The 55,965-nt window shown below is 74.7% G+C and carries 53 protein-coding genes (1 of these 53 only partly in view); 26 read left to right on the top strand and 27 right to left on the bottom strand.

What is annotated here, in order from left to right; genetic code table 11:
* From OTB16_RS33095 to OTB16_RS33060, 8 genes are all read right to left on the bottom strand, one after another.
* Positions 1–3: the beginning of a DUF7873 family protein gene (locus tag OTB16_RS33095; RefSeq protein WP_267725677.1), read on the bottom strand. Its footprint begins 729 nt before the window's first position; 3 of the gene's 732 nt are visible here — the first part of the coding sequence; it begins with the start codon at positions 1–3; the stop codon falls past the left edge of the window.
* A 9-nt stretch (positions 4–12) separates the two neighbouring features.
* Positions 13–207, bottom strand: coding sequence for a hypothetical protein (locus tag OTB16_RS33090; protein ID WP_267725675.1), 195 nt, complete (start codon positions 205–207; stop codon positions 13–15).
* A gap of 65 nt (positions 208–272) precedes the next feature.
* Entirely contained in the window at positions 273–1,520 is a 1,248-nt protein-coding gene (locus tag OTB16_RS33085) for a cytochrome P450 family protein (RefSeq protein ID WP_267725672.1), read from the bottom strand.
* Positions 1,517–2,755, bottom strand: a complete 1,239-nt coding sequence (locus tag OTB16_RS33080) for a cytochrome P450 (RefSeq protein ID WP_267725669.1) — start codon at positions 2,753–2,755, stop codon at positions 1,517–1,519. The genes OTB16_RS33085 and OTB16_RS33080 overlap by 4 nt, the downstream gene beginning before the upstream one ends.
* Positions 2,752–3,378, bottom strand: coding sequence for a GTP-binding protein (locus OTB16_RS33075; RefSeq protein WP_267725667.1), 627 nt, complete (start codon positions 3,376–3,378; stop codon positions 2,752–2,754). Before OTB16_RS33075 ends, OTB16_RS33080 begins: the two co-directional genes overlap by 4 nt.
* Positions 3,359–3,718 carry a DUF742 domain-containing protein gene (locus OTB16_RS33070; RefSeq protein WP_267725664.1) on the bottom strand — a complete coding sequence of 120 codons (360 nt, stop codon included), beginning with the start codon at positions 3,716–3,718 and terminating at the stop codon, positions 3,359–3,361. The genes OTB16_RS33075 and OTB16_RS33070 overlap by 20 nt, the downstream gene beginning before the upstream one ends.
* Complete coding sequence (locus tag OTB16_RS33065; RefSeq protein ID WP_267725660.1) at positions 3,715–4,116, bottom strand: roadblock/LC7 domain-containing protein; 402 nt, start codon at positions 4,114–4,116, stop codon at positions 3,715–3,717. Before OTB16_RS33065 ends, OTB16_RS33070 begins: the two co-directional genes overlap by 4 nt.
* Positions 4,113–5,852 carry a sensor histidine kinase gene (locus tag OTB16_RS33060; RefSeq protein WP_267725657.1) on the bottom strand — a complete coding sequence of 580 codons (1,740 nt, stop codon included), beginning with the start codon at positions 5,850–5,852 and terminating at the stop codon, positions 4,113–4,115. Before OTB16_RS33060 ends, OTB16_RS33065 begins: the two co-directional genes overlap by 4 nt.
* 348 nt (positions 5,853–6,200) lie before the next feature.
* On the opposite strand from OTB16_RS33060, the gene OTB16_RS33055 reads away from it, so the two are divergent.
* From OTB16_RS33055 to OTB16_RS33045, 3 genes are all read left to right on the top strand, one after another.
* Positions 6,201–7,109, top strand: a complete 909-nt coding sequence (locus tag OTB16_RS33055; RefSeq protein ID WP_267725655.1) for an ATP-grasp domain-containing protein — start codon at positions 6,201–6,203, stop codon at positions 7,107–7,109.
* A complete protein-coding gene (locus OTB16_RS33050) occupies positions 7,106–7,921 on the top strand; it encodes an ATP-grasp domain-containing protein (RefSeq protein WP_267725652.1) in 816 nt (271 codons plus the stop codon). Before OTB16_RS33055 ends, OTB16_RS33050 begins: the two co-directional genes overlap by 4 nt.
* A gap of 239 nt (positions 7,922–8,160) precedes the next feature.
* Positions 8,161–9,015 carry a DMT family transporter gene (locus OTB16_RS33045; protein WP_267725649.1) on the top strand — a complete coding sequence of 285 codons (855 nt, stop codon included), beginning with the start codon at positions 8,161–8,163 and terminating at the stop codon, positions 9,013–9,015.
* 72 nt (positions 9,016–9,087) lie between these two features.
* Here OTB16_RS33045 and OTB16_RS33040 read toward each other — a convergent pair whose 3' ends face one another.
* Positions 9,088–9,225, bottom strand: a complete 138-nt coding sequence (locus tag OTB16_RS33040) for a hypothetical protein (protein ID WP_267725646.1) — start codon at positions 9,223–9,225, stop codon at positions 9,088–9,090.
* Between the two features lie 158 nt (positions 9,226–9,383).
* Here OTB16_RS33040 and OTB16_RS33035 point away from each other — a divergent pair, with 158 nt between their 5' ends.
* The 3 genes from OTB16_RS33035 to OTB16_RS33025 all read left to right on the top strand — a co-directional run bounded on the left by OTB16_RS33035 (position 9,384) and on the right by OTB16_RS33025 (position 12,866).
* The gene (locus OTB16_RS33035; protein ID WP_267725645.1) at positions 9,384–10,424 is read left to right on the top strand and encodes a zinc-dependent alcohol dehydrogenase family protein; all 1,041 of its coding nucleotides are present in this window, start codon (positions 9,384–9,386) and stop codon (positions 10,422–10,424) included.
* A gap of 452 nt (positions 10,425–10,876) precedes the next feature.
* Entirely contained in the window at positions 10,877–11,845 is a 969-nt protein-coding gene (locus OTB16_RS33030; RefSeq protein WP_267725642.1) for an alpha/beta hydrolase, read from the top strand.
* 199 nt (positions 11,846–12,044) lie between these two features.
* Positions 12,045–12,866, top strand: a complete 822-nt coding sequence (locus OTB16_RS33025) for a phosphatase PAP2 family protein (protein WP_267725639.1) — start codon at positions 12,045–12,047, stop codon at positions 12,864–12,866.
* 12 nt (positions 12,867–12,878) lie between these two features.
* On the opposite strand, the gene OTB16_RS33020 is transcribed toward OTB16_RS33025, so the two are convergent.
* Together OTB16_RS33020 and OTB16_RS33015 are read right to left on the bottom strand one after the other, a co-directional pair.
* Entirely contained in the window at positions 12,879–13,502 is a 624-nt protein-coding gene (locus OTB16_RS33020) for a substrate-binding domain-containing protein (protein ID WP_267725636.1), read from the bottom strand.
* Positions 13,503–13,764: 262 nt separating this feature from the next.
* Positions 13,765–14,268 (bottom strand): hypothetical protein, encoded by a 504-nt coding sequence (locus tag OTB16_RS33015; protein WP_420717846.1) that lies wholly within the window; start codon positions 14,266–14,268, stop codon positions 13,765–13,767.
* 1,286 nt (positions 14,269–15,554) lie between these two features.
* Between OTB16_RS33015 and OTB16_RS33010 the strand changes: the two genes are divergently transcribed.
* The 3 genes from OTB16_RS33010 to OTB16_RS33000 all read left to right on the top strand — a co-directional run bounded on the left by OTB16_RS33010 (position 15,555) and on the right by OTB16_RS33000 (position 18,364).
* Positions 15,555–16,832 carry an MFS transporter gene (locus OTB16_RS33010; protein ID WP_267725631.1) on the top strand — a complete coding sequence of 426 codons (1,278 nt, stop codon included), beginning with the start codon at positions 15,555–15,557 and terminating at the stop codon, positions 16,830–16,832.
* Positions 16,833–16,916: 84 nt separating this feature from the next.
* The gene (gene surE, locus OTB16_RS33005; protein WP_267725628.1) at positions 16,917–17,822 is read left to right on the top strand and encodes a 5'/3'-nucleotidase SurE; all 906 of its coding nucleotides are present in this window, start codon (positions 16,917–16,919) and stop codon (positions 17,820–17,822) included.
* Between the two features lie 161 nt (positions 17,823–17,983).
* Positions 17,984–18,364, top strand: a complete 381-nt coding sequence (locus tag OTB16_RS33000; protein ID WP_267725625.1) for a hypothetical protein — start codon at positions 17,984–17,986, stop codon at positions 18,362–18,364.
* Positions 18,365–18,498: 134 nt separating this feature from the next.
* Here OTB16_RS33000 and OTB16_RS32995 read toward each other — a convergent pair whose 3' ends face one another.
* The 5 genes from OTB16_RS32995 to OTB16_RS32975 form a co-directional block, all read right to left on the bottom strand.
* Positions 18,499–18,633: a hypothetical protein gene (locus OTB16_RS32995; protein WP_267725622.1), complete on the bottom strand. Its 135-nt coding sequence runs from the start codon at positions 18,631–18,633 to the stop codon at positions 18,499–18,501.
* Positions 18,634–18,837: 204 nt separating this feature from the next.
* Positions 18,838–19,953 carry a sensor histidine kinase gene (locus OTB16_RS32990; protein ID WP_267725620.1) on the bottom strand — a complete coding sequence of 372 codons (1,116 nt, stop codon included), beginning with the start codon at positions 19,951–19,953 and terminating at the stop codon, positions 18,838–18,840.
* Entirely contained in the window at positions 19,950–20,678 is a 729-nt protein-coding gene (locus OTB16_RS32985; RefSeq protein WP_267725618.1) for a response regulator transcription factor, read from the bottom strand. Before OTB16_RS32985 ends, OTB16_RS32990 begins: the two co-directional genes overlap by 4 nt.
* 105 nt (positions 20,679–20,783) lie before the next feature.
* A complete protein-coding gene (locus OTB16_RS32980; RefSeq protein WP_267725616.1) occupies positions 20,784–20,927 on the bottom strand; it encodes a hypothetical protein in 144 nt (47 codons plus the stop codon).
* Positions 20,928–21,145: 218 nt separating this feature from the next.
* Positions 21,146–21,385 (bottom strand): chaplin, encoded by a 240-nt coding sequence (locus tag OTB16_RS32975; RefSeq protein WP_267725614.1) that lies wholly within the window; start codon positions 21,383–21,385, stop codon positions 21,146–21,148.
* 387 nt (positions 21,386–21,772) lie between these two features.
* Between OTB16_RS32975 and OTB16_RS32970 the strand changes: the two genes are divergently transcribed.
* The 5 genes from OTB16_RS32970 to OTB16_RS32950 all read left to right on the top strand — a co-directional run bounded on the left by OTB16_RS32970 (position 21,773) and on the right by OTB16_RS32950 (position 29,166).
* Positions 21,773–22,258, top strand: coding sequence for a peroxiredoxin (locus tag OTB16_RS32970; protein ID WP_267725612.1), 486 nt, complete (start codon positions 21,773–21,775; stop codon positions 22,256–22,258).
* Between the two features lie 123 nt (positions 22,259–22,381).
* Positions 22,382–25,276: an AfsR/SARP family transcriptional regulator gene (locus tag OTB16_RS32965; protein WP_267725610.1), complete on the top strand. Its 2,895-nt coding sequence runs from the start codon at positions 22,382–22,384 to the stop codon at positions 25,274–25,276.
* Between the two features lie 165 nt (positions 25,277–25,441).
* Complete coding sequence (locus OTB16_RS32960; protein ID WP_267725608.1) at positions 25,442–26,113, top strand: helix-turn-helix transcriptional regulator; 672 nt, start codon at positions 25,442–25,444, stop codon at positions 26,111–26,113.
* Positions 26,114–26,324: 211 nt separating this feature from the next.
* Positions 26,325–26,966, top strand: a complete 642-nt coding sequence (locus OTB16_RS32955; protein WP_267725606.1) for a Pvc16 family protein — start codon at positions 26,325–26,327, stop codon at positions 26,964–26,966.
* Positions 26,959–29,166 carry an ATP-binding protein gene (locus tag OTB16_RS32950; RefSeq protein ID WP_267725604.1) on the top strand — a complete coding sequence of 736 codons (2,208 nt, stop codon included), beginning with the start codon at positions 26,959–26,961 and terminating at the stop codon, positions 29,164–29,166. Before OTB16_RS32955 ends, OTB16_RS32950 begins: the two co-directional genes overlap by 8 nt.
* Positions 29,167–29,297: 131 nt before the next feature.
* Here OTB16_RS32950 and OTB16_RS32945 read toward each other — a convergent pair whose 3' ends face one another.
* Complete coding sequence (locus tag OTB16_RS32945) at positions 29,298–30,671, bottom strand: FAD-dependent oxidoreductase (RefSeq protein WP_267725602.1); 1,374 nt, start codon at positions 30,669–30,671, stop codon at positions 29,298–29,300.
* A 317-nt stretch (positions 30,672–30,988) separates the two neighbouring features.
* Between OTB16_RS32945 and OTB16_RS32940 the strand changes: the two genes are divergently transcribed.
* From OTB16_RS32940 to OTB16_RS32915, 6 genes are all read left to right on the top strand, one after another.
* Positions 30,989–31,873: a CAP domain-containing protein gene (locus OTB16_RS32940; protein WP_267725599.1), complete on the top strand. Its 885-nt coding sequence runs from the start codon at positions 30,989–30,991 to the stop codon at positions 31,871–31,873.
* Between the two features lie 206 nt (positions 31,874–32,079).
* Positions 32,080–32,649, top strand: coding sequence for a hypothetical protein (locus OTB16_RS32935; protein ID WP_267725597.1), 570 nt, complete (start codon positions 32,080–32,082; stop codon positions 32,647–32,649).
* Between the two features lie 419 nt (positions 32,650–33,068).
* The gene (locus OTB16_RS32930) at positions 33,069–33,878 is read left to right on the top strand and encodes a thioredoxin family protein (protein ID WP_267725594.1); all 810 of its coding nucleotides are present in this window, start codon (positions 33,069–33,071) and stop codon (positions 33,876–33,878) included.
* Positions 33,879–33,942: 64 nt separating this feature from the next.
* Positions 33,943–34,509, top strand: a complete 567-nt coding sequence (locus OTB16_RS32925; protein WP_267725592.1) for a hypothetical protein — start codon at positions 33,943–33,945, stop codon at positions 34,507–34,509.
* 38 nt (positions 34,510–34,547) lie between these two features.
* The gene (locus tag OTB16_RS32920) at positions 34,548–35,270 is read left to right on the top strand and encodes a response regulator transcription factor (RefSeq protein WP_267725590.1); all 723 of its coding nucleotides are present in this window, start codon (positions 34,548–34,550) and stop codon (positions 35,268–35,270) included.
* Positions 35,267–36,655 (top strand): HAMP domain-containing sensor histidine kinase, encoded by a 1,389-nt coding sequence (locus tag OTB16_RS32915; RefSeq protein ID WP_267725588.1) that lies wholly within the window; start codon positions 35,267–35,269, stop codon positions 36,653–36,655. Before OTB16_RS32920 ends, OTB16_RS32915 begins: the two co-directional genes overlap by 4 nt.
* 51 nt (positions 36,656–36,706) lie before the next feature.
* On the opposite strand, the gene OTB16_RS32910 is transcribed toward OTB16_RS32915, so the two are convergent.
* From OTB16_RS32910 to OTB16_RS32880, 7 genes are all read right to left on the bottom strand, one after another.
* A complete protein-coding gene (locus OTB16_RS32910) occupies positions 36,707–36,838 on the bottom strand; it encodes a hypothetical protein (RefSeq protein ID WP_267725587.1) in 132 nt (43 codons plus the stop codon).
* The gene (locus OTB16_RS32905) at positions 36,835–37,863 is read right to left on the bottom strand and encodes an FAD-dependent monooxygenase (RefSeq protein ID WP_267725585.1); all 1,029 of its coding nucleotides are present in this window, start codon (positions 37,861–37,863) and stop codon (positions 36,835–36,837) included. Before OTB16_RS32905 ends, OTB16_RS32910 begins: the two co-directional genes overlap by 4 nt.
* Before the next feature lie 209 nt (positions 37,864–38,072).
* On the bottom strand, positions 38,073–38,255 hold the full coding sequence (locus tag OTB16_RS32900; protein ID WP_267725584.1) for a hypothetical protein: 183 nt from the start codon (positions 38,253–38,255) through the stop codon (positions 38,073–38,075).
* A gap of 179 nt (positions 38,256–38,434) precedes the next feature.
* Positions 38,435–40,135 carry a sigma-70 family RNA polymerase sigma factor gene (locus OTB16_RS32895; protein WP_267725582.1) on the bottom strand — a complete coding sequence of 567 codons (1,701 nt, stop codon included), beginning with the start codon at positions 40,133–40,135 and terminating at the stop codon, positions 38,435–38,437.
* Between the two features lie 501 nt (positions 40,136–40,636).
* Positions 40,637–41,659, bottom strand: coding sequence for a hypothetical protein (locus OTB16_RS32890; protein WP_267725581.1), 1,023 nt, complete (start codon positions 41,657–41,659; stop codon positions 40,637–40,639).
* 63 nt (positions 41,660–41,722) lie between these two features.
* Positions 41,723–42,148, bottom strand: a complete 426-nt coding sequence (locus tag OTB16_RS32885; RefSeq protein WP_267725579.1) for a hypothetical protein — start codon at positions 42,146–42,148, stop codon at positions 41,723–41,725.
* Positions 42,149–42,416: 268 nt separating this feature from the next.
* Entirely contained in the window at positions 42,417–43,025 is a 609-nt protein-coding gene (locus tag OTB16_RS32880; protein WP_267725577.1) for a hypothetical protein, read from the bottom strand.
* 333 nt (positions 43,026–43,358) lie between these two features.
* On the opposite strand from OTB16_RS32880, the gene OTB16_RS32875 reads away from it, so the two are divergent.
* Both OTB16_RS32875 and OTB16_RS32870 read left to right on the top strand, forming a co-directional pair.
* Complete coding sequence (locus OTB16_RS32875; RefSeq protein WP_420717843.1) at positions 43,359–44,735, top strand: M1 family metallopeptidase; 1,377 nt, start codon at positions 43,359–43,361, stop codon at positions 44,733–44,735.
* A 79-nt stretch (positions 44,736–44,814) separates the two neighbouring features.
* On the top strand, positions 44,815–45,303 hold the full coding sequence (locus OTB16_RS32870; protein ID WP_267725576.1) for an isochorismatase family protein: 489 nt from the start codon (positions 44,815–44,817) through the stop codon (positions 45,301–45,303).
* A gap of 51 nt (positions 45,304–45,354) precedes the next feature.
* Here OTB16_RS32870 and OTB16_RS32865 read toward each other — a convergent pair whose 3' ends face one another.
* From OTB16_RS32865 to OTB16_RS32855, 3 genes are all read right to left on the bottom strand, one after another.
* Positions 45,355–46,095, bottom strand: coding sequence for a class I SAM-dependent methyltransferase (locus OTB16_RS32865; protein ID WP_267725574.1), 741 nt, complete (start codon positions 46,093–46,095; stop codon positions 45,355–45,357).
* A gap of 274 nt (positions 46,096–46,369) precedes the next feature.
* Positions 46,370–47,974 carry a peptidoglycan-binding domain-containing protein gene (locus tag OTB16_RS32860; protein WP_267725573.1) on the bottom strand — a complete coding sequence of 535 codons (1,605 nt, stop codon included), beginning with the start codon at positions 47,972–47,974 and terminating at the stop codon, positions 46,370–46,372.
* A gap of 98 nt (positions 47,975–48,072) precedes the next feature.
* Positions 48,073–49,992 (bottom strand): AfsR/SARP family transcriptional regulator, encoded by a 1,920-nt coding sequence (locus OTB16_RS32855; RefSeq protein WP_267725571.1) that lies wholly within the window; start codon positions 49,990–49,992, stop codon positions 48,073–48,075.
* A gap of 188 nt (positions 49,993–50,180) precedes the next feature.
* On the opposite strand from OTB16_RS32855, the gene OTB16_RS32850 reads away from it, so the two are divergent.
* The 4 genes from OTB16_RS32850 to OTB16_RS32835 all read left to right on the top strand — a co-directional run bounded on the left by OTB16_RS32850 (position 50,181) and on the right by OTB16_RS32835 (position 53,027).
* Positions 50,181–51,848: a phage tail sheath family protein gene (locus tag OTB16_RS32850; RefSeq protein WP_267725568.1), complete on the top strand. Its 1,668-nt coding sequence runs from the start codon at positions 50,181–50,183 to the stop codon at positions 51,846–51,848.
* 116 nt (positions 51,849–51,964) lie between these two features.
* Complete coding sequence (locus OTB16_RS32845; protein ID WP_267725566.1) at positions 51,965–52,408, top strand: phage tail protein; 444 nt, start codon at positions 51,965–51,967, stop codon at positions 52,406–52,408.
* Positions 52,408–52,887: a hypothetical protein gene (locus OTB16_RS32840; RefSeq protein ID WP_267725565.1), complete on the top strand. Its 480-nt coding sequence runs from the start codon at positions 52,408–52,410 to the stop codon at positions 52,885–52,887. The genes OTB16_RS32845 and OTB16_RS32840 overlap by 1 nt, the downstream gene beginning before the upstream one ends.
* Complete coding sequence (locus OTB16_RS32835) at positions 52,884–53,027, top strand: hypothetical protein (RefSeq protein WP_267725563.1); 144 nt, start codon at positions 52,884–52,886, stop codon at positions 53,025–53,027. The genes OTB16_RS32840 and OTB16_RS32835 overlap by 4 nt, the downstream gene beginning before the upstream one ends.
* Positions 53,028–55,965 lie beyond the last annotated feature (2,938 nt).

Here is a 55,965-nt window from a genome sequence, read left to right as displayed (position 1 = left end):
CACGTGATCAACCTAGCAGCCCCCTCCGGCGGCCCTCATCCGCTTTTCGCACGACGGGGCGTTCAAGACCGGCACGGCCGTGGCCCGCGCCACGCAGGACGGGACCGTGGCGGCCGGGACGGCGGCCGCCGTGCCCGCGACGGCGAGCGGGAGGGGGCGCAGGACGGCGGGTAACGCGGCCGCGACCGCGATCCGGTGTCGTGTCATGACACCGGATCGGGGCCGTCCGGGCGCGCATGCCTGACCTGTCGTCAGTTCGGGCCCATCGCCCATCAGACCGCGGGCGCGGTGAGGTGCACCGGCAGGTCGAAGAGGTCGTTCTGGGTGAGGATCGGCTTGTTGCGCAGCTCCCCAGGGGCGACCGCGAGGGTCAGGTCGGGGAAGCGTGCGTACAGGGCCGGGAGGGCGACCAAGGCCTCCAGCCGGGAGAGGGCCGCGCCGGGGCAGACGTGGGGGCCGTGGCCGAAGGAGATGTGGCGGTTGGGGGTGCGGGTGACGTCGAACTCCCCCGCGCTCTCGCCGTGCTGCTCCTCGTCGCGCCCGATGGCGCCGAAGGAGACGATGAGCCCCTCGCCCTTGGGCAGGACGCGGTCCGCGACCTCGACGTCCTCGGCAGCGAACCGGATCAGCACGTGCGAGGTCGGGGTGGACCAGCGCAGGGTCTCCTCGATCACGTTCTCCCACGGGACCTCGCCCTTGAGGACGAGCGCGCGCTGCTCGGGGTGGCTCTGGAGGGCGACGACGGCGTTGACGATCAGGCTGATCGTGGTCTCGTGGCCGGCCGCGACCATCAGCTGGAGGGTGTTGGTGATCTCCTCCGTGCTGAGGTGGTCGCCGTCCTCGGAGGCGGCGATCAGCGCGCTCGTGAGGTCGTCGCCCGGGTTCTCCCGCTTGGACTCCACGATCCGGGAGAACAGCGCGCCGAGGTCCGCCATCATCTGCGGCACCTCCTCGGGGAGGGTCTGCGTGGAGAAGAATTTCTCGAACAAGGCCTTCATCCGCGGGTGTTCGGCCGCGTCGACGCCCATGAGCGCGCTGATGACGTTCATCGGCAGCGGGTACGCGAAGTGCAGCTTGAGGTCGACCGTCTCCCCGGCCGGCAGCGCTTCGAGCCGGTCGAGCATGTCCGTCGTCAGTGCCTCGATGCCGGCCCGCAGCTTCTCCACCCGGCGGACGGTGAGCGCCTGCGCGACCAGGGTGCGCAGGCGGCGGTGCTCGTCGCCGTCCACGGTGAGCATGGAGCGGCCGGGGTTGGCGAGGCCGATCAGGGGCCAGTCGAGGGGTATCTCGCCGCGCTGCCAGGCACCCCACACGTTGATGTCCTTGACCACTCTGGGGTCGGTCAGGAGTCTCCTCGCCTCGGCGTGCCGGGTCACGGCGTACACGCCGACCCCGCCCGGCAGGACGACCGGTACGAGCGGACCGGCGGCGCGCAGCGCGGCGCTCTCCGCGTGGAGGTCGGCGACGAAGGGGTCGAGGGTGATGGCGGCGGGGCCGGAGTGGTCGATCGGGCACGTCATCGGGTGGCTCCAAGGGCGGGGGTCGGGGTGTAGGTGACGGGCAGTTCGGTCAGTCCCCGCAGCCAGGGCGAGGGGCGGCGGGCCAGCGCGGAGGCCGGCACGGCGAGGTCCACGTCGGGCAGCCGGTCGAGGAGGACCTCGATGCCGGTGCGGGCGATGACCTCGGCGACCTCCTGCGCGGGGAAGGGGCAGCGGTGTTCGCCGTGCCCGAAGGAGAAGAAGGCGTTGTTGCCGCCGGTGAGGGTGCCCGCGTCGGTGCGTACGTGGGGGTCGGCGTTGGCCGCGGCCAGTCCCAGCAGGACGAGGTCGCCGCGGGCGATGCGCCGGCCGCCGAGGTTGGTGTCGCGGGAGGTCCAGCGGCCGGCCACGTTCTGGGTGGGCGTGTCCTCCCACAGCACCTCGTTCATGGCCTCGCCGACGCTGTGCCGGCCGCCCGCGAGGGAGGCCGCGAAGCGGTTGTCGGTGAGCATCAGGCGCAGCGAGTTGCCGATCCAGTCGGCGGTGGGCTGGTGGCCCGCGGCCATCATCACCATCAGGTCCTGGGCGACCTCGTCCACGGTGAAGCCCGCCGTGTTGGCGAGCATCCGGGAGGCGACGTCGTGACCGGGCACCGCCTGCTTGGCGGCGAGCAGCGCGTACATGGATCCGCCGAGGTGGCGCTGTCCGTCCAGGGCCCCCTCCCGCCCGTTGATCATGTCGTTCATGGCGGTGACGAGGCCGGGGCCCTCCTCGTCGGAGAAGCCGTAGATCCGGGCGAGGACCCGCAGCGGCAGGAGCATCGCGTACTCGCCGACGATGTCGCAGGCGCCCTTGCCGCACAGCGTGTCGATCAGCTCGTCGGCGAACCGCTCGGCGTGGCCCTTGAGTTCGAAGGGGTCCACGGATTCGAGGGCGTCGGAGATGACGGCGGCCCGCTCGCGGTGACGTTCGCCGACGGTGTACAGGATGGAGGGCTGTTTGCGGCCGATCATCGGGAGCAGCGGCCAGTCGGCGGGGATGCGGTCCCACTGGTTCCACAGGTCGGAGTCGCGGGAGAAGAGCACCGGGTCGCTGGTGACCTGGTGCAGTTCCCGGTAGCCGAGGACGAGCCAGGCCGGTATGTCGCCGTCGAGGACGACCGGGGCGACGGCGCCGTGGTCGCGGCGCATCTCCCGGTAGAGCTCGATGGGGTCGGTCTGGAACCGGGGGCCGCCGAGGGAGACGGCCTGCGGGTCGTGAGCGGCGGGGCAGGTCACGGGGTGGGCTCCGGGGTCGTCGGCTGGTTGGTCAGAACGGCCGTCTGGAGGTGCTGGACGAGGGAGATCAGGACGTGCTTGCCGGACTCGCGGGAGCGGGCGTCGCAGAAGATCAGCGGGACCTCCTCGGGCAGGTCGAGGGCGGCCCGGATCTCGTCCCCGGTGTGGGCGGGTCCGCCGAAGTCGTTGCAGGCGACGACGAAGGGGGTGCCGTGGTGCTCGAGCCGGTCGATGGCGTACCAGGAGTCGGCGAGGCGGCGCGTGTCGACCAGGACGACGGCGCCGAGGGTGCCGGAGAAGAGCCGGTCCCACAGGAACCAGAACCGCTCCTGGCCGGGCGCGCCGAACAGGTAGAGCACATTGTGCGCGTCGAGGGTGATGCGGCCGAAGTCGAACGCCACGGTGGTGGCGGTCTTGGTGGCGATCCCGTCGGTGTCGTCGACGGCCTCTCCGGCCTTGGTCATGGTCTCTTCGGTGTTCAGCGGGCGGATCTCGCTGACCGAGCGGACCATGGTGGTCTTGCCGACGCCGAAGCCGCCGACGATGACGATCTTCAGACCGTTGTCGGCGGTGCTCTGCAGGGTCTGGCGGGTTTCGCGCTGATCAGAGATTGCGGAGTCCAACGAGCACCTGCTCCAGGATGTCGAGGTCGGGAAGGCGGTACGCCGAACGCGGGTGCCGGGCGCTGATCTTGCCGGTCCCGAGCAGGTCGGCGAGGAGGATGCGCACGATCGACACCGGCAGCCCCAGCTCGGCCGCGATCTCCACCAGGGCCGTCGGGAACTGGCTCATGCGCAGGATCGCGGCGTGCTCGGACTGCATTCCGGGGGTCGGGTCGCATTCGGCTACGACCAGGGTGACCAGGTCGAAGGCGTCGGAGCCGGCGCGGCTGCGACCGCCGGTGAGGGTGTAGAGCCGGTCCGGGGAGTCGTCCCGGCCCGGCCTGCTCGTGCTCCCGCTCATCCCCGGGGCCGGGCGATGAGATGCTCGCCGAGCTGCTCGACCAGTTCGGACATGTTGTGGCCGACGAGGCCCGCGTCGGCGTCCTCGTCGGCGACCAGTGCGAGGTGCGCGCCCTCACCGGCCTCCACGATGAAGAGGATGCCGCCGTAGAACTCGGCCATGGCGGAGCGGACTCCGCCGGTCCCGTCGCCGAACTCGATGGACGCGCCGTGCGAGAGGCTCTGGATGCCGGCGGCTATCGCCGCGAGCTGGTCGGCCTGGTCGACGGAGAGCTCCGGGGTGCGGCACAGCTTGAGGCCGTCGCGGGAGAGCACGAGGCCGTGCCGGGCGCCGGGGGTGCGCTCGAGGAGGCCTTCCAGGAGCCAGCTGAGCGTCTCGTCGGTGGTGGAGCCGGTCATTCCGTGTTGCCTTCCGGGTGCGTGGGGTTCGAGGACGGCGCGGGGGCCGTGGGCTGAGCGGGGGCCGTGGGCCGTTCGGCGGCCGTGGACGGTGCGGCGTCCGCGGGCTGCTCGGGAACCGGGGGCTGCTCGGGAGCCGCGGCCGCGTCGGGAGTCGCGGAGGTTCCGCGTACCGCCTGGCGGAAGCTGCCGAAGCGGGCGGCCGACCGGGAGGCGCCGGTGGGCGTGCCGGACGCCGTGCCGCTCGTACGGGCCGCCGCGCCGGCCGCGTCGGGGCCCTCGGGGTGGGCGGCGGCCAGGGTGCGGCCCCGCCTGCGCTGCGGCAGGCCGGTCTCGCCGGCGTGCGGGGCCTCGCCGGGGGCTCCGGCGGGTGCGCCGGCCGCCGGGAGGACCTGGGCCGCGGCCTCCGCCGCCCTGGGACGGGCTCCCCCGCGCTCCGCGGTGGCGGGCTCGGCGCGGGTCTCGTGGACGGCGTCGGGCTCCGCCGCCGGGGCCCCTGCGGGCAGGGCGGCCGGGGTCGTCCGGCCCGCGGGCAGGGCGGCGGTGCGGGCGTCGGCCTCGGGGCCGCTCTCCGCGTCGGACGGGGTACGGCTGATCAGCTCCTGAGGCAGCATCATCAGCGCGCCGGTACCGCCGCGCGCCGAGGGCCTGAAGGAGACCGTCAGCCCGTGCTTGCGGGCGAGGCGGCCGACCACGGCGAGGCCGAGGCGGGTGCCGGAGAGCCCGGCCAGGTCCAGCGACTCGGCGGTCACGGCCTGCTGGGCGCGGCGCAGCTGGACCTCGCTCATGACCAGGCCGCTGTCCTCGACGGTGATGATGATGCCGGCCGGGACCTCCTCCACGTAGACGTGGACCTCGGCGGTCGGCGGGGAGAAGTTCGCGGCGTTGTCGAGCAGTTCGGCGAGGGCGTGCATCACACCCTCGGCGGCGTGGCCGGCGACGGCGGCGTCGCTGGTGGAGTGCAGCCGGACCCGCTGGTAGCCGCCGATGCGGCCCATGGCTCCGCGCAGGATGGACTCCATGACGATCGGCTTCGCCCAGCGGCGGCCCGAACGGGCGCCGGTGAGCACGGCGATGGAGTCGGCGAGACGTCCGGCCTGTGCGGTGCGGTGGTCGAGGTGGAGCAGGTCGCCGAGGACGTCCTCGTCGGCGTGCCGGTGCTCCATGTCGCGGAGGTCGGCCAGCATGCCGGTGGCGAGCGCCTGCATGCGGCCGGCCGCGTTGGCGGTGGCGGCCATGGCGGCGGCACGGCCGGACTCGGCACGGCGCAGCTCGTTGCCGAGCCGTTCGCGGGAGGCGCTCTGGGCCGCGGTCAGCCGGTCCAGCTCGATGGCGTGAGCGGCGACGAGCCCGTCCAGCTGCGCCGCGTGGGCGCGTGTCATCCCTTCGAGTTCGGCCGCGTGGGCGCCGGCCAGCCGGCCGCGGTCGGCATGGTGGGTGGCCGCTTCGCGCGAGGTGTCGGCGGTCAGCCGGGCGATGTACGCGTCGCGCGAGGTGATCTCACCGGTGAGACCGGAGACCCTGCCGCGCAGCAGTCGGGCGGTGCGTGCCGACCAGGTCACGGCGAAGGCCGCGATGGCGAGCAGCAGAACCCCGGAGCCGGAGAACCAGGCGAGGGGGACGCGGACGGCCGACGGGGCCGCGGCCACCGCCGCCGTGGAGAGCGCGCCGCCTGCGGTTGCGGTGATCAGCAGGGCGAGCGCGGAGGGGCGAAGGGGGGAGGGCGGCGCCGTCATCAATCAAAGCCTCATACCGGGCGTAAATGGAGGAGAGGGTTCCTGTGAGTAACGAGAGCCAACTATAGGTGAGTTATTGATCGTTTTGGAAAGTTCCTGGCGGGTTTTACCTTGCGCAGCGACTCCTATAGGTCATTTTGTCCTGCTTCGATCGTAGTTGCGGAGGGGCCCGGTACTGACGCCGATGACGCCGCTTCGCGTTCTGCGCGCCGCGGTCCCGGGCGGCGCGGCCCGGCGCCGCTCCTTCGCACACGCGGACCGATCAGCACATTGCGGTTCATGACATCCTGTGACGTCACAACTCGCCGGACGGAATCGGCGGACGTCCGGGGAATACGGGGAAGGTCCATGAGGCTCTGCTTCCTGGTGGAGGAGCACTACCGCCATGACGGCATGCCGAACGAGGTGATCCGGCAACTGACCGCGTGGGGGCACCGGGTCGACGTGGTGCGGCCGGGCGGTTCACTGCTGCGGATGACCGAGGTGGTGCGGACCGGCGCGCACGACGCGTGGGTGCTCAAGACGGTGTCCGGCGGCCCGGGGCTGACCCTGCTGGAGGCCGCCGCGGCCGCGGGGATGACGACGGTCAACGACGCCCGCTCGATCCGCGGCGTACGGGACAAGGCACTGGCGGCGGCGATCGGCCGCGTCCGGGGGCTCCCACTGCCCACGACGTACGCGGTGGCCGTCCCGGAACTGCTCGGGGAGATACCGGCGGCGGAGTACCCGCTCGTCGTCAAGCCCGCGGACGGCAGCTCCGGGCGGGCCGTGCACCTGCTGTCCTCGCCGGACCGGCTGGAGGCGATGCTCCCCGTACTCGCGGGCGAGGGCATGCTCATCGCCCAGCCGTACGTGCCCAATTCGGGCATCGACATCAAGGTGTACGCGGTCGGCGGGGAACTGTTCGCGACCGAGCGCTGCTCTCCGCTGCACCCCGACCCCTCGGTGCGCGAGCGCCGCGTGCCGCTGTCGTCGGAGGTCGCGGCGATCGCCGCGCAGGTCGGAACGGTGTACGGGCTCGACCTGTACGGGGTGGACGTACTCCTGGGCCCCGACGGGCCTGTGGTCGTCGACGTGAACGACTTTCCGAGCTTCCGCCAGGTACCCGACGCGGCGGCGCGGGTGGCCCGGGCGGTGCTCGGGCTGGCACGCGCGGGCGGTACGACCGCGCCGGCCGCTCCCACGGCGGTGGTGTACCCGACGCTGCCCGTCTCGATTCCCGCACAGGTCACAGCGCGGGTGGTGGACAGCGCGTGAGGGTCGGCCTGATCACCCCGGAACCCGGACACCCGTTGCTCGCGGCGGCGAGCGCCCTGCTCACCGCGGCCGGGCACCCCGTCGAAGCGCTCGACCCGCGCACCGGGTCCGCCCCGCCGCGCTGCGTGGCCGACGTATACCTGCTGAAGTCGCGGACCCCGCAGGCGCTGGCCCTGGCACGGGAGCTGGAGGAGCGGGGCGCCGTCGTGGTCAACTCCGCTGCGGCGACCGAGCGGTGTCAGGACCGGACCGCGATGGCGGAGATCGCCCTGCGGGCCGGCCTGCCCTTCGCGGCCACCCGGACCGTCGGCGGCCTGGGGCGGTGGGCATCCGGCCATCCGCTGACCGCACCGGTGGTGGTCAAGAGCCGGCACAGTCGACGGGGCGACCTGGTCGCCCGGGTCGACGACGCGGCGCAGTTGCGCGCGTTGGCGGCGCGGTGGCCCGACGAGCCGGTGGTGGTGCAGGACTTCGCGCCCAACAGCGGCTGGGACCACAAGGTGTGGGCGGTCGGCGACCGGGTCTTCGCCGCCCTGCGCCGCTCCGAACTCTCCCCGGGCGGCCGCGGCCCGACCCGGTCGCTGGAACCGGACGAACTCCCGCCGGGCTGGGCCGCGCTCGTACGGGCGGCCGGGAAGGCGTACGGACTGGAGGTGTACGGGGTGGACCTCATCGACGCGGGGGGCTCGCCGCTGATCGTGGACGTCAACGCCTTCCCCGGCATCCGGGACCAGGCGGGCGCCCCCGAGGCCCTGGCCGGCCTCGTCCTGCGCCGGGCCCCGGGGCGGGACGCGGCACCCGCCGCGGGGTAACGGGCGGGGTCGGGACGCGGCCCGGTGACGCTCCACGTTCAGCGCCGGGGAGGAGCCGCGGGGGCGGGACGGGGGCCGGACAGGCTCGCACCGGCACGGACGGGACCGGACGGGACCGGATGGGCGCGTCCGGGCCCGGACAGACCAGGACAGGCCCGGACGGGGGAACGCCCGGCGCGAAACGTCCCCGCGGCGGTGTTGGGGCGCGGCCCTGACGGGGGCACGGTGAGGATCGGGGCATGGGCGTCGTCCTGCCGGTCCTCTTCGCGCTGTTCGCGGCGTTCAGCAACGCACTGGCCACCGTGCTCCAGCGGCGGGCCGCGCTCACCGTGCCGCAGAGCGACGGCTTCCGCTTCGGTCTGATCCTCGACCTGCTGCGCCGCCCGGTGTGGATCGGCGGCATCCTGGCCGTGATCGCCGCCGGAGCGGGCCAGGCCGTGGCACTCGCCACCGGGCCCATGGCCCTCGTACAGCCACTGTTCGTACTGGAACTGCCGCTCGCACTGCTGATCGCCTCGCTGGCCGCGCGGCGGCGGCTGCCCGGAGCCCTGTGGCTGGCGGTGGCGGGGGTGGTGGTCGGGCTCGGAGTCACGCTCGCGGCCGCCTCGCCGTCGGGGAACCGTACGGACGTACCGTTGGACCGGTGGATCCTGGCCCTGGCCGCGTGCGCGGCCGCGGTGGCCGCCCTGACCGTGGCGGGTCTGCGCCGGCCGCCCGGCCGGGCACGGGCCAGCTGCCTGGGCGCCGCCACCGCCGTCTGCTACGCGCTCACCGCCGCGCTGATGAAGTCGGCCGTGCACGTCCTCGACGAGGGCGGCCTCGAGGCGTTCCTGACGACCTGGGAGACGTACGCCTTCGGCGCGAGCGGCATCTGCGCGCTGCTGCTCCTGGAGCACGCCATACAGGGCGGACCGCTGGTCGCCTCACAGCCCGCGCTGACCCTGGGCGACGCGAGCGTCAGCGTCGCGCTCGGAGTCCTGCTGTACGAGGAACACCTGCGGGCGCATTGGTGGCTGCTCCCCCAGCTGCTGGGCATCGCCCTGATCTGTGCCGGCGTCCTCGCCCTGGCCAGGGCCGGGGACGGCGCGCCGTAGCGTCGACGCGGCGTCCGCTTGCCCTCTTCTCCCCTCCCCTCCCCTCCCCCTGGGGTCGCGCCTGGGGCACGCCTACTTGATGACTTCCGCCTTCTTGTCGTCGGCGGCCTTCGCGTAGGCCTGGGAGCCCGCGCCCAGCACGGTGACGGCGAGGACGAGGACGAGGACGAGCAGGATGGGCGCGGCCGCGGCCGCTCGCTTGCGGTTCATCGGATCCCCCTGGAGTCGCGGTCGGACGCCGCCGGTGCGGCGGCTGTCCCGCAGCCTGCCATCGGGGGCCGGACCGGACACGGCCGGGGTCCGGACACGGCCGGGGTCCGGACACGGCCGGGGGTAGCGTGCGGGCAGGCGAGCGGAAGGCGGTTGGCATGCGTGCGGTGGTGTTCGAGCGGTACGGCGAGCAGGCCGAGGTCAGGGAGGTCGCGGACCCGGCTCCGCCGACGGGCGGTGTGGTGGTGCGGGTGGAGGCCACCGGACTGTGCCGCAGCGACTGGCACGGGTGGATGGGCCACGACCCGGACATCGTGCTGCCGCACGTGCCCGGGCACGAACTCGCCGGTGTGGTGGAGGCGGTGGGGGCGGGCGTCACCGGATGGCGGGCCGGGGACCGGGTGACCGCGCCGTTCGTCTGCGCCTGCGGCAGGTGCGCCGAATGCGCGGCCGGCCAACACCAGGTGTGCGCCCGGCAGACCCAGCCCGGGTTCACGCACTGGGGGTCCTTCGCCGAGTACGTGGCCCTGGACCACGCCGACGTGAACCTGGTGGCCGTGCCCGACGGCCTCGCGTACACGACGGCAGCCGGGCTGGGCTGCCGTTTCGCGACGGCGTTCCGGGCCGTGGTCGCGCGGGGGCGGGTGGCGGCGGGCGAGTGGGTCGCGGTGCACGGCTGCGGCGGGGTCGGCCTCTCGGCGGTGATGATCGCGGCCGCGGCCGGCGCGCGGGTGGTGGCGGTCGACACGTCGCCGGAAGCGCTCGATCTGGCGCGGAAGTTCGGCGCCGCGCACGCCGTGGACGCCACCGCTGGTGACGCGGCCGCCGCGGTGCGCGAGGCGACCGGCGGGGGCGCGCACCTCTCGCTCGACGCCCTGGGCTCGCCCCTGACGGCGGCGGCCTCGGTGGCCGGGTTGCGGCGGCGGGGTCGGCACGTGCAGGTCGGACTGCTGCCGGAGGCCGCCGGTGGGGCGGTACTGCCGATGGAGCGGGTCATCGGCTGGGAGCTGGAGATCCTCGGCAGTCACGGGATGGCCGCGCACGCGTATCCGCCGATGATGGAACTGGTCCGCTCCGGGATGCTGCGCCCGGACCTGCTGGTCACCTCGGTGATCCCGCTCGACGCGGCGCCGGCCGCCCTCGCGGCGATGGGATCGGCGGCGGGCCGCGGGGTCACGGTCATCCAGCCGGGCTCGTAACCCGCGTCGACCCCGCGCACGTTCGGGCCCGGGCACGTTGGCGCCACCGAGTGGCCCGCGGCCAGCCCCCGGCATCCTCGGGACGCATCACGCACCACGCACCCCGACCCCATCCGCCCTCGGGGGCCGGGCCGTCGGAACGGCTCCGACGGGGCCCACCGCCCGGCTCTGCCCCGCGCCTCCGGCGGCAGGCCCGAGGTGCGAATCCCCCGGCGCCCGCACGCCCGCCCACACGGGCCGTCCACACGGCCGTCCCTTGGCCGTCGCCACGGTTCGGAAGTCGGGGCGTCCATGGTCTTGTCGTCGGCCGAAACACGTCGGTAAAGTCGCGCTTACACGTGTAACTGACTTGCCTTGCACATCCCACCCCTCCCGGCCCGCGCGGCCGAGCCGCCCGCGCCCGTCCCGGGATCCGCCGGCCGCACCGGCCGCCCCGCATGCGAAGGACCCCCATGACGCAATCCCCTCCGGTCGGGTTCGACCTCGCCGACATGACCTGGCCACCCCCGCCCTACCAGTCCCCCGTCCCACCCGTGACGGGTGCCGACGGCGTCCGCCGCTTCGACGGGGTCACGTACGCCACCACCCCCGGCTACCGGCCCCGGCTGCTCGACGTCCAGGTCCCGGCGGGCGAGGGGCCCTTCCCGGCCGTGGTCTGGATCCACGGCGGCGGCTGGCTGGAGGGCGACCGCCGCTACCCGCCGCCGACCGTGCCCGCCGCCCTGCTGCACGGTGCCGTACTGGCGGCCGGGCTGGCCCTCGTCTCCATCGACTACCGGCACAGCCTCGAGGCGCCCTTCCCCGCCCAGCTGCACGACGTGAAGGCCGCCATCCGCTACGTCCGCGCCTTCGCCGCAACCCTCGGCATCGACCCGGACCGGATCGGCGTGTGGGGCGAGTCGGCGGGCGGCCACCTCGCCGCACTCGCCGGAGTCACGGGCCCCGGCAGCGAGGACGCCGCACACCTGGAGGGCACGCAGGGCGTCGGCGCCGGGGACACCGGCGTGCTGGCCGTCGTCGACTGGTACGGCGTGTCCGACCTGGTCGCCCTGGCCGACCACCCCATGCCGGCGATGCCGGCCGGCGGCGAGTTCCCCGATCCGTACGAGGCCCTGCTCGGCGGTACCGAGGCGGAGCGCCCGGCGCGGGCACGAGCCGCGAGCCCGGTCACGTACGCGGTGCCGGTGAACGCCGGGGACGGGAGCCCGCCGCCGTTCCTGCTCGTCCACGGGACGCTCGACGGCCTGGTCCCGTACAGCCAGAGCGAGGTGCTCGCCGAGGCGCTGCGGGGCGCCGGGGGCGAGGTGACGCTGCGGCCGGTGGAGGGTGCCGACCACATCTTCCTCGGCGCGCCGGACGTCACTCCGATCGTCGCGGAGAGCGTCGAGTTCCTGGCCGCCCACCTCGGCGCGGGGGCCTGACCACACGCGACCGGCCGGGACCGCACCGCCCGCGGCTCCGCCCCGTTCGCGACTCCGCCCCGCCGGGGGCGCGGTCCGTGCCGCGCCTCCGTACTGCCCCCGTACCCTCACCCGCCATCCCCCGTCCGCCATCCGCCATCCGCCATCCGCCCAACTCACCCATGTCCGCGGACAAGTCCGGTGACACGAGAGGCAGTTCATGTCATGGAAGCCGGTCACTCCACCCGACGGTCCCGCCCCGCGCGGCCCCGGCCGCGGGGCGCTCCTCCTGGGTCTCGTCCTGCTGGGCCTGGCCGCGCTGGCGGCCCTCGTCGTCCGCTCGGACCTGGCGGATCCGCCGTTCCAGGCGTTCGACGACCGCTGGCTCGGCTGGATGGGCGGCCCGCACGACGGCTTGTACGCGGCCGCCGCCGCGGCGCTGAACTGGTTCGGCGGACCCCCTGGAGTCGTCGTCCCCTTCGGCCTGTTGCTGGTGCTGCTCCTGCGCAGAAGCTGGGTGTCGGCCGCCTTCATGCTCGGTGTCTACCTCGGCGGCAACTTGCTCGTCGTACAGGGCCTCAAACACCTGGTGGACCGGCCCCGCCCGGCCGACCCCATGGTCCGCGTCGACCACGGTTCCTTCCCGTCGGGTCACGCCGCCTCGGCAGCGCTGCTGGTCGTCCTCATGGGGGCGCTGCTGGTGCCTGCCGCCCGGCGGCGGGCGTGGTGGATCGGGGGCACGGTGTTCACCCTGGCCATGATGTGGAGCCGTATCTGGCTGCACGCCCACTGGCTCAGCGACACCGCGGCCGGGGCCGCCGGCGGGGCGGGGGCCGCACTGGTCGCGTGGTGGCTGTTCGGGCCCGCGCTGGCCCGGGAGTCCGTACGCCCCCTCGGCCGCCGGGGGGCGGCTGCGGGGGCCGAGGGCCCCGGGCGGGCACCAGCGCCCGTATCCGAGCCGGTGTCCGAGCCGGCAGCCGCACCGGCACCTGTGGCCACACCCGTGCTCCTCGCCGAACGGTCGGCGGCGCCGCCACCCTGACGGGGCATGCCTTCAGGAGGTCTGCCGGGGAACCAGGACGGCGTCCATCGCCGGCAACGGCGGCGCGGTACCAGTCTCGACCAGCTGGTGCAGGGAGTCCGCGATCCGGGCGGGCGACGGCAGGTCGAGGCGTACCGTGCTGAGCGCGGGCCGCTGGAGCGCGGACAGAACCAGATCGTCGCAGCCCACGAGCGCGACCTCGTCCGGCACGAGGACACCCTCGGCCTGCAACGCGTGCAGCAGCAGGGCGGCGTACTCGTCGTTGTACGCGAACACGGCGTCCAGGGCGAGGTCGCGACAGTGCCGGGCGAGTGCGGTGGCGGACTCCCGCGTGTACGCGAGCTCCACCGGCACGACGGTCGCCGGGTGCCGGACGGCGACGGACTCGGCGCCCGCGAGCCGTGGCCGGGCCAGGGCGTCCAGGCCTCGCCCCTGCGTCATGACCACGCCGATCCGGGTACGGCCGCGGGCGATGAGATGCCTGATGGCCGCGGCGCCGATGTCGGCGTGGTCGAAGCCGATGGTGTGGACGCCGTCGACGGGCCGGGCCGCGAAAGCGAGCAGGCCCCGTACTCCGGTGCGCCGCAGCAGATCGGCGGCCTGGGGCGTGAGGCGGTCTCCGTCGAGCGCGAGCACGGCGGCCGGGCGCAGTTCGGCCCAGGCCCGGGCGGCGTCGAGGGGGTCGGCGAAGCGGCCGGCGTGGAGGACGGCCGTGTAGCCGTGACGGTCGAGCTCGCTGTGCAGGTCGTCGAGCCAGTCGCTGACCTGATGCCCGCGTCGGTCTCCGCGATCGGGCGCCTTGCGCGGCCGCTCCCCTGAGCCGGCGCCGAGGCCGCCCGCCCGGCATGCACCCGGCGAACTCCTGCGGTCTGAGCACCGGGAGGGGCCGCCGGATCGCTCACTGTGCCCGGCGCCGCTTCGCGTACGACCACGTCACCGCGGTCATCAGGGCGGGGATGGCGAACAACGGGGCGAACGCGAGCCACCAGACGGTGAGTGCCGTATCGCTCGTCATGTACGTCCGGCTTTCGACGGTGAAGGCGACCACGAGTTGCCACAGCGCAAGCAGGACCAGGACGACCGAGGCGGTCCACGCGAGCGCGGAGAGGGCCCGCGGGCGCAGTGGCTGCCACCGGTCGCTCACGAGCAGCAGCGGAAACAGAGCGGCCGCCTCGGCAAGGAGGGAGAGTCCGACGACGTACGCGATGCCCCATCCCGGGATGTCGAAGACGTCGCGCAGCACCTGGTCGCTGTAGCCCACGTAGACCCCGGAGGCCATGGCGATGCGCCACAGGCCGGACGGGACCGCGCAGAGTGCCATGGCATGGGCGGCGCGGCGCGCCCAGACGGGCGCGGGTGCGACGACGGGAAGGGGAGCGGTGGCGTTCGGCATGACGTACATGCTGGCTCCGGACATGGCCGCCGCACATCCTCCGGCGCGGCGGGCTGCCTCCGCCTGACGGAGGACGGTGCGGCCGCGGAGGGTCGTCCCATAGGCGCATAGGCGCATAGGCGCATAGACCCGCAGCCCCAAAGACCCTTGAGCCCACAGACCCTCGAGCCCACAGGCCGGCAGCCGGGCCGGTGCCCCGAACCCGGAGGCGGTCCGGACGCCGTCATCACCTGCGTGGCGAAGACGGTCGGCTCGGGGCCGCCGGGCAGGGCGCGAGTACACCCGAAGTCGGGCCACGACGGCAAGCTGGTCGGCCGGTGGCTCGACCTGGGCAGTGGCCGGCCACGTCCATGAGGCGCCGTCGGCAGGGCCGCGTGAGAGGGCCGTTCGACCTGTCGCACCCGGCGACGACGTCGACCTCGTGTGTAGGCCTGTCGTCGGCATGCTCGGACCCGACGATGCCCTTGTCCCCGATTCCGGCCCCACGAGTGGACAAGGACCGCCGCCGTCGGTCGAGTTCACCCGGGCCGTGGCGCCGAGACGGTCCACGAGTACGTCGAGGTCGTAGCCGCCGCCGCGCTCCTCCGGCGGACCACGCCGACGATCCCGCCAGAGAGCTCCGTCGCCCCGGCGCGCTCCGCTGTGGCCTGACTGCCCAGGCGGGACACCCTGTTCGGTCGTCCGCGCGGCACGGCGCGGTCGGGACGTCTGGCGGCGTCCGCCGGGACAAGCGGCCCGACAAATGGCCTTCCCGGCACAACACCCCTGGCCAGCGGCCTGGAGCCACCGGCTGTGCGGAACCGCGCCGGGGATCCGGCCCCGATGACGATCCGCACACCGACCGCTCACACCCCCAAGCGGGTGTCGTCACACTCGCTCCTGCCGTGCGGCGCCCGGCACGCGCGCTCGCCGCGTTGTCGGGATCGCCCCTGTCCGTCCGGTACACGGGCGACCCTCCGCCTTGCGAGCGCACGCACCGGACACCGCACGGCCCGCCCTGCGGGCGTACGGAACGACTTTGACGACACCCCTAGCGGAGCCCCGGAACGGGGTGCTACACAGTCTCCAGCGGCTTTGGTGACACGTGTAACAACATCACGTGAACTCCCGTCGTCCACCCCCTCCGACGGATACCGCTCCCCTCGCGCCGCTCACGCGGAGCCGCCGCCCCGTCCGCGTTCGGCGCCCCGCCGCCACTCCCCCGCCCCGGCAGTTCCCCGTTGGCCCCGCACTCCCCCGCTCCGCCCCCTACACGCCCCGCTCGCCCCGCTCGCCCCGCTCCCCGAGGAGTCGCCGTGACCACGAACGACATCGCCGACCAGCCCGCCCCCGAAGTCGCGGAACCACCCCGCCAACGCGGGCTCCTGCCCCTCCTGCTCGTCGCCAATTCCGCGATGATGGCCGTCTACATGGGCGTCGGATCCGTGCTGCTGCCCACCCAGATCGCCGCGATAGCCCCGGATGACAAGGTCGCGCTCCTCGGTCTCATCGGCGGCATCAGCGCGATCTTCGCGACGGCCTTCAACCCGATCGCCGGCGCGCTGTCGGACCGGAGCGGCCGGCGCAATCCGTGGATCGCGGCCGGCGGTCTCGCCTCGCTCGCCTGCCTGGCCTTCCTCGGCAGCGTGAACACCGCGCTGCTCGTGGGAATCGGCTGGTGCCTGGTCCAGGCGACCATGAACACCTACCAGGCCGCCGTCACCGCGATCGTGCCCGACCGGATACCCACCGCCCGCCGGGGGACCGCCTCCGCGCTCGTCGGGCTGGGGCTGCCGATCGGCGGCACCGCCGGCGTGCTCATCGCCTCCCAGACCGCCGGGCAACTGCGTACCGGATACCTCGTCTTCGGGGTGGTGATCGCCGCGGCCGCGCTGCTCCTCACCACGTTCTGCCGGGACGTCCCCCGTTCCGGTACCGGCGCGGCCGCCCACACCTCAGACAGCGCCGCGACCGCGGCGGCGCCCAAGCGGGCCCGACTGGCGGCCTTCGCCTCCGCGCTGTCCCACCACGACTTCCGGTGGGCGTTCATCGGGCGGGCCCTGATGGTCCTCGGGTACTTCTCCGTCGTCGGCTACCAGCTCTACATCCTCGGCGACCACATCAGCCTGCCCGCCGGTCTGACACCGCCCGCCGCGATGGCCGTTCTCACGCCGGTCTCCATGGTCGCGATGGCCCTCTCCACCGTCGTGGGCGGCCTGCTGTCCGACCGCTGGAACCGGCGCAAGGTCTTCGTCGGCGTCTCGGCCGCCCTCGCCGGGCTGGTCATGGTGGTGCCCGTCATCAGTCCCACCTGGACGGGCATGCTCGTCTTCAGCGCGCTCAACGGCCTCGCCTTCGGCTGTTTCATGGCCGTGGACACCGCGCTCGTCACCCTGGTGCTCCCCCGGGCCGAGGACGCCGCCCGCGACATGGGCGTCCTGAACGTCGCGAACGCCGGCCCGCAGATCATCGCCCCCTTCGTCGCCTCGGCCGTCGTCACCACGCTGGGCGGCTACACCCCGCTGTTCCTCGTGGGCGGCGCCCTCTCCTTGATCGGGGCGCTCGCCATCATCCCGATACGCGGCGTGCGCTGACCCCCTGCGGCAGCCACCCCCGTACCTCCCCCTCGCCTCCCCACCCCCGTACCTCCCCTCCCCCTCCCCCGAAGGAGCATTTACGTGAGACCCCAGCGAGTCCTGCCCATGGCCGCCCTCCTGCTCTGCGCCCCCGCCCTGACCGGGACCGCCCCCGCGGCCGCCGCTCCGCAGTCCCCGCCCACCGGTCCGCTGCGCATCCTGCTCACCAACGACGACGGTTACGACGCGCCGGGCATCCGCAAGGCCTTCGCGCGCCTGACCGCCGCCGGCCACGACGTCACGATCGTCGCCCCGCTCACCAACCAGAGCGGCACCGGCACCAAGGTGACGAGCGCCGCCTCGGTCGCCGTAAGGCACCCCGAGCCCAAGGTCTGGGCCGTCGACGGCACCCCCGGCGACTCCGTCGCCTTCGGCCTGGCCGAGGTCTTCGCGGGCAAGGCCCCCGATCTGGTGGTCTCCGGTACGAACTTCGGCCCGAACGTCGCCGGGCTCGCCAACCACTCCGGAACCGTCGGTGGTGCCATCGCCGCGCTGGAGTCCGGCGTACCGGCCATCGCGCTGAGCACGGGCGGCCTCACCGCTCCCGACCCGGTCACCACCGTCAACGCCATGGGTCCGACGCTCGACTTCGCCGTGAAGCTGATCGACCGGCTGCGCTCCCGCGCCCGCACCGGCCCGCTGCTCCCCCGGGGCGTCGGCCTGAACGTGAACCACCCCGTCATCGGCGCGGACGGCAAGGGCCGCGCCGCCGGTGTGGCCACCACCCTCCAGGACCCGCAGACCCTGCTGGAGCCGGACTTCACCGACTCCGGCGACGGCACCTGGAAGGTCACCGTGAAGGTGGCCCTGCGCCCGGCCGTGAAGGGCGGCGACGTCGAGGCCGTGGCGGCGGGCCGGATCGCCGTCAGCCCGATGAACGCCGACTGGAACCCCGGCCCGGTCGACCGGGCGGTGGCCTCCGTCCTCCTCGCGGGTCTCCGCCCGTAGGGCGTCTCTCCCGGAACGTGCCGGGCCCGCGGCCGGGCGGCCGGGGTCACGCGGTGTCGCGCACGGCACCGCCACCCCCGGCCACCCCCGGCCGCCCGGGGCCGGAGGGAGGTTCCGGCGTTCGGGCCGAACCACGCGCCCATGCCCCCTACGCTGCCTCCATGCCCTGGAACTGGCTACAGATCAGGCTCCATCCGCCCGGCCCCGACGCGCCGGGCTACGGCGAATCGGCCTACGGGCCCGGTGGATTCACGTACGACGAGGCCCGCTCGGAGATCCAGGGCAGCCTGGACCGGCTGGCCGCCCGGTTCCCGGGGACCCCGGCGTACGCGGCCGCCGCCGCGGCGTGGCGCAGGGGAGGCGTGTCCGACGACACCCTGACCGCGGCGCTGATCATGTCCCGGGTGTACGCGTACGAGGAGGGGCTCGGTGCGGCGGAGGTCGCGCAGGAGTGGCTTCAGGGGTTCAGCATGCGGGTCACGGGCGAACCGCACCGCGTCATCACGTCGCCCACGGCCCCCGGTGGCACATTCGGCCGATAGACCGCCAGGCCGATAGACCGCTGGGGCGTCTCTTTCGGATCTTGCCGGGCCGGTCGGCCGGCGTCGTCCCCGTCGGCCCGGGACGCGCCCCGCGCCGGGTGTCCGGGTGTCGCGGCGGGGCCGCCTCGCGCACGTCAGCGCTGGTCGGCCGCGAGTGCCGTGCCCAGCGCCTTGCCCAGCGCCGTCTCCAGCGCCATGTCGCGCGCCTGGTCCGCCGGAACGGGCACGTCGGGGAGCACGCCGACGCCCTCCCAGTTGGTACCGGTCACGGTGTTGACGGTCCGGGCGGAGGGCACCGTCACCTGGACGCGTCCACCCGCTCGGCCTCGTCGGGGAAGACGTACCCTGCCGTGATCCGGTCCAGAGCCCGCTCGACCATCTGTTCGTTGGTGTTCACGGGCGGTCATCATGGGCGACCGGCCACCGTGCGAACAACAGCGTTTTACCCGGGCGGGATCCGCCGGGGCGGACCGTCAGGCGGAGTTCGCCGTGGGCAGGGTGACTTCGAAGCGGCAGCCGCCCGGGACGTTGCGTACGTCGGCCCGCCCCGCGTGCGCCTCGACGATTCCGCGGACGATCGCCAGGCCCAGCCCCGCCCCGGCCGGGGGCGTACGGGCCTCGCTGCCGCGCCAGCCGGTGTCGAAGACGCGCGTCAGGTCCTCCTCGGGGATGCCGCCGCAGCCGTCGGTCACCGACACCACCACCGCGTCCGTCCGGTCCTCCACGGCGACGGCGACCGTGCCGTCCGCCGGAGTGTGCCGGATGGCGTTGACGAGGAGATTGGCGAGGACTCGGGTCATCTCCTTGCCGTCGACCTCCACCGGTACGGCGGCGACCCGTTCCCCCACGAGCCGTACGCCGTGTTCCCGGGCGAGCGGGTCGGCGCCCGCGAGCGCGTCGTCCACGAGGTCGTACAGGGAGATCCGGCTGGGGTTCAGGCTCAGCGCGCCGGCGTGGATGCGGGAGAGCTCGAAGAGGTCGGTGACCATGGAGTTGAGCCGGTCGACCTCCGTGAGGATCTGCCGGTGGTAGCGGGCGGGATCGGCGGCCATGCCGTCCTCCAGGGCCTCGGCCATGGCCCGCAGTCCCGCCAGCGGGGTCCGCAGGTCGTGGGAGATCCAGGCGACCAGTTCGCGACGGGAGGCCTCGAGGGCCTGTTCCCGTTTCCGGGACGCGTCGAGCTTGGCGCTGGTGGCCGCCAGTTCCCGGGAGAGGGCGGCGAGTTCGGCGGTGGCGGCGGTCGGTGGCGCCGCGAACCGGCCGCCGTCCCCGAAGTCGCGTGCGGCGAGGGCGAGTTCGCGGCTGCGCGCGACGACCCAGCGGCCGAGCAGCAGGGCGGTGGCGAGGGCGACGACGGCGGCCATGGCCACGACGACGGTGACCACCCACAGGTCGTGCGAGGACAGGAACATCGCTTGGGCCACGGCCAGGGTTCCGGCCAGCATCGCGGTGACGGTGACCGCCGCGACCACGGTGAGGGACACCGCGACCGAACGGTGGCGCACCAGGCGCAGCGCGAGCGCCCCGGCGAGCCCCGCGCAGCCCGCTCCGCCGAGCGCGAAGAGGGCGATGAGCACGACGTCCTTCATGCGGCGGCCTCCGGCGGTTCGGGTTCGAAGCGGTATCCGACGCCCCACACGGTCCGGATCAGCCGCGGCTGGGCGGGGTCGTCCTCGATCTTGGCGCGGAGCCTGCGGACGTGGACGGTGACGGTGGACAGGTCGCCGAAGTCCCAGCCCCACACCTCGCGCATCAGTTCCTCCCGCCCGTGCACGCGGCCCGGGTGGGTCATGAAGTGGGCGAGGAGGTCGAACTCGCGCAGGGTGAGGGCCAGTTCGTGCCCCTCCTTCTCGGCGCGCCGGTTTCCGGGGTCGAGCAGTACGCCGCCCGCCCGCAGGAGCGGTCGCGTCGGGGCGGCGTCCTGTCGGCGGCCGCCGTGGCTGCGGCGCAGGACGGATTCGACCCGCAGGACCAGTTCCCTGGGGCTGAAGGGTTTGGTGACGTAGTCGTCCGCGCCGAGCTCCAGGCCCGCGATCCGGTCGTCCTCGTCGCCGCGCGCGGTCAGCATGATGACGGGGACGGCGGCGGTCGCCCGCAGCCGGCGGCACACTTCCAGGCCGTCCATGCCGGGCAGCATCAGGTCCAGGAGGACCAGGTCCGGCCACCGTCCGGCGGCGCGGCGCAGGGCGTCGGGGCCGTCGGGCGCGTGGTCGACGGCGTAGCCGGCCCGTACGAGATAGCCGGAGACGACCTCCGCGACCGTCGGGTCGTCTTCGACCACCAGGACCCGGAGCTGCGGTTCGGTGTGGCTCATGGGTACCAGGGTCGCATCAGCGCGGGACCCGGCGGCGGGGCTGGGGCCCTGCCGGGGGTGACGTCAGCGTTTCGTAAGGAGTCACCGGTCCGCGGGGGCAGCGCCTCAGTGGGCCTGCGCGCCGTATTCCGCGTGCTGGGTGTGGAATCCGTACGGTGCGTCCTCGCGCGACGCCGGGGCGGGAAAGCTGAAGCGGCGGGCTTCCGCCCGGGCCAGTTCCAGAAGCCGTTCGAACTCTTCGTCGGTCATGGTGCTCGCCTCGCAACCCTTTCCTCGCCCGTGATTCGTGGCGGGCGGGACAGAGGATTGGCCGTGCGGCACACATACGCGCAGGGCAGGGCAGGGCGGGGTAGGCCGGGGCGCGGCAGGCGGCGGCGCCTGCGGCTCGCCCAGATCCCGCCGCCGGCCGCGGCCGGGGCGTCGGGGCGGCGTGCCCCGGGGCTCCCGGCCGCGGACGGGGTAAGCCGTCAGGCGTTGACGCAGGTGTTGCCGAAGGCCGGGTTCAGCAGTCCGATGACGCTGACGGAGTTGCCACAGGCGTTGATCGGGATGTGGATCGGGATCTGGAGGAGGTTTCCGGAGCCGACGCCGGGCGAGTAGGCCGCGACACCCTGCGCGCCCGCGTCGGCCGACGCGGCCGACGCGCCGCCGACGAGTACGGCGCCGGCCGCCAGCGCGAGCCCTGCGGTCTTGAGGAAACGGGACATGAAAGCCTCCTGTGGATGGTGGTGCGCCGGCCCCGTACGAGGGGCCGGTGCGGGCCCTGGTGGTGCGTGGCCCTCGCTCGTGGCTTCGGCGCGACGGGCGGGGCGGCTGGGTGGGGCGGGCCCGCTTCCCTCGTTCGGATGACGGACAACGGTTTCGTTACGCCGGGCGGCCGATCCGCGGCCGCCTCCGCTCCGAAGGACGGGCGGGCCCTCCCACCCGGCGCGCCCGCGGACGGCCACCGGCCGACGTGCTGCGGCGGGCGGGCCCGTACCATCAGGCGCCCCGGTCCCGAGGCCGGGCGCCCGTACCGAAATCCGGCCGGTCGGCGGCCGGCTCCCCTGCCGGGGATCCGTACCGCCGCCACCCCTGCGGAAGGAACCGAGACCATGGGCCGCACACCCTCAGTGGGAGACATCGTGAGCGACTTCTCCCTGCCGGGAGGAGTCCTGCGCGAGGACCGCTTCGAACGGTCCGACTACGCGCTGGGCGAGCAGCGCGGGAACACCGTCGTCCTGGCCTTCTACCCGGGAGACAACACCCCCGTCTGCACGAAGCAGTTGTGCTCCTACTCGGATGGTCTGGAGCAGCTCCAGGCCTGCGGCGCCACCGTCTGGGGCATCAGCCCGCAGGACCTCGACAGCCACGAGCGGTTCGCCCGGGAGCGCGGGCTGCGCATCCCGCTGCTCGCGGATCCCGACCGCGCGGCCGCCCGGGCCTTCGGAATCGACGCCCCGCTCATCGGCCTGCGGCGCTCCGTCTTCATCATCGGGCCCGACGGCGGCCTCCACTGGAAGCGCGTGGGAACCCTGGGCGCGACCTTCCCCTCCGCCGACACCATCGCCGAGCAGCTGTCCGCCCTCCGCCGGACCTGAGCGCCCCGGCCCCCTCACCGTGGGCACCCGGGGCGCGGTGGCCTGAACCCGACGTACGGTTTGCGCGCGTCTGTGAAGATCATCCGCTCGGGGGTTCGTCTTCACTGGGGAAAGGGGGCCGCCTTGAGCGCTCCTGCCACACCGTACTTCTCGCTGCTGGGGCCGGTGCAGGCCTGGCACGGCGAGGAGGCGCTCGCGCTCGGGCCGCCGCAGCAGCGACTGCTGCTGGCCATGCTCCTGGTGCGGCGGCCGGCGGTCAGCGAGCTGGACGAGCTGATCGACGGGATCTGGGGCGAGGAAAGCCCCCGCACCGCGGTGGGCACGGTCCGGTCGTACGTGTACCGGCTGCGCCGGATCCTCGGGCCCGCTCTCGCCACCGAGGGGCGGGGTTACGCGCTCGGGGTGCCGGACGGCGCGGTCGACCTGAGCGTGTTCGAGGCCGAGGTGGCGCGGGCCCGCGCCCGGGTCGCGGCCGGCGACCTCGGCAGCGGGGCCGAGCTACTGGAGGGCGCCCTGCGCAGGTGGCGCGGGGTTCCGCTGGCCGGGCTGCCCGGGCCGTTCGCCCGGATCCAGCGGGAGCGGCTGGCGGAGCTGAGGCTGTCCGTACTGCTGGAGCGACTGGAGCTGGACCTCCTGCGGGGACGCCACGCGCGGCTGGTCCCGGAGCTGGCCCTGCTGTGCGCGGAACACCCGCGGAACGAGCGGCTGCGGAGCCTGCGCTCCACGGCCCTGGAGCGGGCCGGCCGCCCGGGTGAGGCCGGGGACGCGTCCGCCCCGCCGGCCGAACGGAGGCCCGCGGGACCGGGCGGCGGGCACGTGTCATCGGGAGGCGGGGTCGCGGGACCGGGCGGCGGAGCCGTGCCGCCCGCGGGGTCCGGGGCCGGAGCCGTGCCGCCTCCGGCGGGCAGCCTGCCCCCGCCCGCCCAACTGCCCTACACCACCAGCGACTTCACCGGGCGGGACCGCGACACGGCGGACCTCCTGCGCACCCTGCGCCCGGACGGCGCCGAGGCGGTGGTGATCTCCGCCGTCGGCGGGATCGGCGGCGTCGGCAAGACCGCCCTGGCCCTGCACGCCGCACACCGGCTGCGCGAGCACTTCCCGGACGGGCAGCTCTACGCCAACCTCCGGGGCGTACGGGACGATCCGGCGCAACCCGGGAGCGTGCTCGCCGCCTTCCTGCGCGCCCTCGGGGTCCTGGACTCCGCCATTCCGGAGGGCGCCGAGGAACGCGCAGCCCTGTACCGGTCCCGGCTGGCGGGCCGGCGGGTGCTGCTCGTCCTGGACGACGCCCGGGACATCGGGCAGATCGAGCCGCTGCTGCCCGGGGCTTCCTCCTGCGCCGTCCTGGTGACCAGCCGCAGCACCCTGCCCGAACTCCCGGCCGACCTGCGCATCCGGCTCGACGTGCTGTCGTCCGCCGACGCCATAACCCTGCTCGGCCGGATCCTCGGCGAGGCCCGGATCGCGGCGGAACCGGCCGAGGCCGCCGCCATGGCCGAGCTGTGCGGCGGGCTCCCGCTGGCGCTGCGGATCGCCGGCTCCCGGCTGGCGACCCGGCCGGGCTGGTCGCTCGCCGCGTTCCTCGGCCTGCTGGAGGGGCGGCGCTCCCCGTTCTCCGCGACGGCGGCCGGCGAGGACGGGGTGGAGGCCTGCTTCCGGCTGAGCTACGAACTGCTGGACGCCGACGAGGCCCGGCTGTTCCGGTTGCTGGCCCTGCCCGACCAGGAGGACGCGGAGGCCGCCGACGCGGCGGCCCTGACCGGCCTTCCGTACGAGCGTGCCGAGGAGTGCCTGGAGCGGATGACCGGCCTCGGGCTGCTGGAGTCCCCGGCTCCGGGCCGGTACCGCTTCCACGACCTGCTGCGGGCCTTCGCCCGTGCCCGGTCCGCGGAAGAGGACGGTCCCGGGGAGCAGGCGGCGGCGCTGGCCCGGCTCTGCGACCACTTCCTGGCGTCGGCCCGCAACGCGTACGCCGTCGAGCGGCCCGGTCATCCGCTGGCCGGGCTGCTCACCGCGACGCGCTCGCCCGGCACCGCGGTCTCCGTTCCCGGTCAGGGCCACCGGCTGTTCACCGCACAGCACCAGTCCGTGCTCGCGGTCGCGGTGCAGACGGTCCGGGCCGATCCGTCGTCCGTGGCGCTCGTGGCCGACCTCGTACTCGCCCTGGACCCGGTGCTCGACGGCTCCTTCCTCTGGGGTGCGCTGGTGGAGCCGGCCCGCCTGATGCTGGGGCTGGCGCGCGAGCGGGAGGAGACCCGGGCGGCGGGCCGCCTGGGCTACATGCTGGGCGGGGCGCTCTACCAGCTCGCGCAGCTGGACGCGGCCGAGGCGGTCCTTCTGGACGCCGAGGTCGACGCGCGCGACTCCGGGGACCCGGCGGTCCTGACGGAGATCCACAACTGCCAGGGGCTGGTGTGGCTCGGCCGGGGCGAGTACGACCGGGCCCTGGAGCTGTCGGGGCGGGCCATCGAAACCGGCGAGCGGTGCGGCAACACGTGGGGTGCGGGGAACGCGCGCACCTGCCACTCCGTCACCCTGGCCGCCGCCGGGAGGCTGGACGAGGCGGCGCGGACCGCCCGCCTGGGGCTCCGCTCCGCGCGGGCCGCGGGCGACCCCTTCCGGCAGATCTACGCCCTGTACGCGCTCGGCACCGTCGCCCGGCTGCGGGGGCGGCCCGACGAGGCGATCGAGGGGCTCCGCGAAGGCGCGGAACTGGCCGCGCGACACGGGTACTCCACCTTCGAGGTCTTCCACCTCGGCGAGGAAACCGCCTGCCACCTGGCGGCGGGGCGGCCCGGTGACGCGGTGACGACCGGCCAACGGGTCCTGGAACTGGCCTGTGCCAAGGGCTGGTTGTTCGCGGAGGCCCGCGCCCGGCGGCTGCTCGGTACGGCGCTCGCGGCCCTCGGCGAGACGGACCGGGCCCGGGAGTACCTGACACGGGCCGTCGAACTGCTCGAACCGATACGGCCGCCCGAGGCGGCGCAGGCGCGCGCCGTGCTGGACGCCCTGTAGGCCGGGGCCGGGGCAAGGGCCCGCCCGGCCGCTCCCCCGGGCGGCTCCTGGGCGGCTCCCGGCTCCCGTCTTCCGGCTCTCGTCCATCGATCACCCACGCGCTGTTGATCGCGCTCCGCCACCGTGTGCCGGGCAAGACCGCACGGGGGGAAAGGGAGTACACGCATGCAGGCGACGACGACGACCGACCGCATCACCGTCACGATCCACGCCACCGATCCGCTCAGCCGGGCCGGGGTCGTGAGCCACCTGAAGCACAGTCCGAGCGTGGAGGTCCAGTCGCGGTCCCGGGAGCGGGACGGTCTCGTACCCGCCGCGACGGTGGCGGTCGTGCTGGTGGACCGGATCGACGAGCAGTCGGCCGCCGAGCTGCGCCGGGTCCTGCGCGGCGGGGAGCAGCGGGTGGTGCTGATCGCCCGCGAGCTGCGCGAGCCGGATCTCCTCACCGTCGTGGAGTACGGCGTACGGGCCATCGTCTGGCGTCACCAGGCCACCGGGGACAGCCTGGTCAAGGCCGTGCTGCAGGCGGCGGACGGGGAGGGGGTGCTGCCGCCAGACCTGATCAGCCGGGTGCTGGGCCAGGTCGGCCGGCTGCGCCGGTCGGAGTCCGCGGCGGCCTGCTCCGGGGTGGGCGGCGGACCGCTGTTCGGGATGGCGCCGCGCGAGACGGACGTGCTGCGGCTGATCGCCGAGGGCCTGGACACCCGGCAGATCTCCGAGAAGCTCGCCTACTCCGAACGGACCGTCAAGAACATCCTGCACGCCCTGATGACCCGGCTGCAGCTCACCAACCGCGCCCATGCCGTGGCCTACGCGCTGCGCGAGGGCTACATCTGACCTGCCCGCGCACCCGCCCGCGCACCCGCCCGTGCACATTCACGCGCACCCGCGCTGCCGCGGTCCCGCGTGCCGCAGGACCGACACGACCATCGCACACGGCGGCGGTCGCCGGCCTTTCCCGCTGTGCTCCGCCGGCCACCCGTCGGCCCTCCACCGGCCCTCCACCGGGCCCTTGCCGGCTCCGGCCGTACCGAGGACACCACATCACATGATCCACGAGATCGACGAGGCACTCCGAAGCCTCCTGCGCCGCGGCGCCCTGCCGGAGGGGGCGGGCGAGATCGCCCTCGAAGCCCCCACCCGGGAGTGGGCGGCCCGGCGCAACACCCCCACGATCAACGCCTACTTGTACGACATCCGCGAGGACGTGGCCCGTCGCGAGCGTGGAGCCTACGCGGAGCGGGGCGAGGACGGGACCGTCCTGCGACGGCGCCAGCCGCCGCGCTGGTTCCGCCTCTCGTACCTGCTCACCGCCTGGACCGCGCGCCCCGAGGACGAGCACCGGATGCTCGCCGGGGCGCTCGCGGCGCTGCTGCCGTACGAGGCGCTGCCGGAGCAGGACGTCCCGCACTCGCTGCGGACGCACCGGGCCGCCGTCGCCCTCACGGTGGGCGTCCCGCCCGCCGGGTCGCGCTCGCTCGCCGACATCTGGTCGGCGCTGGGAGGGGAGCTCAAGCCGTCGCTCGACGTCGTGATCACCACCCCGTTCCCGGTGACGCCGGTCTACCCGGTGGGGCCCCCGGTCACCGAGGGCGCGGTGGTCACCGTCCGCGGTGCGTCCGGCGTACCGGCCGACTCACGGCCACGGATGCTCCGTACGGCGCGGCGCGGGAGGAAGACCGGTGAGTGAGTCGGCGCGGGCCCTGCTGAGGCGGTTGGCGGCGCTGCGCGCGGCGGCGGCGGAGCTGGTCGAGCGGCGCTCGGCCGACGATCCGGCGGCGCACGATCCGCTGCGCGGGCTGTACGTGTCCCGGGAGTCCGCGCTGCGCGCGGGCTCGAGCGACGGGCCGGACCCCGCGCGGGCCCCGGACGGCGAGGCCCGGGCGGAGACCGAACCGGACCCCGGAGAGGCCGGTCAGGACCTCGGAGTGGCCGGTCAGGACCGGTTGTCCGCCCTCGTCAGGGACTTCGGGCTGTCGGCGCTCGATCTGCGGATCCTGCTGGCGGCGGCGGCTCCGGACGTGGACCGCCGTTTCGAGCCGCTGTACGGCTACCTGAACGACGACGTCGGGCGCCGCCGGGCCTCGGTCGCCCTCGCCCTCGAACTGGCCGGAAGCGGCCCCCAGCTGCCGCGGGCGCGCGGGCGGTTCCACGTGGCCGCGCCCCTGATCGCGGGCGGGCTGCTCGGGCTGGAGGACGAGGACCGGCCGCTGCCGGGGCGGGCGCTGCGGGTTCCGGAGCGCGTCGTGGCCCACCTGCTCGGGGACGACAGCCTCGACGAGGCACTGTGCCGGGCGGGGGTCACCCTGCTGCCGCCCGCCCCGCGTCCGGCGTACTCGGCGGGTACGGCGGACGCGGTGGGCTCGGTGGGCTCGGTGGGCTCGGCGGACACGGCGGACGCGGCGGACACGGCGGGCTCGGCAAGTACGGCAGGCGTGACAGGTTCCGCGAGCGTGGCCTGTGGCGCGGCCACGGCGGTACTGGTCGCACGGTCGCGGCGGCCCGTGACGGTCCACCTGCGCGAGCGGCACGGCGCGGCTTCGGCGGCGTCCGTGGTGACCGCGCTGCGGGCGGCGGGCCGGCCGGTGCTGCTGTACCGGGCTGGGCCCGGCGCCCCGGAGCCCGCGATCGGCGCTCTGCTGAGGCGCGAGGCCCGGCTGCGCGGGGCCGGGACGGCGGTGGTGGTGACCGCCCTGCCGGGCGATCCCGGGGGGCTGATCTCCTCGATCGCCGCACCCGACATCACCTCGGTGTTCGCGGGCCCCGAGCCGTACGACCCGGACTGGGCGGCGGGGGCGACGGGAGTCTCGCTCCTGGCGCTGGACGCACCGGCGCCCGGGGCCGCGGCGGGCGGCGGCGGCTCCGGAGGCGGCGCGAGCGTCGACCGCTGGCGGGCCGTACTCCCCGGGTTCGACGGTGAGATGGCCAAGTCGGTGGCCTCGTACCGGCTGGACGGGGAGCAGATCGAGGCCGTGGCGCGGGCCGCGCGGGAACTCGCGGCCTTCGAGGGCGTCGCGCTCGGCGCGCACCACGTCCGGCACAGCGCGCGCAGACTGTCGGCGCCGCTGCTCGGACGGCACGCACGGCAGGTGCGGCCGGCCGTCGGGTTCGCCGACCTGGTGCTGCCGGAGCCACCGCGCTCCCGGCTCGTGGAGCTGGTGGGTCGGGCCCGCCACCGGGACGAGGTCCTCGGCGGCTGGCGGCTGCGGACCGGCGGCGGGCGCGGGCGCGGGGTCGTGGCCCTGTTCGCCGGACCGTCCGGCACCGGGAAGACTCTCGCGGCGGAGGTGGTGGCGGGGGAACTCGGCCTGGACCTGTACGTGGTCGACCTCTCCTCGGTGGTCGACAAGTACGTCGGGGAGACCGAGAAGAACCTCGAGCGGATCTTCGTGGAGGCGGACCGCACCGATGCCGTCCTGCTGTTCGACGAGGCGGACGCCGTCTTCGGCAAGCGGTCGCAGGTCCGCGGCTCGAACGACCGGTACGCGAACATGGAGAGCGCGTACTTGCTGCAGCGGCTGGAGTCCTTCGACGGCATCGCCGTCCTCACCACCAACCTGCGGTCCAACCTGGACGAGGCGTTCACCCGCCGGCTCGACCTGGTGGTGGACTTCCCCTTCCCCGACGCCGAACTGCGCGCGAGCCTGTGGCGCGGCGCACTGGCCGGGGCGCCGACCGAGCCCGGCGTCGAGGCCGAACTCAAACTCTGCGCAGCGGAGTTCGAACTCGCGGGCGGCTCGATCCGCTCGGCCGCCCTGACCGCGTGCTATGCGGCACGGGTCCGGGGTGACGGTCCGGTGACCGCCGAGGACGTACGCGACGGGGCCCGCCGGGAGTACGTCAAAGCGGGACGGCTGGTGCCGGACAGCACCGGGGCCTGGTCACCGTAGCGGCCCGGGCGGCACGCGAGGTACCGGCACCATCGGGATCCGGGCAGGGCGGGGCGGGGCAGGCCATCGGGATCCGGATGCGGCGGCGCCATCCGGATCCGGACCTGGCCGGCGGGCACCCGCGAGCGCGCTCAGGCGGGGAGGAGCGCGTCCCACTGGTCTCGGGTCGGACCGTCGTGCGCGGGCGAGAAGTCGGGGTGGGCGTCCAGCCAGGCCGTGACGTGCCGGTCCACTTCGTCGGTGCCGTAGGCCTCGTGGGCCGGGCGCACGAGATGGCGCACCTCGGCCCGGGCCCTCATCACGACCGGATCGTCGAAGGCGCAGGCGCCCAGGGCGGCGGCCCGCCGATCGGAGAGGGGTGAACTCTCGGCGAGGCGCTTCTCGTTGGAGCGGTCGGCCGTCACCTGCGCGTCGAACCACGGGCGGAGGACCTGTTCCGTCCAGGTGTGGTAGCCGCTGGGGTCTGCGGCGATCCGGTCGGCGTGCGTGGCGAGGTACTGGGCGGCGCGCAGGCCGAGGGCCGCTCCGTGGCCCAGGGTGGGGTTGGTGTGGATGAGGCTGTCCCCGGCGTTGACCAGGCCGGTGACGACGGGTCCGTCATCGTCGGCGAGGCTGGTCCAGCGGTTGTCCAGGCCGGCCATCGCCAGGACGGCGGACTGCGGTTCGGGGTCGAGGTCGAGCCAGGCGGCGGTGGCGGGGAAGCGGCGGGCGGCGGCTTCGAAAACGGCGGGGTCGGTGAGCGCTCCGCGCGTGGGATCGCCCGTGGAGAGCACCAGGTTCACCGCGAAGGTGTCGTTGTCGGAGGGGAAGACCCCGGCGATCGCGAACGGCGCCGCCGAGCCGGTCTTCACCCGTCCGGGGTCGCGCGGGCCGTCGGCGCGCAGGCGGTACCAGCGGCACAGATAGGCGATCCCGGCGCGGTGGCTGTCGACCACGGGCCGGCGGCAGCCGGCCGCGACCAGCCAGGCGGGAACCGGTGAGCGCCGGCCGGCCGCATCGACGACGAGGTCCGCCGGGTGCGTCTCCTCGCCCGCGCGCACGCCGGTGACCCGGTGGGGACGGCCCTCCCCGAAGGTGAGTGCGTGCACCCGGCGGCCTCTCAGGATCTCTACGGTGCGTTCCCGGCGCAGGGCCGCGGCCAAGGCGGCCTCCAGCACGATCCGGCGGGTGCGCAGGGTCACCAGGTCCTCGTCGCCCGCCCGGTGCGGCGGATGCTCGCCGAACCAGTCGAAGTCGTGGTACTCCCGGGCTCCGCGTGCCAGCAGGTCCGCGTAGACATCGGGGGTCTCGGTGCGCAACACGGTACGTACGGGCGCGAGGAACGAGTGGGGCTGGACAGCCTGTGGGCTCCGGGGTCTGTCCCAGTGGTAGAAGTCCCGGTCCAGGTCGTCCCCGGCCTCCCGGGCGTCCTGCTCGAACAACGTGACCGTGTGGCCCCGCCTGCCGAGCATGAGCGCCGTCCCCAGCCCACTGATGCCCCCACCGATCACCGCAACCCGCGCCACCGAGTACCCTTTCGCGTCGTGTTGCGGGCAGAGCCTACTGCTTGACGATCTTCGGTCGCGTTCCGGCCTCGCCCGTCACGGTGCAGGTCGGCGGCCGGCGGCCGGCACGACGGGGCGGCCCGATCGTCCCCGTCGTCCCCGTCGGCGCCCGGGCGGACGTACCGAGTTGGGACCAATGCCCGGATCGTCCCTGTGTCGAACCTGCGGGCTTCCTTAAGGGACCCTGAAGAACCGCTCCCTGGTGCTCCTTTGGCTGGTCACGGGCCTACGCTCGGGCCAACTCGCCTTCATTCCCTCTCCAGTGAGGTGTTACCTGCATGAGCCGCAGCCGAACTCTCGGTACCCCGTCCCGCGTCGAGGCGCGCCGGAAGAAGTCGGCGCGCACCCGCATCGTGCTGTCCGTCACCGCGGCCGCCGCGGTCGTGGCGGTCGGGGTCGCCGTGGCCGACTCCGACGGTGAGGACCGTACGGACCGGCAGGCCGGCGGCCAGGTCGGTACGGCGTCCGGCACCGCGTCGGCGACGCCGCCCGCGGCCCCCGCCGACGCGACGCCGACGGGCACCCCCGAAGCCTCGGCCTCGGGGAGCCCGAGCGCTAGCGCGAGCCCGTCCGCGACCCCCGACGCCGGCGCCTCGGAATCGGCCGCTCCCGCCGATCCCTCGATCCAGGCGAACAACGCTCCGGCCACGTCGGCGGCCGCCAAGCCAGCCAAGCCGGCGCCCAAGCCCTCCCCCACGAAGGGCAGCGGCTCGGGCGGCTCCGGCGGTACGGGCACCTCCGGCGGATCGGGCGGTTCGGGCGGTTCGGGCACCGTGAACGGTGACGCCGAGTCCGCGGTCCTCTCGCTGGTCAACAAGGAGCGGGCGACGGCCGGGTGCGGCCCCCTCGCGGCCAACGCGAAGCTGAGCGCCGCCGCGCGGGCGTACAGCGACACCATGGCCCGCAGCGGCGTCATGTCGCACACCGGTCCCGACGGGTCCACCATGACCAGCCGTGTGGAGGCCGCCGGATACAAGTGGTCCCGCCTCGGCGAGAACATCGCCCGCGGGCAGGCCGACGCCGCCTCGGTCATGAACTCCTGGATGAACAGCTCCGGACACCGGGCCAACATCCTCAACTGTGACTTCCGCGAGATCGGCATAGGCGTCCACAAGGGCGACGGCGGCCCGTGGTGGACGCAGAACTTCGGCACCGGCAAGTAGCGGAGCTCCGGCCCCCTGCCGGTGCCCTTCCCCGGGCCGGTCGGCTGACGGAAACCCCCACGCCGCCCGCCGATCGGCCCCGCCCGTCCTCCGACCCCTCCCCGGGTCCGGGGGACGTCGGCGTTCCCGGCGCGCCCCGCCCCCCGGCGCCGGCCTTCGGGGGGTGCCGGTGACGCGTCGCGCCGCGCGTCGGCCACTATGGGGCCGTGCCCCGAACTCCGCGCTACCTGCTCATCTGGCTGTCGTGTACGGCCGCCAGCGTGACCGCCGTGCTCGCGACGGTCCAGTTCGTGGTCGGGTCGACCAGGCATACGCCTCCGGTCGCGCGCTCCGCCCCGGTGGTCATCGACACGCCCCCCGCCTGGGAGGCGGGCAGTCCGTCGCCGGAGCAGCCCTCTCCGTCCCCGTCCGCGGCCGCCTCCGCGAGCCCTTCGCCCACGCTGACGCAGCGGCCGTCCGCCTCGCCCACGCCCACCCCAGCGAAGGCCTCGGCGGGCACCCCGCGGACCAGCGCGCCCAGGAGCGACGTCGACTGCGAGCAGGGCGGGGCGGGCCTGCACACCGTCCCCTCGCAGGGCGGCAAGGTCACGGTCCGGTACGGGAGCAAGGGCGTGTGCCTGATCTCGGCGATCCCCGGCCGCGGTTTCAAGACGACCACCTCGCAGAGCTCCGACGACACCCTCACGGTCACGTTCTCCAGCGGCGGCCACCGGTCGGTGATCACGGCGACGGTCGTCCCGGGGGCGAAGGCCAGCGTGCGCGAGACCTCGTTCTGAAGCCCGGCGCGCCGACCGGGGACGGATGACGGGCGACCGCGACCAGCGATCAGCCCAGCGACCAGCGACCAGCCCAGCGACCAGCCCAGCGACCAGCGACCAGCGACCAGCGACCAGCGACCGATCCGTACCGCTTGGCGACTCCCGTACCGTTTGGCGGAGTTCATGGTGCTGTGAACGCGCGTGCACCGGTTTCCGCCGAAGCGGAAGGTGAGCTGTTCCTTAGGGCAACCTCAAGATCGCGCCGACGCGGTTCCGCGGGCCGCGAGCGGTCCTATGCTCACGTCAGCCGAGCGGCCCCCGGCACCGGGACACAGAACCGGTGAACCGTCGGGCCCCGGTTGCTCCGATCCGGGGTGTGCCTCGCCCATCCCGCAGTCCGAACCTTGCCCTGGGGTGTCTCCGCCATGAGTTCTCGCATGCTCCGATCCGTCCGCGCCGAACGCCGCACGGTGTCTCCCCGCTCCGCCGCACCGCTCGGGCGGCGCCTGCCCCTGGTCGCCGCGGCCTTCGTCGCGGCCGGCCTGACCGCCGCGTGCGGGCCCTCCTCCGAGCCGGTCGGCTCCTCGGCGCCCTCCGCCCCGTCGTCCGCGGCGGTGCTTGCCACCGGCGCGGCGTCGGTGGGCGCGTCCTCCGAGGCGCCCCCGGCACCGTCGGCCTCGCCGTCCGCGCCGGTGTCCGAGTCCGCCACCGCCCCGCCGGCCGGCTCCTCGCCGAGCCCCTCCCGTACGAGTACCCGTACGGGCACCGGTGCCGGTTCCGGAACCGGCTCCGGCGGCTCCACCGGGACGCCCTCCAAGCCCCCGCGGACGTCCGCGGCGCCCGCGCCGGCCCGCGTGCCCGGCCCCGGCTACGACGCTTCGGCCGACGCGCAGAAGCAGATCGAGGCGGCCCTGCGCGCGGCGAAGGCCGACGGACGGATGGTGCTGCTCGACTTCGGCGCGAACTGGTGCGGCAACTGCAAGGCCGCCGACAAGGTGTTCGCCCAGCCGCAGACCTCGGCCCTGCTCGCGGCCTCGTACCACCTCGTCAAGGTCGACATCGGCGGCGACAGCTCCGCCAATTCCGCGCTCCTGCGCAAGTACAGCCCCTCGGGCGGGACGTACACGATGCCCGTCCTGGTGGTCGTCTCGCCGTCCGGCACTCCGCGCACCGACACGCACGTCACGGGCAACCCGCCCCTGACAGCGGAGGGCATCGGCTCCTTCCTGCGCAAGTGGGCGCTGTGAGGGCGCCGTTCACCGCGGAGCCCGCCGCCGGTCCCATACGCGACGCACGAACAGAGGTACGCCGATGAACGTTTCCATCCGGGTGAGGCGCTCCCGAAGGGCCCGCGTCGCGGCCGCCCTCGTCCCCCTGGCCGCCCTCGTGGCCTGCGGCGGGGAGCCCGCCGGAGCGTCCGGCGGCCCCGCGCCCACGACGCGCTTCTCCGAGAACGGCGTCACCGTCACGCTCTCGGTCTCCGGCTGGAAGGCCTCGAAGGGGACCCTCACCGCGGTCTTCACGCCCGAGGCCAGGGGCTTCCACCTCTACAGCACCGATCTGCCGCCCACCGGCATCGAGGGCGTGGGCCGGCCGACCACGGTGTCCGTCACCGGCGCCCTCGGGGCGGAGGGCACCCTGCGGGCCGCCGCGGAGGTGCGGTCGATCGAGGTGCCCGGGGTCGACGCCCCGGTCCCCGTCTACCCGGACGGCCCGGTCACCACGACGCTGGCCGTCCGCGCCTCGGGGAACGGCGAGGCGACGGTCCTGCTCGGCTACGCGAGCTGCAGTACGCGGGACGGCTGCACCATCCCGGTGGCCGACCGCCCCGTGCGCCTGCGCGTCACGGACGACGGCCCGACGTTCGCCGCCTCCTGAGGGGTGGCCCCTCCCGACGAGCCCCTTAAGGTGTCCGCATGCCGAGCGTCCTGGTCGTGGAAGACGACCCCAGCATCCGCCAGTCCCTGATCGAGGTCCTGACGGAGCACGGGTATGCCGTGCGGAGCGCGGGCGACGGTTTCGGTGCGTTGCGCGAGGTCACGCAGTCGTCCGTCGACGCCGTGATCCTCGACCTGGGGCTGCCCGACCTCGACGGCGGGGACGCCCTGCGCATGATCCGCGGGATCTCCTCCGTACCCGTACTGGTGGCCACCGCCCGCGACGACGAGGCGGAGATCATCGCCCTCCTGAACGCGGGCGCCGACGACTACCTGGTCAAACCCTTCTCCGGTGGCCAGCTCCTCGCCCGCCTCTCCGCCGTCCTGCGGCGCACCGGCAGCCTGCCGCCCGCCGGCGGCGGCGCGGCCGGGGCGGCGGCGCCGGCCGCCGAGCCGCCGCGCGCCACCACGGTGGGCGACCTGTCGGTGGACCCGGGCGCGCGGACCGCGCACCTGGCCGGACAGGAGCTGCGGCTCACCCGCCGGGAGTTCGACCTGCTGGCGTTCCTCGCCCGGCACACCGGCCAGGTCGTCTCCAAGAGGCGTCTGCTGACCGAGGTCTGGCGCGAGCCGTACGTGGACGACCAGACGGTCGACGTGCACCTGTCCTCCCTGCGCCGCAAGCTCGGGGAACGCGCGGCGGCCCCGAGATACCTGCTGACCGTACGAGGCGTCGGCATCAAGCTGGTGGCACCGCGGTGAGACGCTCACTGGCCGGAGTGGCCCTCGCGGTGACCTCCATGGTCGCCCTCTCCTTCCTCATACCGCTGGCCGCTCTGGTGATGTCGCTGGTCAAGGAGCAGGGCGTCACGGCAGCCGAACAGCGTGCCGCCGCCCTGGCGCCGGTGCTCACCCTGACGACGGATCCGGCCGCCCTGCGGGAGTCAGCGGCGAGCCTGGACGCGTCCGAGCACCTGGTGGTGCACCTGCCGGGATCCGGGGCCCTGGGCAGCTCCAAGGCACCGGCGGCCCTGCTCGAGCGGGCGCAGCAGGGACGCGAATCGATCTCGCAGGAGATCCCGGACGGCTGGATCTGCCTCCAGCCGGTGGTGCTGCCGGGCGACGAGGTCGCCGTCATCGAGAACTTCGTCCCCGAGGCGGAACTCACCCGCGGGGTGAAGGAGTCGTGGGCGGTGATGCTCTTCCTCGCCGTGGGGCTGATCGCCGGTTCCGTCCTGGTCGCCGACCGGCTGGGCGCGAAGGTCGTCCGCTCCTCGAAGCGGCTCGCGCAGGCGTCGCACGCGCTCGGCCAGGGCGACCTGGACACCCGCGTGGACCCCATGGGCCCCAGGGAGCTGCGGGACGCGGGCGTCGCCTTCAATGCGATGGCCCACCGGATGAACGAGCTGCTCGCCGTCGAACGCGAACTCGTCGCCGACCTCTCCCACCGGCTGCGCACCCCGCTGACCGCCCTGCACCTGGCGTCGGAGCGCATGGCCGGTACGGCGGAGTCGGCCAGGGTGGAGGCGGCGGTCGGCGAGCTGGAGGCGGAGCTGGAAGCCATCATCGCCGCGGCCCGCACCCCGCTCGCCGTGGGCCCCATGGGGCAGGGCATGCTCGGCGCGGAAGCGTCCGCGGGGCGGTCGTCGGGCGGGGCCGGGTCGTCGGGCCCGCACTGCGAGGCGGCCGAGGTCGTCCGTCGGCGGACCGCTTTCTGGACGGTCCTGGCGGAGCAGCAGAACCGATCCTGCTCGCTCGACCTCACGCAGGAGCCGACGGCCGTCGGCCTCTCCGACGACGATGTCGCCGCCGTGGTCGACGCGCTCATCGGCAACGTCTTTCGCCACACCGCCGCGGGGACCCCGTTCGGCGTCCGCGTCGTCCGCACGGCCCAGGCGGTGGAGCTGATCGTGGAGGACGGTGGACCGGGCATCCCGGAACCGGACCGGGCCCTCTCCCGCGGGAGCAGCACCGGTTCCACGGGACTGGGCCTCGACATCGCGCAACGGGCCGCGAGCGCGACGGGCGGCACGATGCGCGTCAGCCGCGGACCGCTCGGAGGCGCGCACCTCACGGTGACGTTCTCCCTGGCCCCGCCGGCCCCGTCCGGACACCGCTCCCGCATCTCCCGTCGCCGCGGACGGTAGGCCGGGCCCTCGCGGTCCGGCCCCTCCCGGTCCGAGCCTCTCTCGGTCCGGTCAGTGCGCGGTCTCCCGGAGCGGGTAGGCGGGGAGCTCGATCGCGTCGGCGGGCGGCGTGAACCACCTCGACACCAGGCCGCCCAGGCGCGCGGCGGGCGGGCTGCCGGCGACCCTCAGGACGGTGTTCATCGTGGCGAGTCCGGCGCGGCCGCGCGGGTTGGCGATGCGCGGTGTGCCGGGCGGCAGCTTCTGGGCCTGGTCCACGTACGGGCGCATGAGCGCCTCGTACCGGGCGAACGCCGTGCGGTGCGGGTGCTCATCCCGCTGATCGGGGACGAGCAGTAGGCCGCGTCCCCGAGCAGCGCCACGCGCCCGCTGGTCCAGGACGGCATGCGGGCTTGACCGACGGCGTCGAAGTAGAGCGGGGCGTCGTCGAGGGCTGCGAGCACGCGGGGCGCCGCCCAGCCGACGTCGGCGAAGGTGCGGCGCAGGATCGTGACGATGCCCTCGCGGTCGAGTTCGTCGAGGCCCTGGACGTCGGACAGGAAGGCGAGAGTGGCCCGTACGGTGCCGAGGTTGTCCGGGCGCAGGGTGACGCTGCGACCGCGGCCGGCGCTGTGCCAGCGCCACAGGTCGGTGTCGTCGTCCGTGCGGGGGATGGTCAGGTAGGCGACGTAGAAGCCGAGTTCGCGCACGGCGTCGGTGTCCAGGAAGATCATCGACCGGGTGCGGGAGCGCAGGCCCTCGGCGACGACGACCACGTCGAAGGTGCGAATCGCGCCACCGGCGAAGGTGACCGTCACCCCGTCGTCGGCGTCGTCGAGGGCAACGATCCGGTCACCGAAGACGTATTCGGTCTCGTCGTGGGTGCGGTCCACGATGATGCGGGACAGCTGGCCCCGCAGGATCTCCAGCTCGGCCGTGGCGCCGCCCGAGTCGGACGTTCCGGCCGCGAAGCGGGCGAGCGGGCGGGCGGCGGCGTCGACGAACTCGGTGCCCGTCTCACCGGTCGAGGCAGCGCGGATGGCGTCCTCGATGCCCATGCGGCGGGCGACCTCCCGGCCCGCGCCGCGGACGTCGATGTTCTGGCCGTCCTCGCGGAGCCCTTCGAAGCGTTCGACGACGGTGGTCTGCCAGCCCCGGGCGTTCAGCCAGTAGGCCAGCGCGGGTCCGGCGATGCTCGCGCCGGAGATCAGGACGGTGGGTGTCCGCATGGCGGCCCTTCGACGAAGTGGTGCGAACGGGCCGGGGCGCGTCCCCTGCCCGTCCCGCTGCAGGGAGGTTCTGGGCTCCCGGGCCCCGGGGCTCCCGGAGATCCCCAGGACCTTTTTACGGATACCCGGCCGGAGCCCGCCGACGCGCCGGTCCGTCACGCCCGTCTCCGTGTTCCGCCGGTCCTCTCGTCGGCTTCGGTGGCGCGCGGTCAGAACAGGGGTTCTTGACCCGGGATGACGTCCGGCTCGCGCTGGTGCCCACGGTCGAGCAGCGCGAGCAGCTCCGAGGCCGGGGCCCCCGGGGGCGCCCCGAGCGGGGGGCTGCTTCCCGCTCCGGCCGGACCGCTGTCGGCGGCTGTGACGTCATCGGGTGCAGGAATGGCATTCGGCATGGGTGACTCCTGCCCGCACCCGGCCCACCCGATGCGACCCACCGGCCGCCCCACTCCGTCGGCCCACTCCGTCAGCCCAGCCCGTCGCTCCACTCCGTCAGCCCAGCCCGTCGGCCCAGCCTCGGGCTCAGTCCCTCGCGCGGGAGTGAGCCCCGAGGACGCGGCCAGCTCGCGGGGGCTCACCTAAGGGCGAAGAGCAGGTTGACGGAGTGGTAGTAGTCGGGCAGGTGGACCAGATCCGATCCCGGACGCGGCGGGTCGGCCTTGGGCCAGTTCCGCGGGCCCAGCAGGTGGTGGGAGTAGTCGCTGTGCGGGACCCTCGGCACGAACCAGACGCGGTACGCGCCGGCTCGTCCCTCCGGATCGAACCGCCAGAGCTGGCTGTAGGCGTCCGCGCCGGTCCGGCAGGTGCGCAGGGTGACCGCGGCGAGGTTCCCGCCGCGGGTGCTTCCTTCGAGGCAGGTGCCGGTCTCCGCGTTGCGGAGCTGGTGGGTGTGGTGCCGGGCGGGCAGGCGCTCCCACCCCTGGGAGGGCTTGCCGGTGCACTCCTCCAGCCGCAACGGCCCTTCGGGGCCGGCGCCGAGGCCGACGCACAGCCCCGAGCCGACGTTGACCAGGGCGGCGGCGACGGGACGCGTCGAGATCGAGGGCGCCGGCGAGGTCGGCGCGGCGCTGGCCGTGGCGGATGCGGATGCGGAAGGGAGCGGTGTGGCGGTGGCGGGGGCGGTCCCCGACGCGGGCGTACCGATGACCGCGATCGGCGTGGCCACCGGGATCGGGCCGGCCGGAGCCGCGGTCGTCGTGGCGGGTGCGGCGGCCTGGTCGGACCTGCTCCCGGTGTCGGCGGGCAGCAGGGCGACCACGGTGACCGCGGTGCCCGCCACAGCGACCGCGGCGGCCCATTTCACGGCGCCCGCCCGGGCTCCGGCGAGCTGCGTGCCGCCGAGCGTGCCCGCGGTGAGATGGGCGCCCTTCCCGCCCAGGGCCGAGAGGTAGGCGGCGGGGTTCCACAGCAGGATGCCGCCCAGCAGCAACACCCCCAGGCGGCCGTTGACGTCGCGCAGGTCGCGCTCGGCCCGGGCGCAGTCGTCGCACCTCTGGAGGTGGCGGCCCAGGTCCCGGGGGAGGCGTCTGCCGGGCCGGCGCAGTGCGGCGGCGATCTGGCCCCCGTAGTGCCGGCACTCGTCGCTCGCGGTCTGGGCCAGGTGGGCGCGCAGGTACGCCTCCCGCAGGCCTTCCCGGGCCCGCGCGACCAGGGAGCCGATGCCTCCCGCCGATATTCCGAGGCGTCCAGCGGTCTCGGCCGCCGGCTCGTGCTCGACGACGGCGTGCCACAGCACGGCCTGCCAGCGTTCCGGCAGCGACCGGTAGGCACGCAGGACCAGCGACCCCTCTTCCGCCGAGAAGACGGCCTCCTCGGCGTCCTGGCCGTCCGAGAGGCGCGCGGCCCATTCCTCGAAGTCCTCGGACAGCTGCGTACGGGAGCCCTCCCGCGCCCACGCGGCCGCCAGGCGGCGCACGCAGGTCAGCAGGTACGGCCGCCAGGCGTATTCGGGTCCGGCGCCCCAGGCGACGGCCCGGTAGGTGCGGGCGAAGGCCTCGGCGGCGAGGTCCTGGGCGGTGGCCTGGTCCCGGCAGCACGTGCGGGCGTAGGCGAGCACCGAGGAATGGTGACGGGCGAACACCTCGCCCATCACGTCACCCTTGACGTCGCCCGACACGTCACCGGCGCCGGTGTCGATGTCGATGTCGATGTCGGTATGGGTGTCGGTGTCGGACTCGGCGTCTGACTCCGTGCCGTGCCCGCGCAGCAGGGCGCAGAGCTCCCCGTCGCTGAGGGTTCGGAGGTGCCGCTGACGGGCAGTGCCCGGGATACTCACCACGTGCTCCCGATTGGCTTGCTGATGACCCGCGCGCCGGATTCCGGGCGCATCCGTCGTGAGGTGCGGCGCTGCGCCCGACCGGAATTCGCGCAAGTGTGCACGCTCACAGGGCTGCAGGCAAACGGCCGGTCATCGGCATGGCCGACGGGCGCCGCCGGAGCGGACGGTCGGACCGCCGACGGGGACCGGCCGGCCGGGTCCGGCCCCGGACCGACGAAGCATACCGCTGGCCGACAACACCGGTGATCCGTGCAGTGGTTGAGGCTGCCGTCCGGTCTTCTACAGCGCGATGAGGGCGGGGCGGATCAGCGCGGCCGACCCACCGGAGGGCGGTCGGCGGGCCCGCCGGGCCGGGCTTCCGTTCCGGGGACTTCCCCGCCTCCCGCCTCCGGGTCGATCCCGAGGATGACGCGAACCGGAATGCGCGGTCGCGCGAAACGGACACAGGTGGGGGCGTACGTGTGTGGCGGCGTACGGCGGTCCGGAGGGCGGGAGTTGTCAGCGCCGCAGGGCCGTACGGAGCGTGAGTCCGTGGTAGCGGCGCAGCCGGTGCAGCTCCCAGCAGGACAGGGCCGTGACCGTCACGGGGGCACCGAGGATGAAGGCCGCCCGGGCGCCCGGGGGAACCTGGTCGTAGGACCCGATGATCAGGTCCAGGAGTGCCATCTCCCACACCAGGATGCCGGCGAGGATCGGCGGCAGCACTTCGTGGATGTCCGCGGTGCGGAAGACGTGCACGAGCGACAGTCCGATGCCGTAGAGGGCGAAGCCGACCGACCACAGGAACATGAGGACGATGACGATCTTCCCGGGCAGCCCGCCGGCGGCCCGCACACCCGCCAGTTCCGGTGCCATGGCGAGGGCGGCGGTGCCCATGGACAGCATCATGGCCAGCACCGAGCCGAGCGGCCGCAGGGACCGGCGCAGGTACACCCGGCGCAGGCCGCCCCGCGAGGCTGCCACGAAGGCGCCGACGACGACGGGGAAGGTACAGACGAGCAGCAGGACGCTGGACCAGCTCTGGTCGAGGCGTTCGGCCGCCACGCCGTGGATGCCGCCGGCGCTCGCGACGGCGTTGTAGGTGACGGTCAGGCCCACCCAGGCCACGAGTCCCAGGCCGGTCCGCCACAACTGGAGCTTGCGAACCTCCCGGTCGTCGACCATCCCGGGGCGCGCGGGCCGGAAGGTCCGCCGTGCGGCGTACAGGGGGTTGTAGAGGCCGCGAAGGATCTTCCGGGCCCGCGACGGCTCCCGCGGGGGCGGGACGGGCGGGTAGGGCGGCGCGTACGGGTATCCCGGCGGGCTGCCGGGCTGGGCGTACGGGTAACCCGGCGGCGGAGCGGGCTGGGCGTACGGGTATCCCTGCCGGGGGACCGGCGGGGCGTAGGGGTGTCCCGGCGGCGTGTTCACGGCGCCGCCGCCCGCCGCGTCACCGTACCCGCCACTGCCGTAACCACCGCTGCCGTACCCGTTATTGCCGTAACCACCGTCGCCGTAACCGCCATTGCCGTACCCGCTCATGCCACGCACCCCCGATGTCCCGCTCGGTCGAACCAAGGCATCCTAGGCGCGTCGCCCGTCGCCTCAGCCCACGGCCGGGCCGGAACCTCCTGCGTCCTGTTCGCGCGGTGCGAGCGCGGCCTCCCGCAGGGCGCCCAGCAGGAGTTGGAACTCGCTGTCGTCGACCGCGTGGACGACCTGCCGGAGGTTGACGGCGCAGTCGCCGACGAGGGAGACCGCGAACTCCAGCACGGCGATCTCGCCGGCCGAGGCCCGGCGGGACCACCCCGGGGTGCGCATCAGCCGGGTGAGCGCCTCCCAGTCGATCCCGGCGGTCTTGTCGATCAGCGGACGGTCCACGAGGTTCGTGAGTTCCCGGTCCCCGGTGAAGCGCCGCAGCCAGAAGCCGTCCTGGTGGGAGCCCAGGAGCCGGGTGGCCGCGCGCACCTGCTCGTCACTCACGTCGTGGAGCAGTTTCGCGGCGAGTTCCGCGCCCGTCGTCTCGTTCACCGACACCGGATTCTCCGATCGCTGAGGTCCGGGGCCGGAGCCGGCCCCGCCTCACTCTGTCCAGAGACGCCCGCGCCGGCGCCGTACACGCCCGGCGGGGCATCATCACCGGCCGCAGCCTCACCCGTTCGCCACGGAAGGCCGTCTGATCTGCGGCTTCACGAGAACACACACCGGAAGGCGGGGGGCGCTGCGCCGATGCCATGGCGGGGACGGCACGGCCGTGCCCCGTCCATGGCCTCGGCGGCCCGGTACGTACCCCGGTGACTCAGCCCACGCGTTCCACGCGGGCTCGGCGGATCAGGTTCTTGCCCGGCTCACGGACCGTCTCGAAAGCCGCGTCGTTCAGCAGCACGCAACTGCCCGAGGGACCGCTCACCGTCACCGTCGCCGCCCGGCCGTTGTCCAGATTCGTCACCTTCAGCTTCGTGCCCACCGGGAACGTCCCGCTGCTCGCCGCCGGCGCCCCCGCCTCACCCGACAACGTCACCGTCGACCCCTGACAGACCACCTCGCCGGTCGCCGGCGGCACCCGCACACCCGCCGTTGCTGCGGCACCCGCCGGACCGGCCGTGCCCGCCTTTCCGGAGGGTGCGCCACTGCCACCGCCCACGCGTTCCACGCGGGCTCGGCGGATCAGGTTCTTGCCCGGCTCACGGACCGTCTCGAAAGCCGCGTCGTTCAGCAGCACGCAACTGCCCGAGGGACCGCTCACCGTCACCGTCGCCGCCCGGCCGTTGTCCAGATTCGTCACCTTCAGCTTCGTGCCCACCGGGAACGTCCCGCTGCTCGCCGCCGGCGCCCCCGCCTCACCCGACAACGTCACCGTCGACCCCTGACAGACCGCCTCGGAAACGGCGGCGTTGCCGGTCGCCATCGTCGCGACGACCCCTCCTGCCGCCAGGGCTCCCGCGACACCAGAGAGCATGAGCTTCTTCGTTCGACTCATCGTCCTTTTACGGGACATGGCCACTCCTCGACTCGATGGATGCTGTCTCCCCGCTCTCCATACGGCGGCCGTCCCCGGCGAGTTCACTCTTGTCACCGGCTGACAAAGAACCGGGGCGGCCTGCCGGTCGAGGGCCTGTGGCAGGGGTACGACCGGTGCGCCCGGAACTCGCGCGTCCGGGCGCACGGGCGCTCTAGCCTGTTTGTCATGACCTCGCTCAGGTATCCCAGGTCTTCCAGGCATCCCAGGTATCGGCGTGCGTTGTGGCCCGCCCTCGTCACCGCCCTGTTGCTCGTTCCCGGAACGGCCGCGGCACAGGGCCCCGTGGACTCCGCCGCCGTGGACTCCGCGGCCGCGGGGGCGGCCACACCGGACCGCCCCTCGTACGACGTGGCCCTGCGCGGCGATGCCGACGGCTCGCACTGGTCCGGCCGCCAGACGGTGTCCTTCCGCAATGCCGCCCGGACTCCGCTGCGTTCGGTCGACGTACGTCTGTGGGGCAACGGCGCCGACGGCTGCGGGGCCCCGGGCAGCCCGTCCCCGGTCCGGGTGGGCCGGGTCGCCGGAGGCACGCCGCGACCGCTCACCGTCGGCTGCACCGCGCTGCGGATCGACCTGTCCGCGCCGCTGCGGTACGGGCAGCGTACGAGCGTCTCCTTCGACGTCGCGATCACCATCCCGGACCGCGTCCACCGCTTCGGCAGGGACGGCGCGCACCGCTACCTGGGCAACGCGCTGCCCCTGTTGTCCGTACGCGACGCGCAGGGCCGCCATCTCGACCCGGACGTCGGCTTCGGCGAGAGCTTCCACACCCTGGCCGGTGACTTCCGGGTGGTACTCGACCACCCGGACGCGCTCGTCGTCCCCGCGACGGGCACCACCACCCGGCGTGCGGGGGCACCCGGCCGCACGGTCAGCACCAGTGTCGCGCACGGGGTACGGGACTTCGCCTGGGCGGCGGGGCCCTTCCGGTCGAAGACCGTGACCACACCCGGCGGGGTGCGGCTGAACGCGTACTGGACCGCCACCACGTCCGCCGAGGGCGTCGCAGCCGACCTGCGGGACGCCGTCGGCTCGGTCGACGCGTTCGGAAAGCGGTTCGGGCACTATCCGTACGGTGAGCTGGACCTCGTCATGAGCGACACCCTCGACGCCTTCGGCAACATGGAGTTCCCTGGCCTCGTCCTGCTGTGGACCGAACCGGAGGGGTCGGCGGTCGTCCACGAGATCGCCCGCCAGTGGTTCTACGGCGTCGTCGGCAACGACCAGTTCGCGACGCCCTGGCTGGACGAGTCGTTCGCCCAGTACGCGAACCAGCTGTACTACCGGGAGGACACCGCGACCTGCTGGGACGACCAAGGCGAGTGGCCCAGCGACACGGCGGCTCTGACCCGGCCCCTGGCCTACTACGCGGACGGCCGCCGTGCGGAGTACTACCGCGTCGTCTACGGGCGCGGGGCCTGCGCCCTGCACGACCTGGAACGCGTCCTGGGCGGCCCGGCGATGGCGTCCGTGCTGCGCGGATACGTACGGGACCACTGGCTGGGCGTCGCCACCACCGCGGACTTCGCGCGCGCCGCGCAGGCGTCGACGGCGAAGGATCTCGGCCCGTTCTGGACGGAACACCGGATCCTGTGACGGCGGACCCGCGCCGGACGGGGGCGGTCCGCGGTGTCCGCGTGTCCCGCCGCACCCACGACCTGGTTACGATCCCCCGGTGACTTCCGCGCTGATCCTCATCGACCTGATGCCCCGCATCGTCGCCCTGCCCCTCGCGCCGCACTCCGGCGAGGAGGTCCTCGCCCGCTGCCGCCGACTGGCCGACGCCTTCCGGGCCGGCAACCGCCCGGTGGTGCTGGTCCGGGTGGAGCGGCCGAACGTGTCCGTACAGCCGCCCGGCAGCGGCTTCGCCGAGGACCTCGCCCGGCCGGGCGACGTGCTGGTCGTCAAACGGACCGTCGGCGCGTTCCACGGCACCGGCCTCGACGACCGGTTGCGTGCTCTCGGCGTGGACACGCTGGTGTTCGCCGGTCTGGTCACCACGATGGGCGTGGAGTCCACCGCCCGGGCGGCGAGCGATCACGGCTACGAAGTGGAGTTCGTGGCCGACGCCATGTCCGGTTTCGAGGCCGAGGAGCACGACTTCTCCGTGAAGCGGATCTTCCCCCGGTTCGGCGCGGTGCGTGACACCGGGGACTACACCTGACCGCCGGCGTCGCCCGGTGAACGGCCGGGGGACGACGACGGCCGGGGGAGGTCAGGCGCGGCAGCGCAGCATCTCCAGGGGCGGGTTGGCGCGGAAGTCCGCCCAGTGGTCCGCGCCGAACTGGCGCACGCCGGCCTCCGACACCGTCAACGGAATCCAGGTCAGCTCGCTGAACCCGGCGGCCCCCAGGCACTTCTCGTAGACCTCGCGGCGCGGGAGGTTGGCGACGAACGAGACCGGCGGGTCGAGCAGCGCCGTCGTGCGGACCTGTGGTCCGGTCTCGCCCTCCTCGCCGGTGAGTTCGGTGCGGAAGCCGTACCTGTCCGGGGGCGGCCCGTCGAAGCGGAAGTCGGGCGACTGGTTGAGCAGGAAGAACTCGGCGCCGGGCTTCAGGCTCCGGTGGACGCCGCGGCACATGCGCTCCGTGGTGGCGATGTCCTGCGCGTAGTTGAGCAGCTGCACTCCCAGGCCGATGTCGAAGGGCTCTTCGAGCGCCCGCAGTTCGGCCGCGTCACCGACCTCGTAGCGCACACCGAGCGGATCGCGTTCCTCCAACTGTTGTGCCACGGAGATCATTTCGCGGGAGATGTCGATCCCGAGCACCGCCTGGGCGCCGCGGCGCTTGAACTCCCGGCTGTAGAAGCCGGTGCCGGACGCCAGGTCGAGTACCGACGTGCCGCGCACGTCGCCGACCGCGGCCAGGAAGCTCGGCACCACCACGTACTGCTCCAGCGGCAGGGCCTTGAAGCCCTCGTACGCCTCACCTATCTCGTCGTACTGTTGTGCGCTCACCGTGCCGTCCTCCCCTGTGCCTGGACATGCCTCCGGCCCCGGCCCCCGGTCCCGGGGACCCGCCGCGGCCACTGGTGGGCAGTCTCTACGAACCCCGACGGCCCGTCGTACTGGCGGAAGCCACGAAGATCGGGCCAGCGGACCGGCTCCCGTACGGGCGGGCGTGCGGGACGGCGTACGGGCGGGCGGGCGGGTTCGCGCGGAGGGCGGACCGCTTCGGCGAGGCGTTCGCCGCCCTCCGCCGCCCTCGCCGTCCTCCGCGCGTCCGGTCCGGTCAACGCCCGGGGCGGCCGGTGCCGTTGACCGAGCCGCCCAGCAGGGCGTTGACGGTCCGGGTGTCGGCCACGCCCGTCACGGGGAGGTTGACGGACTGCTGGTACTCGCGGACCCGGTCGCGGATCTTGTTGTCGGAGGTGGTCGGGGCGCCGTTCTTCCCGCCCGCCTTGAAGTAGTCGACGCCGAGCTGCGCGAAGGCCCGGTCCGCCTGGAGGTCGTTGTCGCTGATGGTGGCCTGGGTCGCCCAGCGCAGCGCCGCGTCGAGCCGGGTGACCTCGAAGTTCTTCGATCCGCCGGTCAGCCGGTCGGCGGTGACCCCCTGCATCCACATGGAGGCGAGGGTGGCCCTGCCGAGCGTGCCCAGCTGGTCGGTGGCCGTGAGGACGCGGGTGGTCTTCTGGTCGGCCATGACGGCCTTCTGGTAGCAGATGAGCGAGGCCTCGGTCTGCGGGTCGATCACGCCCTCCTTCCACTGCCCCTTCAGGGTGCAGGCGTTGTTGCCGAGGGACGCCAGCCGCAGCTGGGCGAAGTGGACCGCGACGTCGGTCTGGTAGCCGGCCCGCCAGGGCGGCCCCTGCTTCGCGGCCTGCGGGTTCCCGGCCGGGGGCGGCGGCGCTCCCCCGCCGCCGCCCGCCGGGGTTCCGCCGCCACCCCCGCCGGCGCCTCCACCGCCCCCGGGACCGGGAGCGGGGCCTGCGCCGGTACCGCCCGCCGCACCCGTCGCCGGGTCACCGCCCGGGAGGGCTCCGCCGGGGAGCGGGTCCGGGGGCGGGGCGGGCGCGGAGGGCAGCGGGGTCTGCCCGCCGAGCGGGGCGGGCAATACAGCCCCGGCCTCCGTCTTCATCTCCCCCGCGGCCGAGTTGACCTTCGGGGAGAACCCGAACCAGAACACGGCGAAGGCGACCGCCCCGGTGGCCAGCAGCCCGGCCGCGAAGAGCAGCCGCCCCGGGAGCACCGGGCGCTGTTCGAAGTCCCCGGTCAGCTCCAGGCCGCCGGCGTCACCCGACCGGCGGACCGTCACGGTCGTGCGGTGCGTCTCGGTGCCCCCGGTCCAGCTGACCGCCTGCGGCCGGATCTCCACGTCGGCGAAGACCGCCCGGCCCGGGGCCACCCGCACCGCGTTCGGCCGGATGTCGAACGTGAGGCGGCCCGACTCGTCCCGGGCGGTCAGGGAGGCGGTGAGCGGTGTGTTGCCGAGGTTGTCGACGGCGATGGCGGCGCGTCCCCGGAACCGGCCGACGAGGCTCGGCGGGACCAGCTCAGCGCGCAGTTCGGTGAACGGGGCGACGGTGACCCGGCCTTCGACGACGTCCCGCTGCCGAGGGTGCTCGCGCGGTTCGACGAGGATCCCGAACGGGGCGGGCCCCGCCGGCGCGTCGGGTGAGCGGGGCGGCGCGAAGGAGATCTCCGCGGTGCCCTCGCTGCCCGGGTAGAGCCGCAGGGTGCCCGGCTCGATCCGGGCCCACCCGGCGGGGGCGCCCACGATCGACAGCCGGTACTCCTCCACCGTGTCCCCGGTGTTGCGCACCCGCAGGCGGGCCGCGGTCCGGCCGCCGGGGTCGACAGCCACGGCGGCCGGGTTGAGAGTGGTCCACATCGTCATGCGGGAAGGCTAGGCGGCACGGGTGAGCCGATCGGTGCCCGAAAGTACCCGGCTGGGGGCACACCTGACTGCCCGTACGTACGGACGGACGGGGCCCGTCAGTGCGCGGCGGGGGCGGGGGCCTGCCGGGCGAACTGGCGGACCAGCGGGTGGTAGCGGTAGCTGTCCGAGGTGCCGGGCTGGAGCAGGCCCGAGTCGACGAGCTCGTCGATCGCGTCCGCCGCCGCGGCCTCGGAGGCGCCGCTCACGTCGGCGGCCCATGCGTGCCCGAAGGCGCCGGGGGCGGCGGCCGTGGCCCGCAGGGCGCGGGCGGCGGCGGGCGTCAGGCGGGTGTGGCAGCGGCGGAGCCGTTCCGCGACGGCGAGCCCGTCGGCCCGCAGTTCCGCGAGCAGCCGGGGGCCGTCCGCGGTCGCGAGGGCGGCCGCCGGCAGGGCGGGGTCCAGGCTGAGCCGGCGGCCGGCCAGGTACAGGGCGAGCGGCAGTCCGGCGCACCGGCCGGCGAGGGCGCGCAGCGCCGCGGACTCCCCCGTCCGCCCCGGTCCGGCGGCAGCGGCCAGGAGCCGCAGGGCGGCCGCTTCGTCGAGTTCCGGTACGTCGACGAGCAGCGCCCCCGGTACGAGCAGACCGCGCCCGGTGCTCGTGACGAGCGCGGCGCAGCCCGGGGTGCCGGGCAGCAGCGGGAGCAGCCCCGCGGTGTCGTGCGCGTCGTCCAGGAGGGCGAGGACGCGCCGCCCGGCCAGCAGGGAGCGGTAGAGCGCCGCCCGGGCCTCGAGGCCCTCGGGCAGCTCGGGGCCCGGGACGCCGAGGGCACTCACGAGCCGGGCGAGCGCCTCGGCGGGGCCGCCGCGCAGGCAGACCCGGAGCACGCCGTCGGGGAAGGAGCCGCGGGCCTGCTCGGCGACGTGTTCGGCGAGGGCGGTCTTGCCGATGCCCGGCATGCCGGTGAGCACCGCCACGGGCACGGCGTCGTCCGCAGCGCCGGTCAGCAGCCGCGCGAGCAGGCCGGTCTCCGCCGCCCGTCCGGCGAACGGGACGGCGGGGGCGAGGGGGACCGCGGGGGCGAGGGGGGCCACCGGGGCGGAGGGTGCCGCCGGGGTGGGCGGGCCCGCCGGGGGGAAGGGGAACGCGGGCGCGGACGCCGCGCCGGGTGTCGCGCGCGCCCCTCCCGGGGCCCCGGTGGGCCGGGGATCCGTTCCCGGCGGGACCGTGCCCGGTCCACCGGTGGCGTCCTGGGAACGCAGCCTGCGGTGCAGTGCCGCCAGTTCGGGCCCGGGCGGGACCCCGAGTTCCACGTCGAGGGTGTCGCGGGTGACCTCGTACACCGCGAGGGCCTCGCCGGGGCGGCCCGCACGGTGCAGCGCGAGCATGAGCAGGGCCTGGGTCCTTTCGCGCAGCGGGTGCTCGGCGGCGAAGGCGCGCAGCGCCGCGACGGCCGCGATGTCGCGGTCGAGGCCGAGTTCCAGGGCGCTGTGGAAGTGGTCCTCGCGGGCGTTCAGCCACAGTTCGGTGAGCCGGTCCCGCTGCGCCTCGGCGTACGGGCCGGGGAGCCCGGCGAGCGGTGTGCCCGACCAGAGTCCGAGCGCGTCGCCGAGGGTGCGGTACGCCTCGCGGGTGTCACCGGCGGTGCGCAGCCGGGCGGCGTCGGCGAGGCCGCGCTCGAACTGGTCCATGTCCAGGACCGGGCCGTGCAGCCGCAGGGCGTAGCCGTCGGGGGCCGACAGCAGGAGCCTGCCCGGTGCGCGGGCGGGCCGGTCCGGCTCGAAGAGGGAACGCAGCCGTGACACGTACGTGCGCAGGGTGCCCACGGCGCGCGGCGGTACCCGCTCTCCCCAGAGGGCGTCGAGGAGTTCGGCCATGGGCGCGGTGCGCCCGCGCCGCAGGAGCAGGACGGCGAGCAGGGCCCGCTGCTGGTTGGATCCGAGCGCCAGGGGTGCCCCGCCGGCCACCCGGGCGGTCATCGGCCCGAGCATCCGGAACCGCAGGCCCGCCGCGTCTCCCCCACCCTGCTCCCGCGTCACGCGCCCCCCGGTTCCCCGCACAACGGCCGCGGGCAACGTTACGCGGGACGTGCGCGGCGGGTACGGGCGGGCAGCCCGCGCTGCCCTCGACTCCGCCCGCCCGGCCCTCCCGCGGTGGTGGGCGGATGGGCGAAGGTCGGTCTGACCAGCGGAACCGGCCCGTCCCACCACCGCAAGGAGATCACCGCGTGCCCACCTACCTGTCCCCCGGCGTCTATGTGGAAGAGGTCGCCGGCGGGTCCCGGCCCATCGAGGGAGTGGGGACGTCGGTAGCCGCCTTCGTGGGGCTGGCTCCCCACGGGCCGCTGAACGAGCCGACGCTGGTGACCAACTGGTCGCAGTACGTTGCCGAGTTCGGTGATTTCACGGCCAGCTGCTACCTGGCGCACTCCGTGTACGGGTTCTTCAACAACGGCGGCACGGCGGCGTACGTGGTCCGGGTGGGCGGCGCCCCCGCGGCCGGGCGTCCGGCATCCACGGCCGGAGGGCGCCAGGCCTCCGCGTCCACCGCGTCCACCGCCAGCGGACCGGCCGGGGCCTCCGCTCCGCGGGAGATCGCGGTCGGCGAGGCCGTCGCGCTCGGCGCGTTCAAGGTGGCGGCGCTCGCCGCAGGCCGGGGCGACGGCGGGACGCTGACCGTCGAGGTCCAGGACGTCGAGGGCGAGGGCGGAGCCGATCGCTTCAAACTGCTGGTCAAGGACGGCGACACGCTCGTCGAGGACTTCGACGTCAGTGCCCGGAAGTCGGCGCGCAACTACGTCGTCACGCAGATCCGTCAGCGGTCGAAGACCATCGTGGTCGAGGAGCCCGCTCCGGGTGTGACGCAGGCCCGGCCCGAGGTGCAGACCCTGACCCTGGCCGTGCCCGCACCCGGCGCGCTCCCCGCATCCCCCGCATCCTCCGCCGCGGCCCCGACGGGGACCGTGCAGGCCTCCGGGGAAGGCCGGCTGGACTCCGCGCGGTTCATCGGCGACTCCGCCGACCGCACCGGTTTCGGCGGCCTGGAGGCCCTGGACGAGGTCAACATGGTGGCCGCGCCCGACCTGATGGCCGCCTACCAGCATGGCCTGATCGACCTGGAGCAGGTCAAGGCCGTACAACTCGGCATGATCGCGCACTGCGAGCTGATGGGCGACCGGATGGCGGTCCTCGACCCGCCGCCCGGCCTGAACGCGCGGGACATCCGCAAGTGGCGCATGGACGTGGCCGGTTACGACTCCCGCTACGCCGCGCTCTACTACCCGTGGATCAAGGTCTTCGACCCGTCGAGCGGGCAGACGGAGATGGTCCCGCCCTCCGGCCACATGGCCGGTGTCTGGGCCCGCAACGACGCCGAGCGCGGAGTGCACAAGGCCCCGGCCAACGAGATCGTGCGGGGCGCCGTCGATCTGGAGCTCCAGATCACCCGTGGTGAGCAGGACCTGCTCAACCCCGTCGGCGTGAACTGCGTCCGCGCCTTCCCGGGCCGGGGCATCCGCGTCTGGGGTGCGCGCACGCTGGCCTCCGACCCTGCGTGGCGCTACCTGAACGTGCGCCGCTACTTCAACTACCTGGAGGAGTCGATCCTGATCGGCACCCAGTGGGTGGTGTTCGAGCCGAACGACCAGGCGCTGTGGGCGCGGATCCGGCGCAACATCTCGGCCTTCCTCGTCAACGAGTGGCGTTCGGGCGCCCTGTTCGGCCAGCGCCCCGAGGACGCGTTCTACGTGAAGTGCGACGCGGAGACGAACCCCGTCGAGTCCGTGGACCTCGGGCGGGTGGTGTGCGAGATCGGCATCGCGCCGGTCAAGCCGGCCGAGTTCGTGGTGTTCCGGCTGGCCCAGTTCTCGGGCGGCGGAGGGGAGCTGGAGGAGTAGGCCCGCTCCCGCCGGGGCCTCCGGGGCCGCCGGGGCCCGGCGCCTGACCGCCCGCACGCCACGCACATCAGGCACACCACGCACGCCACGCACGCACGTACAAGGAGAAGCCCCGCATGTCCCTTCAGCCCGGTGACGCGCTCACCTCGCACAACTTCGGCTTGCAGATCGACGGTGTCATGGTCGAGTTCCTTCAGGAAGTCAGCAGCCTGTCCATGGAGCAGGACGTCATCGAGTACCAGCAGGTCTCGGCGGACGGCAGGCCCGTCATCAAGAAGCTGCCCGGCGTGAAGAAGGCCGGGCAGTGCTCGGTGACGCGCGGGGCGACCCAGTCGACCGCCTTCACCGAGTGGATCAGCGCCTCGATCAACGGCGACATGGGCTCCGCCCGCAAGAACGCCACGATCATGATGATGGACTACCAGGACAACCCGGTACGCCGCTACAACCTGCGCAACGCCTGGTGTTCCAAGGTGGAGGTCAGCTCGGTGAAGGCGGGCGCCGCGTCGGCGCTCACCGAGCAGGTCACCATCACCTTCGAAGAGCTGGTCATCGAGTAATGCGACGCCAGGGACCCGGACAGGGGCAAGGACAGGGGCAGGGACCGGAACAAGGACCCACCCCGGGAGAGGGGCCGGCCGGCGGCCCGGGAGCGGCCGTACGGGAGCCGCTGCGCACGGAGTTCGAGTTCGAGCTGCCGCGCGGCTTCGTGGACGAGTCCGGGAGCGTGCACCGCAACGGCTCGATGCGGCTGGCCACGGCCCGGGACGAGCTGGTCCCGCTGCGGGACGTTCGGGTGCGCGAGAACCCGGCGTACCTGTCGGTGGTGCTGCTGGGCCGGGTGATCACCCGGCTCGGCACGCTGGCGATGGTGCACGACGGGACGGTGGAGAACATGTTCGCCTCCGACCTCGCCTTCCTCCAGGACTTCTACCGGCGGATCAACGCGGAGGGTCACACCCGCGCGGCCGTGTCGTGTCCGCACTGCGAGGGCGCCTTCGAAGTCGAGCTGGCCGGGAGCCGCCTGGGGGAATCGTGACGTACGCGGCCGACCTGCTCGAGGAGGAGACCGCGTACCTGGCCTACCACCTCCACTGGGACCTGGACACGATCCTCGACCTCGAACACGCGGACCGGCAGGCGTACGTACGGCGGGTGGCGCGGTTGGAAGAGGCGTAACGGGCCTCGGCCGCACGGTGAACCGGAAGGGAAGGGAAAGACGATGGGGCTGTTCGGACGACGCCGGCGGGAGCGGGCACGGGAACGCGCGGCGCAGGGTACGGGACCGGCCGGCGGGGCGACCAACGTACCGGGGCCCGCGGCGACGCCCGTTCCGGCGGACGGCGGGTGGGCGGCGGCGGCCCCGGTCCAGCGGGTGCTGGGCGTGCCGCGGCTGACGGCCGACCGGAACTTCCCCACGTCGCTGGCGACGCGGCAGAGCCTGGCCCTCAGCGGTGGGATGGGGCACGCCGTTGCCCCGTCGGCCCCGTCCGGCCTGCTCCTGGACGCCCTCGTGCCGGTCCCCCGGGGTCCGGGCCCGGCTCCGGCTCCGTCCCCCCTCTCCCCGCACTTGCAACGCCTGCCCCTGGCGGGAACGCCCCCTCACCCCCCGATGACGTCACCCGCGGCCCACACCGCCACCCCACCACCCCCGGCCCCGGCTTCCCGCCGCGCGCCGACGGCCGAAACCACCCCGACGGCATCGGCCCCGTCCCACCCGCACGCGGCCGCAACCCCGTCGCAGCCCGCCCCCGCGACCTCCCCCGCCCCTACGACATCAGCCCCGGCTACGTCCACGGCCCCGGACCGCCCGGCGGCGGCCGAAGCCACCCCGGCGGTATCGGCCGCGTTCCCGGACACCGCCCCGGCAGCGGCCGGGTCTCCGGTGCCCCGTGCGGGGCGCAACCCCGCCGACCGCGATCCGGGCGGCACGCCCGCCGTGTCCGCCACACCGCCGCCGCCGAGCGGCCCCGCGCCGAGGGCTACAACCGCCGCTCCCCCGGCCCCCGTACAGCGGCGGCGCTCCGCCGCGCCCCGTTCCGGAGCCGTGCCGCCGCCCGCCCCGGCCCCGCAGCGCCCGTGGTCCCCGGCCGTCGACCACGGGCCGGCGTCCGGCGCCGCGGCGTCCCCCCGGGAGCCGTCTCCCGGTCCAGCGGCGGCCGCGCCCGCCGCTCCCCGGCCGGTGTACCACCCCGGCGAGCGTGACGCGGGCAGTACCTCCGCCGGGCCGGAGTCGCCGCAGGGCCGGCCCGCCCCGGGTGCTGCGACCGCCGCCCCCGCACACCACGTCCAGCGCGCCGCCCCTGCGGCCTCCCGGCCCGGGGCCACGCCGGCGCCCTCCCCGGCCGGGACTCCGGGACCGGCTTCCCCCGTGCGGCGGTCCACGCCTTCCGCGGCGCCGGCCGCGGCGGGTACCACCCTCCCGGCCCGGAGTGCCGCGTCGGCAACGCCCCGCGCCCCCGCCGGCCTGCGCCCCTCCTCGGCCGGAGCACCGGCGCGGGAGCTCCCGGCCACGCCCCACGAGCGCACCGCGGTCGCGCCGGCACCGCCCGCGGCCCCGGCTGACGCCGCCGACTGGGCCCGGAGCCCGGTCCGGGGCGCCCAAGCACCGCAGAACCCCCGCACGGAGTCCCCGCGGGGCTCCACCCACGCCAACGCCCCCAGTCACGGCAGCAGTTCGCCCGCCCCGGCAACCGCCTCCACCCCTGGTCAGGCCCCCGGAGCCGACGCACCGCGCGCCCCCGCGGTCCCGGGTACGTCCGCGGCCCAGCCCGCGCCCGGTTCCTCGACGGCTCCGGCCAGGGCATCAGACGCCGCCACCCCGCGGCCCCTCACCACGCCCGCTCCACCGGCCGCACCCGTTCAGCGCTCCACCGCCACGGCTTCCCCCGTACCTGAGACGGCTGTCGCCACACCGGCGGCGCCGCCCTGGCACCGGGGCGGCGGGCCCGGGCCCGGCACCCGGCAGGCCGTGCCGGTCACAGCCGATCCCGGAGCGCGGAACCTCCGCGAACCCGAGCCGCCGCGTGCCCCGTCGGCCCTCCCGGCACCAGCGCCCCGGCCCGTACGCGTCGTACAGCGGGCGGCCGCGAGCGCCGGTGCGCCGTTGACCTCCGCGCCCCGGCCCGCGGTGCCCTCGCGGACGGTGCGGCCCGTCGGCTCCCCGGACGTACCCGCACCCGTCCCGGGGCCTGGGCCTGGCCCGGCCACGACGCCCCCCGAACCGCTCCTCGCCGGAGCCCCCCACGTCCCCGTGCCCCTTCCTCCCCCGGGGTCGGGCACGGGGACTCGCAAGCCCCTCGTGCGGCGGGTACAGCGCGCCCTGCCCGCAGAGTCCGCGGCCAGCGTCCGGCGGCCCCTGATCGGCGCCCCGATCAAGCCGGCCCCCGCGCCCGCGCCGTCGACGCCCCAGCCCCCGGACCCGGACCCGGACCCGCCCCAAGCCCCGCCTCCGGGACCGGGACCCGGCGCCCTGCCCCTCCCCTCCGTACGGATTCCCGCGCCCCGGATCAAGCGCGCACCCACGGCTCCGGCGCCCCTGGCCTCCCGGCGGCCGCTCACCCCGGCGGGACCCGCTCCGGAACCGGGGCCCGCGGCTCCCACCGTGCTGCGGCGGACCTCTGCCGTACCCGCCGGGGCGGCACCGCTTCCGCGCGCCGCACTCGGCCCGCGCGCCGCCCCGGGAACACCCGCCCCCGCGCAACCGGCCCCGGGGCCCCCAGCACCCACCGCCCCGCCGAGAGCCGTACCCCTGCAACGGATCCCCCGCCCGTCCACCGCGGCACCCTCCGCACCGCCGACAGCGCCGCCCCCGCCGTCCGCCGTCCCCGTACAGTCCGCCCCGGCCGCCCCACCGCCCGTCGCACCGCACCCCCTCGCCCCGGCCGCCGAACCACCGCACCCGCCGCAGCCCGAACCGCAGCCTCAACCGCAGGCCGAGCTCGACGCGCTCGCCCGGCGCCTCGTCGCCCCGCTCTCGCGGCTGCTGCGCGCCGAACTCCGCGGGGACCGCGAACGCCTCGGCCGCCTCCGCGACCGCTGACCACCACGCCGTACACACCCGCCCCGCATCGCACCGCCCACCCGGACCACGTACGCCGCCGTGCCGCCGTTGTTG

It is taken from the genome of Streptomyces antarcticus, assembly GCF_026627255.1.
GTDB classification, from domain to species: Bacteria; Actinomycetota; Actinomycetes; order Streptomycetales; family Streptomycetaceae; genus Streptomyces; species Streptomyces antarcticus.
The sequence above is the reverse complement of the archived record's forward strand: the minus strand, read 5'-3'. Positions and strand labels throughout refer to the sequence as shown.

What these genes read in the sequence shown, in the direction of transcription:
- OTB16_RS32860 (WP_267725573.1), bottom strand. Translation starts at nt 47,974, where the DNA reads ATGACGATGTGGACCACTCTCAACCCGGCCGCCGTGGCTGTCGACCCC.
- OTB16_RS32930 (WP_267725594.1), top strand. Translation starts at nt 33,069, where the DNA reads ATGCTCCGATCCGTCCGCGCCGAACGCCGCACGGTGTCTCCCCGCTCC.
- OTB16_RS32975 (WP_267725614.1), bottom strand. Translation starts at nt 21,385, where the DNA reads ATGTCCCGTTTCCTCAAGACCGCAGGGCTCGCGCTGGCGGCCGGCGCC.
- OTB16_RS33065 (WP_267725660.1), bottom strand. Translation starts at nt 4,116, where the DNA reads ATGACCGGCTCCACCACCGACGAGACGCTCAGCTGGCTCCTGGAAGGC.
- OTB16_RS32910 (WP_267725587.1), bottom strand. Translation starts at nt 36,838, where the DNA reads ATGAACACCGTCCTGAGGGTCGCCGGCAGCCCGCCCGCCGCGCGCCTG.
- OTB16_RS33030 (WP_267725642.1), top strand. Translation starts at nt 10,877, where the DNA reads ATGACGCAATCCCCTCCGGTCGGGTTCGACCTCGCCGACATGACCTGG.
- OTB16_RS33035 (WP_267725645.1), top strand. Translation starts at nt 9,384, where the DNA reads ATGCGTGCGGTGGTGTTCGAGCGGTACGGCGAGCAGGCCGAGGTCAGG.
- OTB16_RS32880 (WP_267725577.1), bottom strand. Translation starts at nt 43,025, where the DNA reads ATGGCGACCGGCAACGCCGCCGTTTCCGAGGCGGTCTGTCAGGGGTCG.
- OTB16_RS32890 (WP_267725581.1), bottom strand. Translation starts at nt 41,659, where the DNA reads ATGAGCGGGTACGGCAATGGCGGTTACGGCGACGGTGGTTACGGCAAT.
- OTB16_RS32905 (WP_267725585.1), bottom strand. Translation starts at nt 37,863, where the DNA reads ATGCGGACACCCACCGTCCTGATCTCCGGCGCGAGCATCGCCGGACCC.
- OTB16_RS32900 (WP_267725584.1), bottom strand. Translation starts at nt 38,255, where the DNA reads ATGCCGAATGCCATTCCTGCACCCGATGACGTCACAGCCGCCGACAGC.
- OTB16_RS33040 (WP_267725646.1), bottom strand. Translation starts at nt 9,225, where the DNA reads ATGAACCGCAAGCGAGCGGCCGCGGCCGCGCCCATCCTGCTCGTCCTC.
- OTB16_RS32925 (WP_267725592.1), top strand. Translation starts at nt 33,943, where the DNA reads ATGAACGTTTCCATCCGGGTGAGGCGCTCCCGAAGGGCCCGCGTCGCG.
- OTB16_RS32840 (WP_267725565.1), top strand. Translation starts at nt 52,408, where the DNA reads ATGCGACGCCAGGGACCCGGACAGGGGCAAGGACAGGGGCAGGGACCG.
- OTB16_RS33015 (WP_420717846.1), bottom strand. Translation starts at nt 14,268, where the DNA reads ATGTACGTCATGCCGAACGCCACCGCTCCCCTTCCCGTCGTCGCACCC.
- OTB16_RS33085 (WP_267725672.1), bottom strand. Translation starts at nt 1,520, where the DNA reads ATGACGTGCCCGATCGACCACTCCGGCCCCGCCGCCATCACCCTCGAC.
- OTB16_RS33025 (WP_267725639.1), top strand. Translation starts at nt 12,045, where the DNA reads ATGTCATGGAAGCCGGTCACTCCACCCGACGGTCCCGCCCCGCGCGGC.
- OTB16_RS32940 (WP_267725599.1), top strand. Translation starts at nt 30,989, where the DNA reads ATGAGCCGCAGCCGAACTCTCGGTACCCCGTCCCGCGTCGAGGCGCGC.
- OTB16_RS32985 (WP_267725618.1), bottom strand. Translation starts at nt 20,678, where the DNA reads ATGAGCCACACCGAACCGCAGCTCCGGGTCCTGGTGGTCGAAGACGAC.
- OTB16_RS32960 (WP_267725608.1), top strand. Translation starts at nt 25,442, where the DNA reads ATGCAGGCGACGACGACGACCGACCGCATCACCGTCACGATCCACGCC.
- OTB16_RS32955 (WP_267725606.1), top strand. Translation starts at nt 26,325, where the DNA reads ATGATCCACGAGATCGACGAGGCACTCCGAAGCCTCCTGCGCCGCGGC.
- OTB16_RS32980 (WP_267725616.1), bottom strand. Translation starts at nt 20,927, where the DNA reads ATGACCGACGAAGAGTTCGAACGGCTTCTGGAACTGGCCCGGGCGGAA.
- OTB16_RS33070 (WP_267725664.1), bottom strand. Translation starts at nt 3,718, where the DNA reads ATGAGCGGGAGCACGAGCAGGCCGGGCCGGGACGACTCCCCGGACCGG.
- OTB16_RS33090 (WP_267725675.1), bottom strand. Translation starts at nt 207, where the DNA reads ATGACACGACACCGGATCGCGGTCGCGGCCGCGTTACCCGCCGTCCTG.
- OTB16_RS32970 (WP_267725612.1), top strand. Translation starts at nt 21,773, where the DNA reads ATGGGCCGCACACCCTCAGTGGGAGACATCGTGAGCGACTTCTCCCTG.
- OTB16_RS32990 (WP_267725620.1), bottom strand. Translation starts at nt 19,953, where the DNA reads ATGAAGGACGTCGTGCTCATCGCCCTCTTCGCGCTCGGCGGAGCGGGC.
- OTB16_RS33060 (WP_267725657.1), bottom strand. Translation starts at nt 5,852, where the DNA reads ATGACGGCGCCGCCCTCCCCCCTTCGCCCCTCCGCGCTCGCCCTGCTG.
- OTB16_RS33000 (WP_267725625.1), top strand. Translation starts at nt 17,984, where the DNA reads ATGCCCTGGAACTGGCTACAGATCAGGCTCCATCCGCCCGGCCCCGAC.
- OTB16_RS33045 (WP_267725649.1), top strand. Translation starts at nt 8,161, where the DNA reads ATGGGCGTCGTCCTGCCGGTCCTCTTCGCGCTGTTCGCGGCGTTCAGC.
- OTB16_RS32845 (WP_267725566.1), top strand. Translation starts at nt 51,965, where the DNA reads ATGTCCCTTCAGCCCGGTGACGCGCTCACCTCGCACAACTTCGGCTTG.
- OTB16_RS33055 (WP_267725655.1), top strand. Translation starts at nt 6,201, where the DNA reads ATGAGGCTCTGCTTCCTGGTGGAGGAGCACTACCGCCATGACGGCATG.
- OTB16_RS32920 (WP_267725590.1), top strand. Translation starts at nt 34,548, where the DNA reads ATGCCGAGCGTCCTGGTCGTGGAAGACGACCCCAGCATCCGCCAGTCC.